Here is a 57,671-nt window from a genome sequence, read left to right as displayed (position 1 = left end):
GCTCGCTATCGCCGACGATCTCGAAAACCGTTATCAGGCAAAGATTTGCGCAGCTTTCGTTCGTGAAGCGGCAGGGCTGTACGTTGAGCGTAAAAAACTCAAAGGCGACGATTAATTACAGGGGTATGTGATGCGATATATAGCTGGCATTGATATCGGCAACTCATCGACGGAAGTCGCACTGGCGCGGCAAGATGAGGCTGGCGCGCTGACAATCACCCACAGCGCGCTGGCGGAAACGACCGGGATCAAAGGCACGTTGCGTAACGTGTTCGGCATTCAGGAAGCGCTCGCCCTCGTCGCAAAGCGCGCGGGGATCAATGTCAGCGATATTTCGCTCATCCGCATTAACGAAGCCACGCCGGTGATTGGCGATGTGGCGATGGAAACCATTACCGAAACCATCATCACCGAATCGACAATGATCGGCCATAACCCAAAAACGCCGGGCGGAGCAGGCCTTGGTGTGGGTATCACGATTACGCCGGAGGAGCTGTTAACCCGCCCGGCGGACTCGTCCTATATTCTGGTGGTATCGTCAGCCTTTGATTTTGCCGATATCGCCAATGTTATCAACGCCTCAATGCGCGCCGGATACCAGATTACCGGCGTCATTTTGCAGCGCGACGATGGCGTACTGGTCAGCAACCGGCTGGAAAAATCGCTGCCGATCGTTGACGAAGTTCTGTACATCGACCGCATTCCGCTGGGGATGCTGGCGGCGATTGAAGTCGCCGTGCCGGGGAAGGTTATCGAAACCCTCTCTAACCCTTACGGCATCGCCACCGTGTTTAATCTCAACGCCGATGAGACGAAAAACATCGTCCCGATGGCGCGCGCGCTGATCGGCAACCGTTCCGCCGTGGTGGTTAAAACGCCATCCGGCGACGTCAAAGCTCGTGCGATACCCGCCGGTAACCTGGAGCTGCAGGCGCAGGGTCGTACCGTGCGCGTGGATGTTGCCGCCGGTGCCGAAGCTATCATGAAAGCGGTGGACGGCTGCGGCAAGCTCGACAACGTCACCGGCGAGGCCGGGACCAATATCGGCGGCATGCTGGAGCACGTGCGCCAGACCATGGCCGAGCTAACCAATAAGCCGAGCAGTGAGGTTTTCATTCAGGATCTTCTGGCCGTTGACACCTCGGTTCCGGTGAGCGTCACCGGCGGTCTGGCCGGGGAGTTCTCGCTGGAGCAGGCCGTCGGCATCGCCTCGATGGTGAAATCAGACCGTCTGCAGATGGCGATGATTGCCCGTGAAATTGAGCAGAAGCTTAATATCGACGTGCAGATCGGCGGCGCTGAGGCTGAAGCCGCCATTCTGGGCGCGCTGACCACGCCGGGTACCACCCGACCGCTGGCGATCCTCGACCTCGGCGCGGGCTCCACCGATGCCTCCATCATCAACCCTAAAGGTGAAATCATCGCCACCCATCTCGCCGGGGCAGGCGATATGGTCACGATGATTATTGCCCGCGAACTGGGGCTGGAAGACCGCTATCTGGCGGAAGAGATCAAAAAATACCCGCTGGCTAAGGTCGAAAGCCTGTTCCACTTACGCCACGAGGACGGCAGCGTCCAGTTCTTCCCGACGCCGCTGCCTCCCGCCGTGTTCGCCCGCGTCTGCGTGGTGAAACCGGACGAACTGGTGCCGCTTCCCGGCGACTTAGCGCTGGAAAAAGTGCGCGCCATTCGCCGCAGCGCTAAAGAACGCGTCTTTGTCACCAACGCCCTGCGCGCGCTGCGTCAGGTCAGTCCAACCGGCAACATTCGCGATATTCCGTTCGTGGTGCTGGTCGGCGGCTCGTCGCTGGATTTCGAAGTTCCGCAGCTGGTCACCGATGCGCTGGCGCACTACCGCCTGGTCGCAGGGCGGGGAAATATTCGCGGCAGCGAAGGCCCAAGAAACGCGGTGGCCACCGGCCTGATTCTCTCCTGGCACAAGGAATTTGCATATGGACAGTAATCACAGCGCCCCGGCTATCGTCATTACCGTTATCAACGACTGCGCCAGCCTCTGGCACGAAGTGCTGCTGGGTATCGAAGAGGAAGGCATCCCTTTCCTGCTTCAGCATCACCCGGCTGGAGATGTCGTTGACAGCGCCTGGCAGGCGGCGCGCAGCTCGCCGCTGCTGGTCGGCATTGCCTGCGATCGACACTCGCTGGTCGTACATTACAAGAATTTACCCGCATCGGCGCCGCTTTTTACGCTGATGCATCATCAGGACAGTCAGGCCCAACGCAACACCGGTAATAACGCGGCACGACTGGTCAAAGGGATCCCTTTTCGGGATCTCCATGTTTAATCACAGGAGAACGGCAGTATGAATAACGCACTGGGACTGGTTGAAACAAAAGGGCTGGTCGGCGCCATTGAAGCCGCCGATGCAATGGTTAAATCCGCCAACGTACAGCTGGTGGGCTACGAAAAAATTGGTTCTGGCCTGGTTACCGTCATGGTTCGCGGCGATGTCGGCGCGGTTAAAGCAGCCGTAGATGCCGGCAGCGCAGCGGCAAGCGTCGTGGGTGAAGTGAAATCCTGCCACGTTATCCCGCGTCCGCACAGCGATGTTGAGGCCATTTTACCGAAATCAGCCTAATCGATGGCGAATAAGGAGCACCGCGTGAAGCAATCACTGGGATTACTTGAAGTTTGTGGTCTGGCACTGGCTATCAGCTGCGCCGATATCATGGCGAAATCCGCTTCTATCACGCTGCTCGCCCTCGAAAAGACCAATGGTTCAGGCTGGATGGTGATTAAAATTACCGGTGATGTGGCCTCCGTGCAGGCGGCCATCACCACCGGTGCGCAATTTGCCGAACAGCGGAATGGTCTGGTGGCCCACAAGGTTATCGCCAGGCCCGGAGAAGGGATCCTGCTCGCAGAGACACCCTCCCCCTCCGTCATTGAACCTGAGCCTGAAGCGTCAGAGATAGCTGATGTCGTTTCTGAAGCGCCAGCCGAAGAGGCCCCGCAGGAATCAGAACTGGTCAGTTGCAATCTGTGTCTGGATCCAAAATGTCCGCGCCAGAAGGGCGAACCTCGTACGCTTTGCATTCATTCTGGCAAGCGAGGTGAAGCGTAATGGATAAAGAGCTTCTGCAATCAACGGTCCGTAAAGTTCTCGACGAGATGCGCCAGCGGCCTATTCCGCTGGGCGTCTCAAACCGTCATATCCACCTGTCCGCGCAGGATTATGAGCAGCTATTTCCTGGCCATCCCATCAGCGAAAAAAAAGCGCTGCTGCAGCCGGGACAATATGCTGCGGAACAAACCGTCACCCTGGTAGGGCCGAAAGGACAGCTCAAAAATGTGCGCCTGCTCGGTCCGCTGCGCTCGGTAAGCCAGGTGGAAATTTCGCGTACCGATGCGAGAGCGCTGGGGATTGCCGCGCCGCTGAGAATGTCCGGCAACCTGAAGGGGACGCCGGGCATCCGCCTGGTCAGCCCCTTTGGCGAACTGGAGCTACCTTCCGGGGTTATCGTCGCGCAGCGGCATATTCATATGTCGCCGCTTGATGCGCTGATCCTGCGGGTTTCCCACGGCGATAGGGTTTCAGTGGCGATTGAAGGCGACGATCGCGGGCTGATTTTCAACAACGTGGCGATTCGCGTTTCACCGGACATGCGCCTCGAAATGCACATTGATACCGATGAAGCCAACGCCGCTGGTGCCGATAACCCGCAGGCCTTTGCCCGGCTGGTAGGCCCGCGATGAACGGCGAAACTCTGCAGCGCATTGTCGAGGAGATTGTCTCTCGACTGCAGCGCCGTGCCCAGAGCACGGCGACGCTGAGCGTTACGCAACTTCGCGATGCCGACTGCCCAGCGCTGTTCTGTCAGCACGCGTCGCTGCGCATCCTGCTCGTCGACCTGCCGCTGCTGGGTCAGCTTGCGGATGCGGAAACCGACGATGCCGCCGCCCGGAAAATTCACGACGCGCTGGCGTTTGGCATCCGCGTACAGCTCAGCCTGCACAGCCAGCTGCTGCCGGTTATCCCGGTAAAAAAACTGGCTCGTCTGCCGCTGGTATTCACCGACGAGCACGGACTGCCGCTGGTTCTGCATGCGGGTTCGGTGCTGAGCTATCGCGATGTCGCGCTGCTAAGCCGGGGGCGTGTGGTTGTCCACCGCAAATGCATCGTGACCGCCATGGCGCGTGACGCGGCCAATGCGCGGAATATTCAATTAATTAAGCAGGAGTAAATCATGCATCTGGCACGAGTCACGGGCGCGGTTGTCTCCACGCAAAAATCACCTTCTTTGATTGGGAAAAAGCTGCTGCTGGTGCGTCGGGTCAGCGCCGATGGCGAACTCCCCGCCTCGCCTACCTCCGGCGATGAAGTGGCCGTGGACTCCGTCGGCGCGGGCGTCGGCGAACTGGTTTTGCTCAGCGGCGGCTCCAGCGCCAGGCACGTTTTTTCCGGGCCAAATGAGGCCATCGACCTCGCCGTTGTCGGCATTGTAGATACGCTTTCGCGTTAAGGGGCGGTTATGGCGATTTATACCCGAACAGGTGACGCTGGCACCACATCACTGTTTACCGGCCAGCGGGTGAGCAAAACCCACCCGCGGGTTGAAGCCTACGGCACGCTGGATGAGCTGAACGCCGCGCTGAGCCTGTGCGCCTGCGCCGCTGCGGATGAAAATCACCGCACCTTACTCGAGGCCATCCAGCAGCAACTTTTTTGGTTTAGCGCAGAGCTGGCCAGCGACAGCGAGCAGCCGTCGCCCAAACAGCGCTACATCAGCAGCGAAGAGATTTCGGCTCTGGAAGCCGCTATCGATCGGGCAATGGCCCGCGTCGAACCGCTGCACAGCTTTATTTTACCCGGACGCTGCGAAGCCGCGAGCCGCTTACATTTTGCCCGCACGCTGGCGCGCCGCGCCGAACGCCGTCTGGTTGAACTGGCAACTGAAGTCAACGTACGCCAGGTGCTGATGCGCTACATCAACCGCTTATCGGACTGCCTGTACGCCCTGGCCCGCGCGGAAGATAGCGATGCGCACCAGGCCAACATCATCCGTGAAGTTAGCAAGCGCTATCTGGCTGCCAGCCAGCCGACCCGCAGCAAGGAGACAACGCCCGTGGCCCTCTCATTCCACGATCTGCACCAGCTCACCCGCGCCGCCGTTGAACGCGCGCAGCAACTGCAGGTTCCGGTAGTCGTCAGCATCGTTGACGCGCACGGCACGGAAACTGTGACCTGGCGGATGCCGGACGCCCTTCTGGTCAGCAGCGAGCTGGCGCCGAAAAAGGCCTGGACCGCTGTTGCCATGAAAACGGCGACCCACGAGCTGAGCGATGTTGTTCAGCCAGGCGCGGCGCTTTATGGCCTGGAAAGTCATTTACAGGGAAAAGTGGTCACCTTTGGCGGCGGTTACGCCCTGTGGCGCGACGGCATATTAATTGGGGGTCTTGGCATCAGCGGCGGCAGCGTTGAGCAGGACATGGACATAGCACAGACCGCCATTGCGGCTATTAACGTGGGAACTCATCAATGAATACTTCTGAACTCGAAACCCTGATTCGCACCATTCTTAGCGAGCAATTAACCACGCCGGCGCAAACGCCGGCCCAGCCTCAGGGCAAAGGGATTTTCCAGTCCGTGAGCGAGGCCATCGATGCCGCGCACCAGGCGTTCTTACGTTATCAGCAGTGCCCGCTAAAAACCCGCAGCGCCATTATCAGCGCGATGCGTCAGGAGCTGACGCCGCTGCTGGCGACCCTGGCGGAAGAGAGTGCCAATGAAACAGGGATGGGCAACAAAGAAGATAAACTCCTCAAAAACAAGGCTGCGCTGGACAACACGCCGGGCGTAGAAGATCTCACCACCACCGCGCTGACCGGTGACGGCGGCATGGTGCTGTTTGAATACTCGCCGTTTGGCGTTATCGGTTCGGTCGCGCCGAGCACCAACCCGACGGAAACCATCATCAACAACAGCATCAGCATGTTGGCGGCGGGCAACAGCGTCTACTTTAGCCCGCATCCGGGAGCGAAAAAGGTCTCTCTGAAGCTGATTAGCCTGATTGAAGAGATTGCCTTCCGCTGCTGCGGCATCCGCAATCTGGTGGTGACCGTGGCTGAACCCACCTTCGAAGCGACCCAGCAGATGATGGCCCACCCGCGAATCGCGGTACTGGCCATTACCGGCGGCCCGGGCATTGTGGCAATGGGCATGAAGAGCGGTAAGAAGGTGATTGGCGCTGGCGCGGGTAACCCGCCCTGCATCGTCGATGAAACGGCAGACCTGGTGAAAGCGGCGGAAGATATCATTAACGGCGCGTCATTCGATTACAACCTGCCCTGCATTGCCGAGAAGAGCCTGATCGTAGTGGAGAGCGTCGCCGAGCGTCTGGTGCAGCAAATGCAAACCTTCGGTGCGCTGCTGCTAAGCCCTGCCGATACCGACAAACTCCGCGCCGCCTGCCTGCCAGAAGGCCAGGCGAATAAAAAACTGGTCGGCAAGAGCCCATCGGCCATGCTGGAAGCCGCCGGGATCGCTGTCCCTGCAAAAGCGCCGCGTCTGCTGATTGCGCTGGTTAACGCTGACGATCTGTGGGTCACCAGCGAACAGTTGATGCCGATGCTGCCGGTGGTAAAAGTCAGCGATTTCGATAGCGCGCTGGCGCTGGCCCTGAAGGTTGAAGAGGGGCTGCATCACACCGCCATTATGCACTCGCAGAACGTGTCGCGCCTGAACCTCGCGGCCCGCACCCTGCAAACCTCGATATTCGTCAAAAACGGCCCCTCTTATGCCGGGATCGGCGTCGGCGGCGAAGGCTTTACCACCTTCACTATCGCCACGCCAACCGGCGAAGGGACCACGTCAGCGCGTACTTTTGCCCGCTCCCGGCGCTGCGTACTGACCAACGGCTTTTCTATTCGCTAACCGAGGTCGCGATGAATACCTTCTCACTACAAACGCGGTTGTACAGCGGTCAGGGCAGCCTGGCGGTGCTCAAGCGCTTTACCAATAAGCACATCTGGATAATCTGCGATGGCTTTCTGGCGCGCTCTCCGCTGCTGGATACCCTGCGTAACGCGCTGCCCGCAGATAACCGCATCAGCGTCTTTAGCGAGATAACGCCGGACCCCACCATCCATACTGTGGTGCAGGGCATTGCGCAAATGCAGGCCCTGCAGCCGCAGGTGGTGATCGGTTTTGGCGGCGGCTCGGCAATGGACGCGGCGAAAGCGATTGTCTGGTTTAGCCAGCAAAGCGGCATCAACATCGAAACCTGCGTGGCGATCCCGACCACCAGCGGCACCGGTTCGGAAGTCACCAGCGCCTGCGTAATTAGCGACCCGGATAAAGGCATCAAGTATCCGCTGTTCAACAATGCGCTGTATCCGGATATGGCGATCCTCGACCCGGAGCTGGTGGTCAGCGTACCGCCGCAGATTACCGCCAACACCGGCATGGACGTGCTGACCCACGCCCTGGAAGCGTGGGTTTCACCGCACGCCAGCGACTTTACCGACGCGCTGGCGGAAAAGGCCGCCAAACTGGTGTTCCAGTATCTGCCCACGGCGGTGGAAAAAGGCGACTGCGTGGCGACGCGCGGGAAAATGCACAACGCTTCAACGCTGGCGGGGATGGCATTCAGCCAGGCGGGACTGGGGCTTAACCACGCGATAGCCCACCAGCTTGGCGGACAGTTTCATCTGCCGCACGGGCTGGCCAATGCGCTGCTGCTCACGACGGTGATCCGCTTTAACGCGGGTGACCCGCGCGCCGCCAAACGCTATGCGCGGCTGGCCAAAGCCTGCGGTTTTTGCCCGGCAGAAGCCAATGACGTTGCGGCAATCAATGCGCTGATTCAGCAAATCGAACTGCTTAAGCAACGCTGCGCCCTTCCCTCACTGGCCGTTGCGCTTAAAGAAGGAAGATCCGACTTTTCCGCACGCATTCCGGCGATGGTGCAGGCTGCGCTGGCTGACGTTACGCTGCGCACTAACCCGCGCCCGGCCAATGCCGAAGCCATTCGGGAACTGCTGGAGGAACTGCTATGAGTACCGCCGTCAACGTCGTTGAAATGTCTCATAGCGCTGATGAAATTCGCGAGCGCGTCCGCGCAGCGGGCGTTGTCGGCGCGGGCGGCGCAGGTTTTCCCGCTCACGTCAAACTACAGGCGCAGGTAGAGATTTTTCTGGTGAACGCCGCCGAGTGTGAACCGATGCTCAAAGTTGACCAGCAACTGATGTGGCAGCAGGCCGCGCGTCTTGTCCGCGGCGTGCAGTACGCGATGACGGCAACCGGCGCGCGCGAAGGGGTGATAGCCCTGAAAGAAAAATACCGCCGGGCCATCGACGCGCTCACCCCGCAGCTGCCAGCCGGTATCCGCCTGCATATCCTGCCGGATGTTTATCCTGCGGGCGATGAGGTGCTGACTATCTGGATGGCAACCGGCCGCCGGGTCGCCCCGGCTGCGCTACCGGCCAGCGTCGGCGTGGTCGTCAATAACGTGCAAACGGTACTCAATATTGCCCGGGCGGTCGAACAGCAGTTTCCGGTCACTCGTCGCACGTTGACCGTGAACGGCGCGGTCGCCAGACCGTTGACCGTTACCGTTCCTATCGGCATGTCGCTGCATGAAGTGCTGGCGCTGGCGGGCGGCGCAACGGTCGACGACCCTGGTTTTATTAACGGCGGCCCGATGATGGGTGGCCTGATTACCTCTCTTGATAACCCGGTGACGAAAACTACCGGCGGCCTGCTGGTGCTCCCAAAAAGCCATCCGCTTATCCAGCGCAGGATGCAGGACGAGCGCACGGTGCTTTCCGTCGCGCGTACCGTCTGCGAACAGTGCCGACTGTGTACCGATCTCTGTCCGCGACACCTGATCGGCCACGAACTCTCTCCGCACCTGCTGGTGCGGGCAGTGAACTTTCACCAGGCCGCCACGCCGCAGCTGCTGCTGAGCGCCCTTACCTGCTCGGAATGCAACGTTTGCGAAAGCGTGGCCTGCCCGGTGGGGATCTCGCCGATGCGCATCAACCGCATGTTAAAACGCGAGCTGCGGGCGCAAAACCAGCGCTACGTAGGGCCGCTGAACCCGGCCGACGAAATGGCGAAATATCGCCTGGTGCCGGTGAAGCGGCTGATCGCCAAACTGGGACTAAGCCCCTGGTACCAGGAAGCGCCGCTGGTTGAAGAAGAGCCGTCAGTAGAAAAAATCACTTTGCAGCTGCGCCAGCATATTGGTGCCAGCGCGGTAGCGAACGTTGCGGTGGGAGAACGCGTGACGCGCGGGCAATGCGTTGCCGATGTCCCGCCTGGCGCGCTCGGCGCACCCATTCACGCCAGCATCGACGGCGTTGTATCGGCCATCAGCGAACAGGCCATCACGGTTGTAAGAGGTTAACCATGTCTCAGGCTATAGGAATTTTAGAACTCACCAGCATCGCCAAAGGCATGGAGCTTGGTGATGCCATGCTGAAAAGCGCCAACGTCGATCTACTGGTCAGCAAGACCATCTGCCCAGGGAAGTTTTTACTGATGCTGGGCGGCGATATCGGCGCTATCCAGCAGGCCATTGAAACCGGTACATCGCAGGCCGGCGAAATGCTCGTCGACAGTCTGGTGCTGGCAAATATTCATCCCAGCGTACTTCCGGCCATCAGCGGCCTGAACAGCGTCGATAAGCGCCAGGCGGTAGGTATCGTCGAAACCTGGAGCGTGGCGGCCTGCATTAGCGCCGCAGACCGGGCGGTGAAAGGCTCAAACGTCACCCTGGTGCGGGTGCATATGGCCTTCGGCATCGGCGGTAAATGCTACATGGTGGTGGCGGGCGACGTTTCTGACGTCAATAACGCCGTGACGGTTGCCAGCGAAAGCGCGGGCGAGAAAGGGTTGCTGGTTTACCGCTCGGTGATCCCGCGCCCGCATGAAGCCATGTGGCGACAGATGGTGGAGGGATAATGGAAAGACAACCGACAACGGATCGCATGATTCAGGAATACGTGCCGGGGAAACAGGTCACTCTCGCGCACCTGATTGCTAATCCAGGGAAAGATCTCTTTAAGAAGCTGGGCCTGCCGGATGCAGTGTCCGCCATTGGCATCCTTACCATCACGCCGAGCGAAGCGTCGATTATCGCCTGCGATATCGCCACCAAATCCGGCGCGGTGGAGATTGGGTTTCTTGACCGCTTTACCGGCGCGGTGGTGCTGACCGGCGACGTTTCTGCTGTGGAATATGCCCTCAAGCAGGTAACGCGCACGCTGGGCGAAATGATGCAGTTCACCACCTGCTCGATCACCCGGACGTAACGTCATGAAGCGTTTGATGTTTATCGGCCCCAGCCAGTGCGGGAAAACCTCGCTGACCCAAAGCCTGCGCGGCGAAGCGCTCCATTATAAGAAAACCCAAGCGATTGAATGGTCGCCGATGGCCATCGACACGCCGGGCGAGTACCTGGAGAACCGCTGCCTGTATAGCGCCCTGCTAACCAGCGCCTGCGAGGCCGACGTTATCGCCCTGGTGCTGAACGCCGACGCCCAGTGGTCGCCCTTTTCTCCGGGGTTTACCGCCCCGATGAACCGCCCGACGATTGGCCTGGTCACCAAGGCCGATCTCGCCGAGCCGCAGCGTATTTCGCTGGTTGCGGAATGGCTTACGCAGGCTGGCGCCCGGCAGATTTTTATTACCAGCGCGTTGAATAATTCGGGTCTCGACGCCGTGCTGGATTTTCTGAATTCGAAGGAACCTTTATGTCTTACAAAATAATGGCCATTAACGCCGGCAGCTCATCGTTAAAATTCCAGCTGCTGGAGATGCCGCAGGGCGACATGCTCTGTCAGGGGCTGATTGAGCGTATCGGTATGGCGGATGCGCAGGTGACAATTAAGACGCACAGCCAAAAATGGCTGGAAACCGTCCCCGTTGCCGATCATCGCGATGCGGTAACGCTGCTTCTGGAAAAGCTGCTGGGTTATCAAATCATTAACAGTCTGCGGGACATTGATGGGGTGGGCCATCGTGTGGCGCACGGCGGTGAATTTTTTAAAGACTCGACGCTGGTCACGGATGAAACGTTAGCGCAAATCGAACGTCTTGCTGAACTGGCCCCGCTTCACAACCCGGTAAACGCGTTGGGTATTCACGTTTTTCGTCAACTGTTGCCTGATGCCCCTTCCGTAGCCGTGTTTGATACGGCATTTCACCAGACGCTGGATGAACCCGCCTATATTTACCCGCTTCCCTGGCATTATTACGCGGAACTGGGGATTCGCCGTTATGGCTTTCATGGCACCAGCCATAAGTATGTCAGCGGCGTTCTGGCGGAAAAGCTGGGCGTACCACTCAGCGCATTACGGGTGATTTGTTGTCATCTTGGAAACGGTAGCAGCATCTGCGCCATCAAGAACGGGCGTTCGGTCAATACGTCGATGGGCTTTACGCCGCAGTCAGGCGTGATGATGGGCACCCGTAGCGGAGATATTGATCCCTCTATTCTGCCGTGGATAGCCCAGCGCGAAAGCAAAACGCCGCAACAGTTGAATAAGTTATTAAATAATGAGTCAGGCTTGCTGGGCGTTTCTGGCGTGTCGTCTGATTACCGCGATGTCGAACAGGCAGCCAATACCGGTAACCGGCAGGCTAAACTCGCTCTCACTCTGTTTGCCGAACGCATTCGCGCCACCATTGGCAGCTATATTATGCAAATGGGAGGACTGGATGCGCTGGTATTCACTGGGGGCATTGGCGAGAACTCAGCGCGCGCCAGATCGGCGGTTTGCCATAATTTGCAATTTTTAGGCTTAGCCGTTGATGAAGAGAAAAATCAGCGTAATGCGACATTTATCCAGACGGAGAACGCCCTGGTGAAAGTCGCCGTCATCAACACCAACGAAGAGTTAATGATCGCACAAGACGTTATGCGCATTGCGCTACCGGCCACGGAAGGGCTTTGTGTACCAGCCTGAGAGGGTTATACGACGCATTGCGGCAAGTCATGGTAATAACGCTTTTACCATGACACTATGCGCGCACACTATTCGTACCTGAAAGGTGATAACGTGGCTGTTGCGCAATGCCCCGCCTCATGCGGAGAACTTATCCAGGGATGGATTCTGGGCAGTGAGAAACTGGTCTCCTGCCCCGTTGACTGGTACAGCACCGTAGCAGTCACGGCTGCGCCGCCGTTGGTAAACGAGCGCCCATTGTCGCGGGCGATGGTGGAGCGCGTTCTGGCGCACTGGCAGTATCCTGCGCACTGGAGTAACGAGATTCGCGTCGATGTGCGTTCGTCAATTCCCGTTGCCAAAGGCATGGCCAGCAGCACCGCAGATATTGCCGCTACGGCAGTGGCAACGGCGCATCATCTTGGCCATTCGCTGGATGAAACTACCCTTGCACAGCTTTGCGTCTCAATCGAACCCACCGATAGCACCGTTTTTCATCAGTTAACGCTGTTTGATCATAATAATGCGGTCACGCAAATCACCTGCGAGCCACCGCCGCCAATCGATTTGCTGGTACTGGAAAGTCCGGTCACACTGCGCACGCAAGATTACCACCGTCTCCCTCGCCAGCAGAAATTAATAGCAAGTTCAGCAACCTTGCAGCAGGCCTGGAATCTGGTGCAGGAAGCCTGTATAACGCAAAATCCGCTCCGACTGGGTGAGGCGGCTACGCTTAGCGCTATCGCCAGCCAGACGCTGTTACCTAAGCCAGGATTTACCGCCCTGTTGTCGCTGGTCGAAGAGTGTGATTTATACGGATTGAACGTGGCACATAGCGGTAGCGTGGTGGGTCTGATGCTGGACCGGAAACGTCATGATATTGCGCGCCTGAAAGGTAAGCTGGCAGAGAAAAAACTTACCCGACACTGGCCAAAACAACATTTACTCAAGATGGTCACTGGCGGGGTCAAACTGCAGTGAGAGCCTGATATACGCTCCCACTGCCGTAGCGCATTATTCGGCTTTTACATCGGCGTGTTTCATTTCGCCCATCGCTTTCAGCTTTTTGGAAATGTCGCGACGCTCTTTGGAGATTTCGGCATTTTTAATGATGTAGTCATCAACGCGATCTTCATAGTCGCTTTTCATGCTGGCGATGATACCCTGAATCGCCTCAACGCTCATACCTGGCTTGATGTAGTCGCTCAGGTTGTCCAGCAGCAGCACACGCTTCTGGTTGTCACGGATCTTCTTCTCAATGTCCTGAATTTCACGTTGCAGTTTATTTTTGCGACGGAACAGACGAACAAACTCCAGCACGTCCTGGAAAGAAGGCTTGGTTGTTTCCATTTTTACACCCCTGATAATGTGAGATTCGGATTCGTTAAGCAACTGCTAGTGGATAAACATTACGTTTATCCCCGTCATACTTCAAGCCGCCAGAGGAAACACCGTTACGTCGCCGTCTGGGAAACCTGAAGGTTCGGGGATAAAATCGTTGCCAGTAGCACTCATTTTATCCTTATATTAGTATCATACTCTTAATCTTTGCTGAATCGAAGCAGCAACAAATTCATTCGCCCCATCTGCTTTTTATTTGCGCAAAGCCCGGCAGATCAAGTGTGAAAGCAGTTCCAACTGTCGGGCCGTTTCCATACTTAGCCAAACATAGCCGTGGATGGGGGTTTCAGCCACCGCGTCGCCCTGCTGCTCGTTCATTAGCTGTCGCAACTCGGCAGCAATATCATTCAGTTTACCGGTATTTGCCAGTACCGGCTGCGGGTTGCCTTCAAACAACGCGTGGGCGATCGTTAGCAAGGTTTGCTGCGTCATCTGCTGGGTTTCACGCAATGTGTGCGCGTTAAGCATCACAAAATGGCTGGCGCGCGTCGCCCAGTGGGCATTGATTTGTAATTCAAGCATACAAACCAGATTGCGGTTGATGGTCTGAATGGCCTCGAAAATAGATTTTTGTATCCGGGTTTCTTTACTGGCGGGCGTTATCAGCCCGCGCATTTTGACGACATCGTTCAGCAACCGTTGCAAATGTTTATCCAACCGGGGGCGCTCCAGCAAATTCGGCGACAGAGCTGCCTGATACACCCGATTATACGCCGTGACGCAATGCGCCAGTTGGATGCGCCAGTGCAAAAAGGCGCGCTGGGGCCAGATGCCGGTAAACAACATCGCCAGTAGCGACCCCAAAATCACATCCCCGCCACGCCATAATGCCGTATTCATATCACCAGCGGGAGCGCCGACAACAACGGCGAGCGTTATGCCTATCAGTAGCGCCTGATACGGTTTTTTCCCTAAGGCCAGCCAGCCGCACAAAAACATCGCTATCGCACACCACACCAGCATCAGCGGTAAGGAAAAGAGCTCCAGGCGTAGCGCCACCAGCCCTAACGCCGCGCCCAGGATCGTACCGCCTATGCGCTCAAAAGCACGAGGCACTACATTTCCCCAGAATGAGATGGGCCCCATAATCACCACTAACGTGATTAGCGGCCATGTGCCCTCGGGAATAGAAAACAGACGAACCAGCAGAAAGGTAAGAATGAACGCCAGGGCGATACGTATGCCATGCACGATGCGATAATGACGGTACAACCGTATTTCAAAAGGGCTTAATGACTTATCGGCACGCACGCTTGCGCTCCTTACGGGAATGGCAAAAAATGCATTGTACCTGCTTTATAGCAAAAATAGCGCACTGGCGGACGGAACACATTATCCGTCCGCTCTTTTCAGCCAGGAAACCAGTCGATCACTTCCGCTGTACCGGAATATACATTTCAATATCCCAGTATCCATCTTCCATGCCGTTATTCAGATAGGTTTCAAAACAGGGCGCAGAGGCTATCTGATAAGCGCTATCCTGCTCCAGGACGTCAAAAAACCGTTCCCACGGCTTCGCAAAGTCACGGTCTTCCACTCGCGCGACAGCAGTGGCATATTCGCCGCCTTCAATGGCGGTCACGATTACGCCTTCGCTATTGTCCGGCAGGATGAAATTCTCTGCCACGGACACCACGGTATCGCAGCGGAGTTTTTCCGCAGGTACGACATCTGGATTGTCGTAATAGACGGCAATCCATTCAACTGGCACGATCCGCTGTCGATCCACCCACGTCATCAGTTGTTCAAAACCCTGCTTCACGGTGTGTTCCCATGGACCGACCATGTGGAAACCGGCTATCTTGCGTTTTTGTTCCTGCCTGATTTCGTAATCCATGCTGCCTCCGTCACTTCACTATACTGTATGAATGTACAGTGTAATTACAGCCTTTTACGGTCACAAGGACAGCGTGATCATTTTGTGAGCAACCTCGCAATCCCGCCCTTTTGACACCTCAAATGACGGTGAACGGTGTGTGACAACGGCTTACGCTTTATGCTGAAAATAGTCGCTCAGACGAGAGAACATACCGCCTTTACCCACCGATTCCAGAGTGACCAGCGGCCACTGAGCGATCAGTTTATCCCGATCGTAGAGCTCTATTTCACCTACCTGTTGATGAGCGGCGATTGGCGCCTCCAGCTCTTTTCTATCCAGCACATATTTTGCTTTGATATGCGGAATTTCCGCTTTGGGCAGCGCCATCCAGAAATCCTGTTCCGTACCCAGCGCAATCTTTTCTTTGTCTCCATACCAGATTCGCTCGCTGCCCACTTTTTTACCGCTGTGCAAAATCTGCACCGTCGCAAAGTTTTGCTGGCCCCACTGCAACAGTTTTCGCGCCTGTTCCTCACGACCTTTCGAACTTTTCGCTCCCATCACGACGGCGATAAGTCGGCGCTGCCCGTCCACCGCCGATGCGATAAGATTAAATCCCGCCCCCGATGTGTGTCCGGTTTTAAGCCCATCGATATGCATGGTCTTATCCCATAACAAGCCGTTGCGGTTCTGCTGCGTGATGCCGTTCCAGGTCAGGCTTTTCTCGCTGTACATGTGATAAAATTCAGGTTCGCCGTGAATAATCGCCCGGGAGAGTACGGCCAGATCATACGCGGAGCTATGTTGTCCCGGCGCATCCAGACCGTGGACGGTTTCAAAATGGGTATCCTGCAAATTGAGTTTTTTCACATAGCTGTTCATCATCGCCACAAACTGCGGCTGCCCGCCCGCGATATAATCCGCCAGCGCCACACAGGCATCGTTACCGGAATCCACGATTAAGCCACGGCTTAAATCACGCACCGACACGCGATCTCCTTCTTTTAAAAACATCAACGAGGAGCCGACAAACACCGGATTATCCTTCGCCCAGGCGTCGCGCCCAACGGTGACGATATCGTCAGGGCTGATACGATGACTATCGATGGCGCGATCGACGACGTAGCCCGTCATTAGCTTGGTAAGGCTGGCGGGATTACGTTGCTGGTGTTCATTACCGGCGGTAAGAACCTGTCCCGTAGTGTAATCCATCAACACCCAGGCGCCTGCATCAATGGCTGGCGGTTGGGGAGCAAAACTTACGGCATCGGCCGCAAGCGCAGGAGAAAGGTGCATCGCGAATAAAGAAGCGGCAATAAACAAACGGCGTTTCAACAGCATGTCCTCAGGATGGTCTCTATTTGCCGTTCTTTTTACGGAAGTTCAGTTAAACAAACATGGATAAATTGCAAGAAAATGTGACACAAGGCACATTTTCTTGCTGACATTATTTTATGGATACGCTCAGACGGCGGACTTATCCCCGCGCGGCGCGGTACGATGACGATGATAGCCGTCAACCATGCTACGGAAAATTTGTCCCGGCGTGTCGCCAAGAGTACACAGATAGAGATGCGCGCAAATAAACAGTAAGCCGATGATAGCAAGCGCCATATGCAGCACCAGCATCACAGGGCCCAGACCCGCAACCTGCGGATAGAGACACAGCAAACCGGTGATGATTAACAGTGGTACCAGCGCGTACATAATCGCCAGATATGCCAGTTGTTGCAGTGGATTGAACTTATTCTGCTCTGTTGCCGCGAACGGATGCGCTTCCCCTTTCATAATGCCAAAAAGGTAAAAACGCGTCTGGCGTATGCAGCGCGTTACCAGTCCGGAAAAATTTACCCGATAGTGACGCCCGTTACCTGTGGTGAGGTTGATCAGCACAAACCCGACCCAGAAAGCCAGTAAGGCAAAACCACACCAGGTATGCACTTGTACCATTAGCGCTACAGGGCCGAGAGAAAAATGACCAAATAAACCGCTTAACAGTAATAAAACAAACAGTAACGCATTTCCCCAATGCCAACGGCGAATCGCCAGCGAGTAGAGATAGTCACGATGCTCTTCGCCGCCCGCCGTTTTTGGCGCCAGCATCCGGCGCAATAACGCATGGATAACCAGCCCAACAAGCATGAGCAGCACCACGACGCCTGCGTAAATTAACCACAGCGGCCAATAATCTGGCGCATAATGTAGTTCCGCTCCCCAGATAGTATTCATGCTTTACCCTCCTGATGGACTTCTTTACGACGGTACAGACTGACCGCGCCGCTACGCGCCTCCTGCTGGCGATAGACCTCTTTCTGACCGACCCAGCGCTGGATCTCGCTCTCATCCAGTCTGCCGAATTTCAGCGCATCCGTTGGGCAAACGGATACGCACGCCGGAGACTGGCCAGCCGCCAACCGCGTGTCGGCACAGAAGTTACACTTGTCGGCGACACCGGTTTGCGGATTCAAATAGCGCACATGGAAAGGACACGCGGCAACACAATAATCGCAGCCAATACAGCGCGATTTATCCACCTGCACGATCCCGTTTTCATCACGATATGACGCTCCGGTAGGACAAACGCTGACACATGGCGCATTTTCACAGTGCTGACAGGAGACGCGGACAAATTGAAAATGGGTTAGTGCGTTGGATGCCTGTTCAGGGGCGCGAATTTGTACCTGTACGCGGCTAAATCCCTCCGGTACGTCATTAAGCACTTTGCAGGCAACGGTACACGCCTGGCAGCCGATACAACGTTTTTCATCATGCAGCATGACGTACTGATTCGTTAAATGATTCATGGTTCCCTCCTCCCTCATGCCCGGCTCAGCGTCACGCCTGCGGTATGCACTACCGTACCGGATACCGGACTCGTCACGTGCGGCAGTAAATTGCCACAGTGGATACCGTGTGTCGTCGCCGCCGTTTTGGCCCCAGCTTTAGCGCCAAATCCCATATAGACAAAAAGCGTGTCCGGGCGGATACCGGGCGTCACCAGCGCCTTACCTTTCTCTTTACCCGTAGCATTTTCCAGCCAGATCTCATCTCCGGTCTTAATGCCTTTTTCTTGCGCCGTTTGCGGATGGACCCAGACCGCGTTATCCCACATTAGCTCGCTGAGTAAAGGTACGTACTGCGTCGCGCCATTGGTGTGCACGGCCACCTTGCCCTGAATGAAGTAAAGCTCATTCTCTTTTTTAAGCGCAAAGTCACGAACGCGCGGAACGCCGTAGCCTGGGAGCAATTCCTCCAGGGTTGCGGAATAAAGTTCGATTTTGCCGGAGGGCGATTTGAAGCGAAGCTGTTCGCCATAGGTGTTGTCACTGTCCGTCGAGATAGCGCCGGGGTAACGCGCCGTAAACTGGCGAACGGATTCTGGTTCGCGTAATAGCAGCGGAACGCCCCATTCGAGATACCCTTTCTGTCGCAGTTCCTTCGCTAAGGCATGGTCGCCGTTCAACTGATAGAGTTGGCGCGTCTGCATATCCTGCCACGGATAGTACTGCCCTAATCCCAACTGCTCGCCAAGTTCTTTCCAGATTTGCCAACTCGGACGCGCCTCGCCAATCGGCTCTACAACCTGTTGGCGCAGAGCGTAAGCCGGGTGCAGTCCCGACATATCCGATACCTCTTCGTCCCGTTCGAGATAAGTGCATTCCGGCAGCAGATAGTCGGCATACGCCGCGCTCTCGCTCAAATAGACATCGCAACTGACCACCAGATCCAGTTGCTCAACGGTTTTTACCAGGTCCGAACGACAGGTGACGGTCTGGAAAGGATTATGCCGCGACATAATCCACGCCTTTATCGGGTAAGGCTTCTGGGTTAACACCGCGTCAATAATGCTTTGCACCACGCCGCCGCCAGCGGCGATATATTTAAACTGCGGTGCGATCAAATCGATGCGTTGCGCCGTCGGTTTCGGCATATTTTTAATGTTGAGTTTCGCCAGCGTTGGCGCGACCTTTTCTCCGGCCAGTTTATTGTAAACAGACGCGTTTTTTTTCTGATATAGCCCACCTTCGCGCTCAATATTACCGAGCAGTACATTAAGCGTAAAAATCATACGCCGCATATCGATCTCTTCCTGCGAGAACGTCGCGCGATGACCAGGACTGACAATAGCGTGAGGCGCGCAGGCGGCCAGTTCGCGTGTCACCCGGACAATAACGTCGGCTGGGACATCGGCCTGCGCGGCGGCCCATTCCGGCGTCGTCTCTTTTACCGCCTGTGCTAACTGTTCAAATCCGCTGGTATAACGCTCAACAAAAGACGCATCGTAGAGTTGTTCATCAATCATGACGTGGCACATCGCCAGCAGAACCGCTAAATCCCCCCCGGGACGAATAGCGTGCCACTCATCCGCCTTGCTGGAAAATATCGACAAACGCGGATCGAAGCTCACCATTTTGGCCCCCTTCTCCTGCGCGGTCATTAACTCATGGGTATCGGCAACTTCAATCCCTTCATACAAATTGTGGCCAAACGAAACCAGATAGCGCGTGTTAGCGATATCCATCGCCAGATCGCCGCCCATCATCACTTTTGCCGCAATGGCTTTCCCGGCAGGGCATGTTGAGGCGTGAGTAAAGGTATTAGGCGAACCAAAGGCCGTAGCCAGATGGAAAAGATGGCTGGAGAGCGAGCCCGATTTGGAAGAGAAAGCCACGGTCTCGGGGCCATGCTGCGCTTTGATGGCATTCATTTTCGCCGCGATTTCCTGGTAAGCCTGTTGCCAGCTAATCACCTGCCATTCACCGTCGCCGCGTGGCCCGGTGCGTTTCATAGGTTTTACAATCCGTTGCGGGTCATTGACCAGGCTGACGCCGCTCCCGCCCCTGGCGCATATGCGCGTCCCCTGCTGCGGCGCAGAAGGATTGCCCTGGATAAAAACGGTCTTGTTATTGACTACCTGCGCCTGAATAGGGCAACGAAAGGAACACATTTCGCACAAGCTTGGCGTTAGCGTGGTTTTACCGTTAATGCCAGCAATCGGGTTGCGCGCCAGCGCCCCGGGCGGAAAAGCGCCCAGCGCGCAGGCAGAGCAGCCGATGCCTACCCCCTGCAAAAAAGAACGACGACTAATGCTCATATAACCTCCTGTTATTAGATATAGCTGAAGATTATATTTAATTTGTATTATGAAATGTCGGCTTCAATCACAATTTGAAATAGTTGTTAAAATGAACACACCAACACGATAAAACCTTTTATTTTATAAATATTTTACATTTCCTGAACACGCACATGGACTGTCATTGAATAATCAGCAGAATTACCAAACAACCCGCTGTTAATTATAAAAATGATGCAATTCCAATAACACGTAATAATATTTAAAAGAAAACGATTATTTCCTGAAAAGCGACTCCACGCGCTTTACGCAGTTCTTTCTCATACGCGCCGGAACGTCCGCCGACGATATCCCGAATGCCGGTGAAAAACGCTGGTTGAGCATCGAAGCGGGTTTACTTTTGTGTGCACACGGGCTTCGTTACCCGACCCGCTCCCTTATGCCTGGATTTTTCCGCAGATACGTCAGCGTCCCACAATACGGTGACATGATGACAGGATGGACACTTTCTGAAAGAAACCTGCCAGATAACATGGTGAATTGTGATCTCCATCGCCATACCGACATATGAAGCTTACTTTTAAGGCGTTAAAAATCCAGACCGTTTTTCCATAATGATGTTGATAAGGAATTCTAATGAAGATATCATCAGGCGCAATTAATTTTTCTACTATTCCTAACCAGGTTAAAAAATTAATTACCTCTATTCGTGAACATACGAAAAACGGGTTCGCCTCAAAAATAACCAGTGTTAAAAACACGCATGCTTCTTTAAATGAAAAACTTAAAACAGGAAAGAGCTCATCGATTGAGTTCGCGTTACCACAAAAAATAAAAGACTTCTTTCAGCCGAAAGATAAAAACACCTTAAACAAAACATTGATTACTGTTAAAAATATTAAAGATACAAATAATGCAGGTAAGAAAAATATTTCAGCAGAAGATGTCTCAAAAATGAATGCAGCATTCATGCGTAAGCATATTGCAAATCAAACATGTGATTATAATTACAGAGTGACAGGTGCGGCCCCGCTCCCCGGTGGAGTCTCTGTATCAGCCAATAACAGGCCCACGGTTTCTGAAGGTAGAACACCACCAGTATCACCCTCCCTCTCACTTCAGGCTACGTCTTCCCCGTCATCACCTGCCGACTGGGCTAAGAAACTCACGGATGCAGTTTTACGGCAGAAAGCCGGAGAAACCCTTACGGCCGCAGATCGCGATTTTTCAAACGCAGATTTCCGTAATATTACATTCAGCAAAATATTGCCCACCAGCTTCATGGAGCGAGACGGCGATATTATTAAGGGGTTCAACTTTTCAAATTCAAAATTTACTTATTCTGATATATCTCATTTACATTTTGACGAATGCCGATTCACTTATTCGACACTGAGTGATGTAGTCTGCAGTAATACAAAATTTAGTAATTCAGACATGAATGAACTGACTTTACAGTATTCAATTACTACACGACAACAGCCCTCTTTTATTAATACAACATTAAAAAATACGCTTATACGTCACAAAGCCAACCTCTCTGGCGTTATTTTAAATGAACCGGATAATTCATCACCTCCGTCAGTGTCAGGGGGCGGAAATTTTATTCGTCTAGGTGATATCTGGCTGCAAATGCCACTCCTTTGGACTGAGAACGCTGTGGATGGATTTTTAAATCATGAGCACAATAATGGTAAAAGTATTCTGATGACCATTGACAGCCTGCCCGATAAATACAGTCAGGAAAAAGTCCGGGCAATGGAAGACCTGGTGAAGTCATTGCGGGGTGGCCGCTTAACAGAGGCATGTATCCGGCCAGTTGAAAGTTCGCTGGTAAGCGTACTGGCCCACCCTCCCTATACGCAAAGTGCGCTTATCCGCGAGTGGCTCGGGCCTGTTCAGGAACGTTTTTTTGCCCACCAGTGCCAGACCTATAATGACGTTCCCCTGCCGGCTCCTGACACATATTATCAGCAGCGCATACTGCCTGTGTTGCTGGATTCGTTTGACAGGAACAGCGCCGCCATGACCACTCACAGCGGACTCTTTAATCAGGTGATTTTACACTGTATGACAGGCGTGGACTGCACTGATGGCACCCGCCAGAAAGCTGCAGCGCTTTATGAACAGTATCTTGCTCACCCGGCGGTGTCTCCCCACATCCATAATGGGCTCTTCGGCAATTATGACGGCAGCCCGGACTGGACAACCCGCGCTGCAGATAATTTCCTGCTGCTTTCCTCCCAGGATTCAGACACGGCGATGATGCTCTCCACTGACACGCTGTTAACAATGCTAAACCCTACTCCTGACACCACATGGGACAACTTTTACCTGCTGCGAGCCGGAGAGAACGTTTCCACCGCGCAAATCTCCCCGGTAGAGTTATTCCGTCATGACTTTCCGGTGTTTCTCGCCGCATTTAATCAGCAGGCCACGCAGCGACGCTTTGGGGAGCTGATTGATATCATCCTCAGCACTGAAGATAACGGGGAGCTGAACCAGCAGTTTATTGCCGCCACGAACCAGAAACATTCCACCGTGAAGTTGATTGATGATGCCTCAGTGTCGCGTCTGGCCACCATTTTTGACCCCTTGCTTCCTGAAGGCAAACTCAGCCCGGCACACTACCAGCACATCCTCAGTGCTTATCACCTGACGGACGCCACCCCACAGAAGCAGGCGGAAATCCTGTTCTGTCTCAGTACCGCATTCGCACGCTATTCCTCCAGCGCCATTTTCGGCACTGAGCATGACTCTCCGCCGGCCCTGAGAGGCTATGCGGAGGCGCTGATGCAGAAAGCCTGGGAGCTGTCTCCGGCGATATTCCCATCCAGCGAACAGTTTACCGAGTGGTCCGACCGTTTTCACGGCCTCCATGGCGCCTTTACCTGTACCAGCGTTGTGGCGGATAGTATGCAACGTCATGCCAGAAAATATTTCCCGAGTGTTCTGTCATCCATCCTGCCACTGGCCTGGGCGTAGTCCAGCCTCAACCCGCATGGAATTAAGGGACACAGCGTTGTGTCCCTCTGTAAATAGACCCGTTTTAGTCCATGCATTTTTGAGATCCCGGCCAGATTGACCCTGGCCTAAATTCCATACAGTACTAAATCAGAATCAGTAATTTCAGATGGGCCGGAATATGGTTTACCATAGAGGGAGCGTAGCTTAGTGTCGCTGATGGTCATTTTAGTATTTTGTACTCAATGATTTTAATGTTTATGTACTCACCATCGCATGTACGAACATTAGCAACGATATCAATTGGTGTACAAATACAATCAATCAACGACAAAATAAAAGAATAAAATATTTCATATACAGATAACATCAGGCGTGTACATCAAGTGACAGTTAAAAACGACAGCATACAGAGCACATTCCTCTTCCACGATTACGAAACCTTCGGTACGCATCCGGCCCTCGACAGACCAGCGCAATTCGCCGCGCTCCGTACGGATAACGACTTCAACGTTATTGGCGAGCCGGAGGTGTTTTATTGCAAACCCGCTGATGATTATCTACCGCAGCCCGGCGCGGTGCTGATTACCGGCATCACGCCGCAGGAAGCGCGTGAGAAAGGAGAAAACGAAGCCGCTTTCGCCAGACGCATTCATGCGCTGTTTACCGTTCCTAAAACCTGCGTTGTGGGCTACAACAATGTGCGTTTTGATGATGAAGTCACGCGCAATATTTTTTATCGCAACTTTTACGATCCCTACGCCTGGAGCTGGCAGCATGATAATTCACGTTGGGATCTATTGGATGTCATGCGCGCCTGTTATGCGCTGCGCCCGGAGGGAATTAACTGGCCGGAAAACGACGACGGCCTGCCCAGCTTTCGTCTGGAACATTTAACCCAGGCGAACGGGATCGAACACAGCAACGCGCATGATGCGATGGCGGATGTCTACGCCACTATTGCGATGGCGCAACTGGTGAAAACACGCCAGCCGCGACTGTTTGATTATCTTTATAGCCACCGCAGTAAACATAAACTGGCGGCGCTGATTGACGTTCCGCAAATGAAGCCGCTGGTGCATGTCTCCGGCATGTTTGGCGCGTGGCGCGGTAATACAAGCTGGGTCGCGCCGCTGGCGTGGCATCCTGAAAACCGTAACGCGGTGATCATGGTCGATTTAGCAGGCGATATTTCTCCTCTTCTTGAGCTGGACAGCGACACCCTTCGCGAGCGGCTTTATACGGCCAAAGCCGATCTTGGCGATCACGTCGCAGTGCCGGTAAAGCTGGTGCATATCAATAAATGTCCGGTACTGGCGCAGGCGAATACCTTGCGCCCGGAGGATGCCGACCGGCTGGGAATTAACCGCCAGCATTGCCTGGATAACCTGAAAGTGTTGCGTGAAAACCCGCAGGTCCGCGACAAAGTGGTGGCGATTTTCGCCGAAGCCGAACCTTTTGCCGCCTCGGATAACGTTGATGCCCAGCTCTATGATGGTTTTTTCAGCGATGCCGATCGCGCAGCCATGAAAATCGTACTCGAAACCGAGCCGCGTAACCTACCCGCGCTGGACATTACTTTTGTCGATAAGCGCATTGAGAAGCTGCTGTTTAATTACCGCGCACGCAATTTTCCCGGTACGCTGGATGACGCAGAGCAGCAGCGCTGGCTGGAGCATCGCCGTCAGGTGCTGACGCCGGAGTTTTTACAACAGTATGCCAATGAATTGCAGATGCTTTCTCAGCAGTATGCGGAAGATAAAACGAAGCTGGGGTTGCTGAAATCACTGTGGCAGTACGCAACTGAGATTGTGTAATTGACCAATGCCTGACGGGCATTGTTAATTCAGAGCGGATAAATAGTGACGCCGCCATCCGGCAAACGTGCTGGATGACAGACAAAAAACCGGAGGCACTGCCTCCGGTTTTACTATTGCCGATAATACGCGCGATTACGCGACGTCTTCGTACTGTGGAACCGGGTTGCGGAAGCTTTTAGTTACGCACGCCAGATAAATCAGCCCGATACCCGCCCAGATCAGGCCCAGTACCATTGAGCTCTCTTCCAGGTTAACCCACAACGCACCAACCGTGAGCGCGCCGCACATCGGCAGGAACAGATACTGGAAGTGATCTTTCAACGTTTTATTACGCTTCTCACGGATCCAGAACTGCGAAATCACCGACAGGTTAACAAAGGTAAACGCGACCAGCGCGCCAAAGTTAATCAGCGCCGTCGCCATCACCAGGTCAAAATTAATCGCCAGCAGCGCGATCGCCCCGACCAGGATGATGTTCATCGCTGGCGTACGCCATTTCGGATGAACGTAACCGAAGAAGCTTTTCGGGAATACGCCGTCGCGCCCCATCACGTACATCAGGCGCGCTACGCCTGCATGCGCCGCCATACCGGAAGCCAGTACGGTGATAGTAGAGAAGATCAGCGCGCCAACCTGGAAGGTTTTACCCGCCACGTACAGCATGATTTCCGGCTGAGACGCATCCGGATCTTTAAAGCGAGAGATATCCGGGAAGTACAATTGCAGGAAATAGGTTGCAAAGATGAAGATCAGGCCGCCAATCAGCGCGGTCAGGAAAATCGCACGCGGGATCACGCGCTCAGCATCTTTGGTCTCTTCCGACAGGTTACTGATGCCGTCAAAGCCGGTAAAGGAGAAGCACAGGATCGTCGCTCCCGTAATCATCGGGATAACGTGCGCATCGCCGGACCAGAACGGACGGGTGCTCGCCAGCGTACCGGCGCCTTCGCCTTCAAATACGCCATAAACCACCATGCCCAGAATGACCGCAATCAGCACCACCTGTAGCACCACAATCACGGTGTTGAAGTTAGCGACTGATTTGAGGCTGCGCAGGTTAAAGGCCGTCATAAAGGCCACCAGCGCCACGACAAACACCCATGACGGAATGGAGGGCACCAGCGCTTCAAAATAAATTTTCGCCAACAGAATGTTGATCATCGGCGCGAACAGATAATCGAGCAGAGAAGACCAACCCACCATAAAGCCAACGGTCGGGCTGATGGATTTCTGGGCATAGGTGTACGCCGAACCCGCGGAAGGGTAGCGACGCACCAGTTTCCCGTAGCTCAACGCCGTAAACAGAATCGCGATTAACGCGAATGCATACGCCGTCGGTACGTGACCGTCAGTGAGGCCTGAAACGATACCAAATGTATCGAACAGCGTCATCGGCTGCATATAGGCAAGACCCATCATTACAACCGGAACTAACGTAAGCGTTTTACGTAATTCCACGCGAGAGGTGTTTGGAGTAACGTTATGCGACATGGTCATTCTCCTTTACGGCGAATGCCGTCGCGTAAGCAAAAAATTGCCCCATTTTCTGGATTCCTCAGCGACAACAACTGTCGATTTTTAAGTAAGTATCTATCCGGTACGAAGCCCGGCCTCTTGGTATTGAATGATGTGTTTGAAGCAAAAAAATAACCGACGCGTATTAAAACGTCGGTTAGTGTCATTTTTTGCAAGCGGCGTATTCTGCCCTAAATTGAAGTGAAATGACAAGAGAATGCGAGCGCGTTCAAAAAATTATTTTTCATAAGCGATTGATTTTTAAACCGGCGATTTTGCATACACCCCAGCAATAGCATTATTTGCTAAAATTTCATCCCGCCACCAGCCGCTGGCCAGCCCGGCGGTCTGTTCATTCCAGCCAACCCACACCGGTTCATAGACGATTTGCGCCACCACTTTCTTCTCTATAAGCGCGCCGCTTTCCAAAAATCGCTGCGCCAGATAACGCGGTAAATAGCCGCATCCCAGGCCGCTAATTTGCAGCTCCAGCTTGGTTTTAAAATCAAACACGGTAATCGCTTCCTGAGCGTCGAGCAGCTCAGACCCTATTGATCGCGAGGAATGGACGCTATCGCCAACCACAATCGCGCGAAAACGTTTGATCGTCTGGCGGCTAAGCGGTTCCTCTTCATGAACCAGCGGATGATGCGGGGCGACAGCAAACACCAGTTCAAGATCGCCCAGTCTTGCAAAGCCAAAGCCGGTGTCAGGCGGCGGCGCGCGCATGGCGCCAACGATGATATCCGCCCTTCCCTGCGTCAGCGTCTCCCATGAACCGCCGAGAACGCCATTAACAAATTTAAGGCGCGTCACGCTGTGGCGTTGATAAAAAGCGTCGATAAGCGGGGCCAGAAGAGAAAAGGGAAAGGTATCATCCACACCGATGACCAGTTCGTTCTCCCAGCCTTCATGCAGTTTAATCGCCTGCTTTTCCAGCTCGCGAACGGTGTGCAGCACTTCACGGCCTTTTTCCAGTAGCATCTTACCGGTTCGCGTAAATCGCGCGCGGTGCCCGCTACGGTCGAGCAGTTGGATATTAAGATCGTTTTCCAGCTTATGAACGGTATAACTGAGGGCGGACGGCGTTTTAAATAATTTTGCCGACGCCGCCGCGAAGCTGCCTTCTTTTTCTAACGCATCAAGAATAATCAGAACGTCCAGCAGTGGTTTCATACTCGTCCCCTTGCGCTATATGGCGACCACCTGCTGGACAGCGACTCACTCCATCGGCATCACCAGCGGATCGGGATATTGATATTCAAATCCCAGCTCATTACAAATCCGGCTACCGTCGATAATCTTCCCTTTGCCGTTGTCCGGTGCGTCACGAAAATGCGGCGGCGCCATTCCCAGCAAGCGCGTCATTTGCGGATAAAACACGTTGCGGGCTGGATGCGCCGGCGCACATATATTATAGATGTGCCCCCCTTTTGGCGCCTGTAGCAAGAGGGTAATTGCGCCAACCACGTCTTCAAGATGCACCAGATTGACCCCGTGTTGACCATCCGGCGCGGTTTTTCCGGCAAAGAAACGACCGGGATGGCGTCCAGGCCCGACCAACCCCGCCAGCCGCAGAATATCTACTGACGTGCCCGGCAGATTATGCAGCCAATCTTCCAGTTCCTTCAGGGTACGCCCGCTGGCCGTGACCGGATTACGCGGCGTATTCTCTTTCACCACGCCTTGCGCATCGCCGTAAACAGACGTCGAACTGGTAAAAATAATACGCGGGATACGATAAGCCAGCGCGCTGTCGACCAGCTCCTGCATCGCCTGCAGATAAAAATCCTCTCCCGGACCGCTACGGCGCGCGGGCAGTGTTATCACCAGCGCATCGACATCCAGCAGAGCGTCAAGATCGTCCGCCTCACAGACCAGCTCCGGCTCCAGACGCAGCGGATAGCTTTCAATTCCACTCATACGGGCCGCTTCCACCCCGTCAAGGGTGGTTTTGCTGCCGGTAACCTGCCAGCCTCTCGCTGCCAGCGACATTGCCAGCGGCATGCCTAACCAACCTAAACCGACAATTGCGACCTTTTTCATCCATTTTCTCCTGACTTTAACGCCTTATACATAAGGCTACGCCAGCCCGCCGTGACTGACAATTCATACTATAAATGCGAAATGAAAAAAGCGCTTGCTTTAAGGCGTAAAAGTGGTTTAGGTTAAAAGGTATCAAATGAATAAGCATTCATCGGAATTTTTATGACACGCGTTCAATTTAAACACCACCATCATCACCATCATCCTGACTAGTCTTTCAGGCGATGTGTGCTGGAAGACATTCAGATCTTCCAGTGGTGCATGAACGCATGAGAAAGCCCCCGGAAGATCATCTTCCGGGGGCTTTTTTTTGGCGCGCGATACAGACCGGTTCAGACAGGATAAAGAGGAACGCAGAATGTTAGACAACACCCGCTTACGCATAGCTATTCAGAAATCAGGCCGTTTAAGCGATGATTCACGAGAATTGCTGGCCCGCTGCGGCATAAAAATTAATTTACACACTCAGCGCCTGATTGCGATGGCGGAAAACATGCCGATTGATATCCTGCGCGTGCGTGATGATGACATTCCGGGTCTGGTGATGGATGGCGTGGTCGATCTCGGCATTATCGGCGAAAACGTGCTGGAAGAAGAGCTACTCAACCGCCGCGCGCAGGGCGAAGATCCACGCTATTTAACCCTGCGCCGTCTTGACTTCGGCGGCTGCCGTTTATCGCTGGCAACGCCGGTTGACGAAGCCTGGGACGGCCCGGCGGCGCTGGACGGTAAACGTATCGCTACCTCTTATCCGCACCTCCTCAAACGCTACCTCGACCAGAAAGGCGTCTCTTTTAAATCGTGTCTGTTAAATGGTTCTGTCGAAGTCGCGCCGCGCGCGGGGCTGGCCGACGCTATCTGCGATTTGGTCTCTACCGGCGCGACGCTTGAAGCTAACGGCCTGCGTGAAGTCGAAGTTATCTACCGCTCTAAAGCCTGTCTGATTCAGCGCGACGGTGAGATGGCACAGAGCAAGCAACAGCTGATCGATAAATTGCTGACCCGTATTCAGGGCGTGATTCAGGCGCGCGAATCGAAATACATCATGATGCACGCGCCAAGTGAACGCCTGGAAGAGGTTATCGCCCTGCTGCCAGGCGCCGAAAGGCCGACAATTCTGCCGCTGGCGGGCGAGCAACAGCGCGTGGCGATGCACATGGTCAGCAGCGAAACGTTGTTCTGGGAAACCATGGAGAAACTGAAAGCGCTTGGCGCCAGCTCGATTCTGGTACTGCCGATCGAGAAGATGATGGAGTGATCTGACGCCTGATGGCGCTGCGCTTATCAGGCCTACGTAATGCGTTGATATTTTGGGTTCAGTAGGCCGGATAAGGCGGAACCCTGTGATGGAGTAAAGACCATGAGCTTCAATACCTTGATTGACTGGAACAGCTGTAGCCCTGAACAGCAGCGTGCGCTGCTGACACGTCCGGCGATTTCCGCCTCTGACAGTATTACCCGGACGGTCTGCGATATTCTGGATAATGTAAAAACGCGCGGTGACGATGCCCTGCGTGAATACAGCGCTAAATTTGATAAAACAGAAGTGACAGCGCTACGCGTCACCCCTGAAGAGATCGCCGCCGCCGGCGCGCGTCTGAGCGACGAATTAAAACAGGCGATGGCCGCGGCCGTCAAAAATATTGAAACGTTCCATTCCGCGCAGACGCTACCGCCTGTAGATGTGGAAACCCAGCCAGGCGTGCGTTGCCAGCAGGTTACGCGTCCCGTCACGTCTGTCGGTCTGTATATTCCCGGCGGCTCGGCTCCGCTCTTCTCAACGGTGCTGATGCTGGCGACGCCGGCGCGCATTGCGGGATGCCAGAACGTGGTTCTGTGCTCGCCGCCGCCCATCGCTGATGAAATCCTCTATGCGGCACAACTGTGTGGCGTGCAGGAAATCTTTAACGTCGGCGGTGCGCAGGCGATTGCCGCTCTGGCCTTCGGCAGCGAGTCCGTACCGAAAGTGGATAAAATTTTTGGCCCCGGCAACGCCTTTGTAACCGAAGCCAAGCGTCAGGTCAGCCAGCGCCTCGACGGCGCGGCTATCGATATGCCTGCCGGGCCGTCTGAAGTACTGGTGATCGCCGACAGCGGCGCAACACCGGATTTCGTCGCTTCTGACCTGCTCTCCCAGGCTGAGCACGGTCCGGATTCCCAGGTGATTCTGCTGACGCCTGATGCTGACATTGCCCGCAAGGTGGCGGAGGCGGTAGAACGTCAACTTGCAGAACTGCCGCGCGCGGACACCGCCCGGCAGGCCCTGAGCGCCAGTCGTCTGATTGTGACCAAAGATTTAGCGCAGTGCGTCGCCATCTCTAATCAGTATGGGCCGGAACACTTAATCATCCAGACGCGCAATGCGCGCGATTTGGTGGATGCGATTACCAGCGCAGGCTCGGTATTTCTCGGCGACTGGTCGCCGGAATCCGCCGGTGATTACGCTTCCGGAACCAACCATGTCTTACCGACCTATGGCTATACTGCTACCTGTTCCAGCCTTGGGTTAGCGGATTTCCAGAAACGGATGACCGTTCAGGAACTGTCGAAAGCGGGCTTTTCCGCTCTGGCATCAACCATTGAAACATTGGCGGCGGCAGAACGTCTGACCGCCCATAAAAATGCCGTGACCCTGCGCGTAAACGCCCTCAAGGAGCAAGCATGAGCACTGAAAACACTCTCAGCGTCGCTGACTTAGCCCGTGAAAATGTCCGCAACCTGGTACCGTATCAGTCCGCCCGCCGTCTGGGCGGTAACGGCGATGTCTGGCTGAACGCGAATGAATTCCCGACAGCGGTGGAGTTTCAGCTCACCCAACAAACGCTTAACCGCTACCCGGAATGCCAGCCAAAGGCCGTGATTGAAAACTACGCGCAATATGCTGGCGTAAAGCCGGAGCAGGTGCTGGTCAGCCGCGGCGCGGATGAAGGGATCGAACTGGTGATCCGCGCCTTCTGCGAACCGGGGAAAGACGCCATTCTCTACTGTCCGCCTACTTACGGTATGTACAGCGTCAGCGCCGAAACCATTGGCGTAGAGCGCCGGACGGTTCCCGCGCTTGAAAACTGGCAGCTGGATCTACAGGGGATTTCCGACAACCTTGACGGCACAAAAGTGGTATTCGTTTGTAGCCCCAATAACCCCACCGGGCAACTTATCAACCCGCAGGATCTGCGCACGCTGCTGGAGTTGACACGCGGTAAAGCGATAGTCGTCGCCGACGAAGCTTATATTGAGTTTTGCCCACAGGCCACGCTGACAGGCTGGCTGGTTGAATATCCTCATCTGGTTATCCTGCGCACATTGTCGAAAGCTTTTGCGCTGGCGGGTCTGCGCTGCGGCTTTACGCTGGCTAATGAAGAGGTGATCAACCTGCTGTTAAAAGTGATCGCCCCTTATCCGCTTTCTACGCCAGTGGCGGATATCGCCGCCCAGGCGCTGAGCCCGCAGGGAATAAACGCAATGCGCGATCGCGTGGCGCAGACAGTGCAGGAACGTCAGTATCTGGTGAATGCCCTGCAACAGACCGCCTGCGTAGAACACGTCTTTGACTCTGAAACCAACTATATTCTGGCGCGGTTTACCGCCTCCAGCAGCGTGTTTAAATCCTTATGGGATCAGGGCATTATCTTACGCGATCAGAATAAACAACCTTCTTTAAGCGGCTGCCTGCGGATTACGGTCGGCACCCGCCAGGAAAACCAGCGCGTCATTGACGCCTTACGTGCGGAGCCAGTATGAGTCAGAAGTATCTTTTCATCGACCGGGACGGAACCTTAATTTCCGAACCGCCGAGCGATTTTCAGGTAGACCGCTTTGATAAACTGGCCTTTGAGCCAGAGGTGATTCCCGTATTGCTGAAGCTGCAAAAAGCCGGTTTTAAGCTGGTGATGATCACTAACCAGGATGGACTTGGCACGCAAAGTTTCCCGCAGGCGGACTTCGACGGACCGCACAACCTGATGATGCAGATTTTCACCTCTCAGGGCGTACGCTTTGATGAGGTGCTGATCTGCCCTCACCTGCCCGCAGACGACTGCGACTGCCGCAAGCCCAAAGTGAAGCTGGTGGAGCGTTATCTTGCGGAACAAGCGATGGATAGCGCTAACAGCTATGTGATTGGCGATCGTGCGACCGATATCCAGCTCGCTGATAATATGGGCATTACTGGTTTACGCTATCACCGTGAAACGCTGAACTGGACGATGATTGGCGAACAGCTAACGAAACGCGATCGCTATGCGCATGTGGTCCGCAACACCAAAGAAACACAGATTGATGTCAGCGTCTGGCTGGATCGCGAAGGCAACAGCAAGATTAATACCGGCGTCGGCTTCTTTGACCATATGCTCGATCAAATCGCCACCCACGGCGGCTTTCGCATGGAGATTACCGTTAAGGGCGATCTCTATATCGACGATCACCACACGGTAGAAGATACCGGACTGGCGCTCGGTGAGGCATTAAAACTGGCACTCGGCGACAAGCGCGGTATCTGCCGTTTTGGCTTTGTCCTGCCGATGGATGAATGTCTGGCGCGCTGCGCGCTGGATATTTCCGGTCGTCCGCATCTGGAATATAAAGCTGAATTTACCTACCAACGTGTGGGCGATTTGAGCACAGAGATGATTGAACACTTTTTCCGCTCACTCTCTTACACGATGGGCGTCACTCTGCATCTCAAGACTAAGGGTAAGAACGATCACCACCGTGTCGAAAGTTTGTTTAAAGCCTTTGGTCGTACGCTACGCCAGGCTATTCGCGTGGAGGGCGATACATTACCGTCCTCGAAAGGAGTGCTGTGATGAACGTCGTCATCCTTGACACCGGCTGCGCCAATTTAAGCTCGGTGAAATCCGCCGTGGCGCGCCACGGTTACACCCCGGTGGTCAGCCGCGAAGCGGAAATCGTATTACGCGCTGACAAACTCTTTCTGCCCGGCGTCGGCACGGCGCAGGCCGCTATGGATCAACTGCGCGAACGTGAACTGATCGACTTAATTAAAGCGTGTACTCAGCCGGTACTGGGTATCTGCTTAGGGATGCAACTGCTGGGTCGTCGCAGCGAAGAGACGCGCGGCGTGGATCTGCTGAACATTATCGAACAAGACGTGCCGAAAATGACCGACTTTGGTCTGCCGCTGCCGCACATGGGCTGGAATCGCGTGTATCCGCAGGCGGGCAACCGGCTGTTTCAGGGCATTGAAGATGGCGCCTATTTTTACTTTGTTCACAGCTACGCGATGCCGGTCAACCCGTGGACTATCGCCCAGTGCAATTACGGCGAGCCGTTTACCGCGGCGGTACAGAAAGATAATTTCTTCGGCGTACAGTTCCATCCGGAACGTTCGGGCGCGGCGGGCGCACAGTTGCTGAAAAACTTCCTGGAGATGTAATGATTATTCCGGCATTAGATTTAATTGACGGCACCGTGGTGCGTCTCCACCAGGGTGACTACGCCCGGCAGCGGGATTACGGTAACGATCCCCTGCCCCGTTTGCAGGATTACGCCGCCCAGGGCGCCGGGGTGCTGCATCTGGTAGATCTGACCGGCGCTAAAGATCCGGCTAAGCGACAGATACCGCTGATTAAAACCCTGGTCGCGGGCGTGAACGTACCTGTTCAGGTCGGCGGCGGCGTGCGTACCGAAGAAGACGTTGCGGCATTACTGAAAGCTGGCGTTGCCCGTGTGGTCATCGGTTCAACGGCGGTGAAATCCCCTGACGTGGTGAAAGGCTGGTTTGAACGTTTTGGCGCGCAAGCGCTGGTGCTGGCGCTGGACGTTCGCATAGACGAACACGGCAACAAGCAGGTGGCGGTTAGCGGCTGGCAGGAAAATTCCGGTGTCTCGCTGGAGCAACTGGTGGAGACCTATCTCCCCGTCGGCCTGAAACATGTACTGTGCACCGATATTTCTCGCGACGGCACGCTCGCGGGCTCTAACGTTTCGCTGTACGAAGAGGTATGCGCCAGATATCCGCAGATCGCCTTTCAATCCTCCGGCGGTATTGGCGATATCGATGATATTGCCGCCCTGCGCGGCACCGGCGTGCGCGGCGTGATTGTCGGGCGCGCGCTGTTAGAAGGGAAATTTACCGTTAAGGAGGCCATCCAATGCTGGCAAAACGTATAATTCCGTGTCTGGATGTTCGTGATGGTCAGGTGGTGAAAGGCGTACAGTTTCGCAACCATGAGATCATTGGCGATATCGTTCCGCTGGCCAAACGCTATGCCGACGAAGGCGCGGACGAACTGGTGTTCTATGACATTACCGCCTCCAGCGATGGTCGCGTAGTCGATAAAAGCTGGGTGGCGCGCGTTGCCGAGGTGATCGACATTCCGTTTTGTGTAGCGGGCGGTATCCGGTCAATTGACGACGCCGCCAAAATTCTCTCTTTCGGGGCGGATAAGATCTCTATCAATTCCCCTGCACTGGCTGACCCAACGCTGATTACCCGTCTGGCTGACCGTTTTGGCGTACAGTGCATTGTCGTCGGGATTGATACCTGGTTTGACGACGCCACGGGGAAATATCATGTTAACCAGTATACCGGCGATGAAAACCGTACCCGCGTGACGCAGTGGGAGACGCTGGATTGGGTGCAAGAGGTACAACAGCGCGGCGCGGGGGAAATCGTCCTGAATATGATGAACCAGGACGGCGTGCGTAACGGTTACGATCTGACGCAGTTGAAAAAAGTCCGTGACGTTTGCCGCGTGCCGCTGATCGCCTCCGGCGGCGCGGGCACGATGGAACACTTTCTTGAGGCATTCCGTGATGCCGATGTCGACGGCGCGCTTGCCGCCTCCGTTTTTCACAAGCAAATCATCAATATTGGCGAATTAAAAGCGTACCTGGCAGGCCAGGGCGTGGAGATCAGGATATGTTAACAGAGCAACAACGCCGCGAGCTGGACTGGGAAAAAACCGATGGCCTGATGCCAGCCATCGTGCAACATGCGGTATCCGGCGAAGTATTGATGCTGGGCTATATGAACCCACAAGCGCTGGACAAAACCATTGAATCCGGCCATGTCACGTTCTTCTCACGCACGAAACAGCGTTTATGGACCAAAGGCGAAACCTCAGGCCATGTGCTGAATGTCGTCAGCATTGCGCCGGATTGCGACAACGATACACTGCTGGTGCTGGCAAATCCTGTCGGGCCGACCTGCCACAAAGGTACCAGCAGCTGCTTTGGCGACGCCAGCCATCAGTGGTTATTCCTGTATCAACTGGAGCAGCTACTGGCAGAGCGCAAAACCGCCGATCCGGCCAGCTCTTACACGGCGAAACTGTACGCCAGCGGTACTAAACGTATTGCGCAAAAAGTTGGCGAAGAAGGTGTGGAAACCGCGCTGGCGGCCACCGTTAACGATCGTGTTGAGCTGACCAATGAAGCGTCTGATTTGATGTACCACCTGCTGGTGCTGTTGCAGGATCAGGATCTCAACCTCACCACCGTGATCAACAATCTTCGTAAGCGTCATCAATAAGCGTAAAAAAACCGGGCAATGCCCGGTTTTTTAATGAGAAATTTTACCTTTCGAAGCCGACCACCATCCGGCAAAGAAGCTTACAAGGCTTTTGGCTTATAGCTACGTAGCGCATTGCGCCCCAGCACAACCCCGGCGCCGATCATCCCGCCCAGCAACACAGCCAGCACGAGGGTAATGGCTGTTTTCGGGCTATCGCGACGGACCGGCAGCGTCGGCTTCATCACATAACGATAGACGTGCACCGTATCGGCAGTCACTTTCAGATTTTTAATGTCCAGCAGTGTCTGCTTCGTCTGGTAATAGGCCGGAGAAAAGACCAGTGGACGCGTCGCTTCGTTCTGTATCATCGATTTTAGCGCATCGCTCCCCAACAGGAACATCGTGTCCTGGGTAACATCCTGGGTTTGCTGAATCTGCGGCTGCGTGATTTTGGCCTCATCCGCATAGCGCAACGCTTCTTCGATTTGCTTAATACGCAGATCTTTTTGTTCCTGCGCCACAACTTCCTGCGTCTCAAGGGACTCCTGCAACGTTTTGGTTTGCAGCGTGATGTTATCTTTCAGGTCAACTTCCAGTTCCTTAGCGACCTCTTCATCCACCTGTTGGATATATTCCGCCAGCCGACGCTGCGCCCCTTCAGCGGTAGTACTCACATAAGAAACCGAGAGCGGCAGCGTCTGCCCCTTTACCGACTGTTCAATGGTGAGCTTTTCCCGCTCTTTCTGATTATCCAGCGCTTCCGATAATGCGGAAAACGCAGAACTAAAGCGGCTTATAAAATTCGCCTGCACTTCAGAGATTTTGGGGGCATTCCCGCCATACAAGACGTTGAGCGCGTTGGTATAGGTGGCAACCTGCGCGGCATCAGGTTGGGTAATAATCGCCGTGGATGTCCATTTTTCTTTGGCTATCATCAGGTAGCCTACGGCCAGCAAAATGGCGATAATAACGGCTACAATAATGGTCATCTTCCCACGCCATAACTGTAGCAATAACTCAATCAAATCAATCTGTTCCGGATCGTTCCCACGCCCGGAAGACGTATTACTATCCACTGTCATAGATACCCTAACTAAAAAAAGGATGAAGCTGGAGACAGTGTAGTCATAAAGCAAATATATGCCATAGGATTAATGATAAAAATCAGACATTATTTCCATATGGTCAATAAATCATCGGGACTCATCAGCCCCGATTGCCTTATTAATCACTACCGAAAAGATCGCGGGTATACACTTTTTCAGCAACATCCAAAAGCTCTGCCGCCATCCTGTTGGAAATAATGACATCCGCCTGCTGTTTAAAGCAGTGCAAATCACGTTCAAGACGTGAGTTAAAGAAAGTATCTTCTTCCATTACCGGCTCATAGATGATGACCTCTACGCCTTTCGCTTTAATGCGCTTCATAATCCCCTGAATCGATGAGGCGCGGAAGTTATCGGAGCCACTCTTCATAATCAGGCGATAAATGCCCACCACTTTAGGCTTTCTGGCGAGGATAGCGTCGGCAATAAAATCTTTACGCGTACGGTTTGCTTCAACGATAGCGGAGATAATATTATTAGGCACCGACTGATAATTAGCCAGCAACTGTTTGGTATCTTTTGGCAAACAATATCCGCCATAACCAAAAGAGGGATTATTATAATGATTGCCAATACGCGGGTCGAGGCACACCCCTTCAATAATTTGTCGGGTATTTAATCCTAACGTTTCAGCATAGCTGTCTAATTCATTAAAATAAGCGACTCGCATAGCGAGATAAGTATTGGCGAAAAGTTTAATAGCTTCCGCCTCAGTGGAGTCCGTAAACAGCGTTGGAATCTCCTGTTTAATAGCGCCTTCCTGGAGTAATGCGGCAAATTCTCTGGCGCGTTCAGACTGTTCCCCAATCACGATACGGGAGGGATAAAGGTTATCGTAAAGGGCTTTACCTTCACGTAAAAACTCCGGAGAGAAAATGATATTTTCTGTCGCAAACTTCTGACGCATTGCCGCCGTGAAGCCAACCGGCACCGTAGACTTAATAATCATCACGGCTGCGGGGTTGATGCTGATCACATCCTGAATGACCGATTCCACACTGGACGTATTAAAATAGTTGGTTTTGGGATCGTAATCTGTAGGCGTAGCAATGATGACGTAATCTGCATTCTGGTACGCATCAAACTTATCCAGCGTTGCCCTGAATCTGATGTTATCTTCCTTTAAAAATTGCTGAATTTCTTTATCAACAATCGGAGATATCCGATCATTTAACAGTTCAACACGGGAAGGAACAATGTCTAACGCCACCACTTCATGGTGTTGTGCAATAAGCAAACCATTAGACAAGCCAACATAACCCGTCCCGGATATCGTGATTTTCATTATTCGCTCTCAGAATTAACTTAATTATGAATCATGATGTATTTCGCATCCTGATAAGATATTAAAGTTTTAACGCCTGAGTATATAAAGTGCAACGCAGACGAAAACAATTCAGATTATCTTCATTACGATAAACACAGATTATTAAGTTAATATTAAGCAAAAGCGATAAATCAATAAGAATAGAGATAAAAAAAAGCCCGGTATTAAACCGGGCTTAAACATTTTGCAGAAATTATTCCAACCATTCGGTATGGAAAACACCTTCTTTATCAGTACGTTTATAGGTGTGCGCACCAAAGTAGTCACGCTGCGCCTGAATTAAGTTAGCTGGCAGTACTGCGGCGCGATAGCTGTCATAGTAGGCCACTGCCGCAGAGAATGTCGGCACCGGAATGCCGTTCTGTACCGCGTAAGCCACGACATCGCGCAGCGCCTGCTGGTACTCATCAGCAATTTTCTTGAAGTAAGGCGCTAACAGCAAGTTAGCGATACCGGCGTTTTCTGCGTAAGCATCGGTGATCTTCTGCAGGAACTGAGCGCGAATGATACAGCCCGCACGGAAAATCTTAGCAATCTCGCCGTAGTTAAGATCCCAGTGATATTCATCAGACGCGGCGCGTAGCTGCGAGAAGCCCTGCGCATAGGAGACGATCTTGCCAAGATACAGCGCGCGACGCACTTTCTCGATAAATTCCGCTTTGTCGCCTGCCGGCTGCGCTTTCGGCCCGGAGAGCACTTTAGATGCGGCAACACGTTGTGCTTTCAACGAAGAGATGTAACGCGCAAAGACGGATTCGGTAATCAGCGACAGCGGTTCGCCCAGATCCAGCGCGCTCTGGCTGGTCCATTTACCGGTCCCTTTGTTGGCGGCTTCATCAAGAATGACATCCACCAGGTAGTTTCCGTCTTCATCTTTTTTAGTGAAGATGTCTTTAGTGATGTCGATCAGATAACTGCTCAGCTCGCCGTTATTCCACTCGGTAAAAGTGTTCGCCAACTCTTCATTGCTGAGGTTCAGGCCGCCTTTCAGCAGGGAGTAAGCTTCAGCGATAAGCTGCATATCGCCATATTCAATACCATTGTGGACCATCTTGACGTAGTGACCAGCACCATCGGCGCCGATATAGGTCACGCACGGTTCGCCATCTTCTGCCACAGCAGCAATCTTCGTCAGGATCGGTGCCACCAGTTCATAGGCATCTTTCTGACCGCCAGGCATGATAGATGGCCCTTTCAGCGCGCCCTCTTCACCACCGGAAACACCGGTACCGATAAAGTTAAAACCTTCCGCAGACAGCTCGCGATTGCGACGGATTGTGTCCTGGAAGAAGGTGTTACCGCCATCAATAATGATATCGCCTTTTTCCAGATACGGTTTCAGCGAATCGATAGCTGCATCAGTACCTGCGCCCGCTTTCACCATTAACAGGATACGACGAGGCGTTTCGAGGGATTCAACAAACTCTTTCACCGTGTAATAAGGCACCAGCTTTTTGCCGGGATTCTCGGCAATCACTTCTTCGGTCTTTTCACGGGAGCGGTTGAAAACGGAGACGGTATAACCACGGCTTTCGATGTTGAGCGCGAGGTTGCGCCCCATCACTGCCATACCGACGACGCCGATCTGTTGCTTGGACATTACATACTCCTGTCAGGTGTGGAAACCCTGCCACAAACGGTCATGGCAGGTTAAAGGTGAATAGTATGTTAACTCAAAGGTATGATATTAAGGTAGCGATTGATGCGTTCAGATTTTACGCAGACTATTTTATACAATTATTATTCAGTACTTCTCGGTAAGCTTAATACGCACCATCTCGCCGCAAAACAACTTTCGCTGTTTTAAACAGAATGGCAATATCATTCCAAAGCGTCCAGTTTTTAACATACCAGGAATCAAAATAAACACGAGTGTCATAATCAACATCATTACGCCCACTCACTTGCCATAGACCTGTCATGCCCGGCTTTGCCATCAAATAATAATCAACATCATCACAATAACGCTCCAGTTCATCCGAAACGATAGGTCGTGGTCCAACCAGGCTCATATCACCTTTTAGTACATTAAAAAGTTGTGGCAACTCATCAAGGCTAGTTTTACGTATAAATCGACCTACAGCTGTGATTCGAGGATCATTTTTCAGTTTAAAATCTTTTTCCCATTCAGCCCTGGCAATAGGATCGTTAGCCAAAAGTTCTTTTAGTACCTCTTGAGAATTCATAACCATAGAACGAAATTTATAGCATGGAAAAAGTTTTCCATGCCGACCTACTCGCTGGTGACCATAAATAGCCGGACCACCATCTCGAGTAACTTTATACCACAGATAAATCATAAGTGGTGATGCAATTATAAGAATTATTATTGAACAAACAATATCAAATGTCCGTTTGAGAAAACGGGACGACCTTTTAGCCAAGTTATTTTGTATCCTTAATAACATAACTTCATGGCTAAAGATAAAAGACATATCAGTATTATATAATGGCAATCCTCTAAACGAGGGGACTACAGTAACAGAACGACAATGATGTTTTGAAAGTTCACGTAGCCAAAAATGTGTTTTCTCCAACTCGGTGTATTCATAAGCAAGGATATAATGGACATCACCTGTACGATTTAAATCCCAAATAGTCTCAGTGTCCTTTATCACCGGCAACATATTTATTTCAGCATCTGACGCATCCGTATCAAAAAAAGCGATAACATCAAACCCCATCATCTCCTCACTTTGCAGCGCAGAATATGCACCACGAGCATTCTGTCCGCTCCCCAGGATGATAGTTTTTTTCTTCCAGATACCTAGCTTGTTCAATAAATGCTTTGTAAGTGCGCGAAAAAAAGGCACCAGGATTATGGCAAAAGTCCAACAAAACACCCAGACATAGCGTGAAAACTGCCATTTTGTAAAAGCAATTAAAGCCAAATCAAACACAGCAAAAATAACGATAGTACGAATAACCTCTTTCAACTCATACCAGAATGGCTTTCGATATGTATAGTGACGCAGCCGAACCCAAAACCATCCAACGCATACTATAGATAGAATAAAATGTGATATAAATCGATTATCCAATTGCTCTTGTGGTACAAATCGCTGAACTTCATCAAAGATTAAATATACAACACCTAGCGATGCCCATAAGGCTACATTAAAAAACAATAAATCTGATATAGCCAATAATATTTTGCATAAATTTGGGTTATACTTATTATCAAAACGATCCATTTAATTCTCACCCTCAACCTGGGTACCAGATAACCAGACAAAGTATTACTGGAAAGAAACGCTCTATATCAACAGCCATTAAGCTCTACCCAGTTTGCTTTTGATATTAGAGAGAACAGTTTCAACAATATTACATGCATCCTCTTGCGAGTCAGCCTCCGCATAGCAACGCAACTCAGGGGCATTGCCTGAAGGTCGTAAATGAATAATATTATTGTTATCGATAGTGATTCTAAAGCCATCAGTAACATCAGAATGTAATATATGATGTTTATTAAAACCAATATACTGCAAAAAATCCTCTTGATCTGTCAGACCAAGATTTATTAGAGACATACTTGTTTTAACACTTATATCCTGTAATCTGTTTGAATAGGTATAGCGAGCAGGAAGTTTTTTAACAAGCTCACTAATACTTTTGTCCTTGCTACCAAACAGAAGCATAATGGCAGGTAATAAAGCATCACGTGTTGGTAATGCCTTAAGTAAACGCTGATTAATATAAACATCGCTACCTAGCAGAAAGCCTCCATTCGCTTCAAAACCAGCTATACAATTATAGTTTGCAGATAATTTAGCAAATGCTGCAATCACATAGGGTGAACCAATCTTTGTTCGTTCCACATGTTTAAAAAAGTTACCAGATGAGATTGTACTGTTGCAGCTTACAGGAATAGCGACTGCATCAGCAGCTAATTCGAGAGAGCACAGAAGGCCTAATATATCTCCTCTTAACCAATTTCCATATTCGTCAGCTATCAGAGGGCGATCTCCATCACCATCAGTTGAAAATATAGCATCTAACTGATATTTTTTTGCCCATGTGATTGCTTTATTTCTATCATCTTCACTTACAGCTTCAGTATCAATAGGAACAAATTCGTCGCTCCTTGCTAAACTAACAACTGTAGCACCCAACATTTTGAATAACGTCTTATAGAGATCACGACCCGCACTAGAATGCTCATAAATTCCAATGCGCTTATTTTTTAAGAATGGCATTGGGAATAATGAGGTATATCGTAGAATATAATTGCTAGCAGCGATTGTGGAAATTGTCAATTGTTCAAGCTTAGGCTGCATAAATGAGGCTTCAACATGAATAATAGCATTCTCATCATCTTTAGTAATTTCACCATCTGGCCTATAAAATTTCAGGCCATTACGGTCAAAAGGGATATGACTGCCAGTAACCATGATTGCAGGTACTTTATCGGAAATTGATTGATGAGCTAAAGCAGGTGTTGGAATTACGCCATAGTAAACGGTTTTAATTCCTTTTTCTTGCAAAGCAGCGGCACAAGCTTGAGCCATCGCGTAACTGCTTGGACGATTATCAATTGCGAGCGCAACCGTTGTAAATGAGAATCTTTGCTGCATTACTGTCAAAAAGGAAATGGTAAATGCTGCGCAAACTTCGGGTGTAAAATCGGTAACAAGGCCGCGGGCACCACTGGTTCCAAAATTAATTCCAGATTTGTTGATAACATCGTAAGTATTATATATATTTTTCATCAATTCATTACTCCAGATATCCAGAATGTTTCTCCAGGCGAATAATATCATCCTCCGCAAGATAGGTGCCAGATTGAATTTCTATTAGTTCTAATGGAATAGTCGCGGGGTTTTTTAACGTATGAACTGTATTAGCAGGTATAAATGTTGATTCATTCTCCGAAATTGTAAAAATTTCTTCCCCCTTAGTAATACAAGCAGTACCAGATACCACTATCCAATGCTCAGCACGATGGAGATGCATCTGAGCAGCAAACTTCGCGCCTGGTTTAACAGTTATTCTTTTAACTAAATAATTATCGCCACTATGAATTACGCTAAATTTTCCCCACGGTCGGAAAACCTCTAAATGTTTTTTATGTTCGTTTCTATTATTAGCTTTTAAATAATCAACAACTTTTTTAACATCCTGGACTGAATCTTTATCAGATACTAATAAGGCATCTGCTGTCTGCACGATAACTAAATTACTTACTCCGATTGTACTAATAAACGATTTTTCAGAATAGATATAATTATCTTTACTATTATATGCAAAAATATCGCCATGTAATACATTACGTTGTGGATCTTTCTTAGAAATATCCCACAGTGAAGACCATGACCCCACATCTGACCAGCCGGCATTCATCGGTACGACAACTGCATGCCTAGTATGTTCCATTACCGCATAATCGATAGAATCACTAGGGCACATTGCGAATGCTTCTTTATCAATACGGATAAAATCAAGATCAGGATTAATACTCCCTACCGCATTTTCACATGCTTGGTAAATATCGGGGGACAGATCCTTTAATTCTTGTAAGTAACTACTTGCACGAAATAGGAACATACCGCTGTTCCAATAATATTTCTCTGATTCTACATAATGACGCGCTGTATCGAAATCAGGCTTCTCTACAAATTCGGCTACAGAAAAAGCATCTTCCCCGATTGCTTCACCTCTACAAATATAACCGTAGCCAGTTTCGGCCTGTGTGGGTACAATACCAAACGTTACTAGCTTACCTTGTGTTGCAAAAAATTCAGCGTGATTGATAGCTTTAAGAAACACTTTCTCATCGCGGATGACATGATCCGCAGCAAGGACAAGCAAAAGCGGGTCTTCATCGACGACATTCTGAAGTGAACAAAAAGCGGCCAGCGCTATAGCTGGGGCTGTATTACGCCCCACTGGCTCTAATATGATGTTATTTGCTAGTTTATTTATAGCTCGAAGTTGTTCAGCGACAAGGAAGCGGTGACTATCATTACAAATGACTAAAGGTTCTCCAGCCAAAAGAGGAGTCAATCTTTTAATGGTGTTTTGCAGCATAGATAATTCACCATCTACGCTTAAAAACTGTTTCGGATGCTCTTCACGTGAAAGTGGCCACAAACGGCTACCAATCCCACCGGCCATTATTACTGGTATTAATTTAGACATTCAATAAACCATAATTAACGTTTAATAATCTGTTCTGTTTTGAAAAGATTCCACTTTTCATTAACAAAGTTCTTAAATTCTTGTTCAAATCTTGATCGAGAAAATTTTTCTGCATTTTTTCTACAAGCCTGAGATGTAAAAAATGATGCATTTTTTTCAAATTCACTAACAGCTTCATGCAAAGAAGCAATATTCTGTTCCTTGAAGAAAATGCCAGTCGGTTCCTCTACACCTAGTGGGCGAACGGTTTCTAAGGCCCCACCCTTCCCAAAGGCGATAACAGGGGTACCGCAAGCTTGAGCTTCGACAGGTATTATTCCAAAGTCCTCTTCCGCTGCAAAAACAAACGCCCTGGCGCTCTGCATATACTCTTTTAAAACAGGAAAAGATTGATAACCGAGCAATTTTATATTGTCTGTAGCCTTGCTCTTTATTTTTTTCATCTCCGGTCCATCACCAATAACTACTAATTTCTTTTCCGGCATTTTACTAAAGGCTTCGACAATAAGATCAATACGTTTGTAGGGTACCATACGGGATGCTGTGAAATAATAGTCTTGCTTTTCATTTTTTACTTCAAAATTATCCACATCTACAGGCGGATATATAACTGAAGCCTCACGTCTGTATACTTTTTTAATTCTACGCGCGATATATTGAGAATTAGCTATAAAATGATCAACCCCATTTGCGGTTCGAGAATCCCAAATTCGTATTTTGTGAAGAAGCCATTTTGCTAACCAACCTTTAATTCCTTTATTCAGGTTAGACTCATTAAGGTACTGATGCTGTAAATCCCACGCATATCGAATAGGAGAATGAACATAGCTAATGTGAAGCTGATCTGGTCCGGAAATAATACCTTTTGCAACGGAATGGGCGCTACTAATGATGATATTAGCATCTGATAAATCAAGTTGTTCAATAGCCAGTGGCATTAGTGGTAAATATTTCTGGTAAAATTTTTTAGCTTTAGGTAAATTTTGAATAAATGTGGTAGTCGCATATTTCCCCAGAAAATGTCTTCTTTGTTCATCCGTTAGAAAATCAACCACCGAATATAACTTCGCTTCAGGAAAAACATGCAGGATGGCAGATGATACCTGTTCGGAGCCTGCATAACTTAATAACCACTCATGAACGAGAGATATTTTTATTTCATTTATTTCCATCACATGCCTCTGTCAGTACCATTTCAATCTCACTAACCACGTTTTGCCAATTGAACCTCTTTGCCCGCAAAAGCCCCTTTTGGATTAAATGCTTACGAAGTTCAGAATCATTAATTAACCTCGAAATTCCTTTAGTAATAGCATCTTCCGAAAGAGGGTCGACAAGAATCGCTGCATCTCCAGCCACCTCTGGCAATGATGAAGTTAGAGAAGTTAATACAGGAATACCACAGGCCATGCCCTCCACTACAGGTAATCCAAAACCTTCATATAAAGAAGGGAAAACTAATCCTAACGAGCCCTTATATAACGATGGTAAATCTTTTTCAGACACGAACCCAAAGAACTTTACACGTTCACTTAAACCATGTTGTATTATTAGTTTTTCTAAATCATTACAAGGATTACCAGTAAAAACGAGTTTTATTGATGGATCAATATCTGCTTTGGCAAAGGCAGATATAACACACTTCTCATTCTTATGAGTTTTTCTGTTTCCTACACATAGCAAATATTTATAGCCTAAATTCAATGGTTTTACATCGGCATTAAATAGACTAGATACCCCATTATATACCGTGACTATTTTATTAGGGTTTACACCTGACCATGCTACTATTCTTTCTTTTGAAAAATTCGAAACTGTAAATATTTTATATGCTTTTCTACAACCGCGCTTTATTATAAAATTATAAAATAACCTCTTAAAAAGAGATGAATTATCATTTAAATCCAGATGATTTAGATCATGTATTGTTATTATGAACTTTTTCGAACAAAAAAGTGGTGGAATATAGCCAGGAAGAAAAACCACATCAGTTTTCTTTCGCAGAAAAATATTGACTGCTAAACCTAATGGGGCCAGCGGAGAAGCACATTTTCTATATAGTTCCTCCTTAGATATATCACATAGTAGTTTAGAAATTTCATCAGTAAAACGTCCAATCCCCCCTTTATTAGACCAACTGATATCCATCAAAACCTTTTTATTATTCATTATCGCGTGCACCGTCTATTTGTTAATTTTAAAAATGGAATCAAAGCTAAAACTGTCCAATAATATATAGAAAAAGTTGATGACGAAGGTGCTGAACTTAACGCTGCACTTATAAAATATATACTTCCAAAGAGAAAATATAATCTATAGTGCATATTGCTACAATGACTGCCATATATTCTATTTAGTAAAGTTGAAGAATAAAATTGACTTGCCAGATAAATAATATTTATGATTAAGCCAATAATACCAGTCTCAAGGGCGATCCAGAAAAAATAATTATCCGTATTTAACCTATTATCTTTTACCGAAAGCATGTTTCCTGAACCTTGAGTACCCAGACCTATACCTGATGGATGTTCTGACAGGAAGTTTAATGAATTAATTGCCATATCTATCCGTCCCTGTGTAGATCCACGCGATGCCTGAGACGAATCTGTAAACCTGCCGATCAAAATTTCTGTATAGTTGTCAAAAATATTAGTAGAAATTGCTAAAACGGGTATAATTATTACAAATAAAGTTATTCCACAAAGAAGCATCTTCCGATTTGAAATTATATAAAGTGCGTAAATAAGCACAGCAACAAGTATTGCTCCTCTAGTAAGACTCATGCAGATCGCTATAAATAGCACAAAACTAATAATAAGCATCAATAATCTTTTATATCCTTGGGAAAAACACTCCATACATAACAAAACACCTAATGTGAGCATATATCCAAAATTGAGAGCATCACTAAAACCGCCTGTAGCCCGGACCATCCCATCATAGCTATTAATTAAGTTTAATTGTTCTCCTGCATAATGCTCATCATATCCGAGCAATTTAATGAACTCTCCATTCATTAGTACATCAATAATAGATATTGTCGCAACCATAAACATTAGAAAAATTATGTAGCAAACTATTTTTTCAATATTTAAGGATTGCGGGTATGATACTTTTAAAATCACTAATGCTATGAAAACTGCCGGGAATAAAATATAACTCCGCCCCCCCATAATTGCTTGAATTTTATCCGGTGAGAATATAGTTAACGCTATTACCCATAGTATTACCGCCGACCATGAAAAAATAGTAAAAACCAACGGGAAATAAGTTTTTTTCCTATCAATGACAAATCGAACTAGCACTAACGCCACAAAAAATACATTGAGTACATCCCTTAGGATTGCTCCTGGTGGAAATGGCAGCATACCCACCATCCACGAACTAATATATGGAGAAAATAAGTTAACGCCTAATATCGCAGCAAGAAGTATATTCATAACATTTTTTGAAAGTGGAGGTTAAATACCAAGACGCGGAGTACCGCCTTTTTTGCTACGAATGTATTTAATTAAAGCATCATAGCCCCTCCGTTTTAGTACATACCCTAAAAAGGCATGCACATAGAAAAGCTTTTCATTTGAAAATCCCATTTTCCGAAATTTATTTATCATTTTAATATAAGTATAAAGAGGCAAGTCGAGTTGATCTCGAATATAAGGATAAAAATAGTTCGCTAAGTCTTTTCTAATTCCAGCATAAACGCCATCAATTTTTGTTGTATCTTCTATATATTTTGCAATTAGCAACAAGCCTTCAACCATATGTATACGGCCCTCTGGTTTATACCCCCCCGGGGTGAAAACTCCTTTTTCAGTTCCAGCGTTACCAAAGTCAGGAGCCTCTGTATCCCTCGACAATGTCATCACGTCGCTAAAATAGTATCCCTGACCTTCAGCCATTAGCATACCAGCAAGGTACATTTGATAATATAAACGCCCATCAAATAAATCACTCGATAGTTTTTTTGCTTTTTCAGCATTGACAATAAAGCCTGAAATAACTCCAACTCTACGGAAGAAAAATTTAATAGCATCAGCCCCCGGCTGAAATAAAGTATCGTCTGTTAAATGACGAACAGTATCACATAACTCATTCGGATTTTCCTTAAACCAACCATACGCTCGCGTAGCCAATACAATTTCAGGATTAGCCTTCAAAACTTTCACTATTTTTGATAACGCTCCATCTGCTAATAGATCATCGTTGCCCATGATCATGCAATATTTACCTGTCGTCAAACTAATGCATTTTTTTAAATTCTTATCATAGCCTAAATTATCTTCATTGAAATTAACATAAAGATTATGTTTATTATTTTTTGCTTTATAGTTTTCGATAATAGAGTTTATCTCATCTCTTTGTGGAGATTTATCTTCACAAACAATGACCTCAAAATCATTATTCTTTAAACAATAATCTTGATTATATATGCTATCCAGTAGTGGCTCTAAAAACTCAGCTCTATTATAAGACGGTATACAAATACTGATAAAAACATTCATTTTAAAATACCTTTATTACTTTAGCAGGAACCCCACCAATTAAACATGGCTTATCGACTTTTAAATCCTTGACGACTGAATTAGCTGCGATTACACAGCCATCACAAATTTCACTACCAGCCAGAATTACTGCATTATCTCCAATCCAGCAGCAATTACCTATTTTAATAGGAGCAATATCACCTAATGGCTTATTTGCTGGCGGTTCTATTTTCGGACTGCATACTTTATAACTGCCATGGCTATGATCGCCTATATAAACTTTGCTACCAATTAATATATCGTTTCCTAAAATTAAACATGATACGCAAGAAATATGAACATTATCACTTAAACATATACGATCACCTATGTACAAATAAGGTTCAAATTTTTCATCACCATAATTATATACAGCTTCAATCCAGCAGTTATCACCAACCCGCATACTACCCCATTTGGAAGAGGTGTTATTTTTTGCAGAGTAAGGTTTGACATTCAATTTAAAATTCTTCCCAACCATTTTAAAATCATATCCGCTAAGCAGAACAAGAAACTTCGCTTTTAATTTCCGCCTAACTTTACTCAATAATGATATGATAAGATTTAGTTTTAATCTTAAAATATAGACAAGCATTAGATAGTCCTATAAGTCGTTTTCAGCAAACCACCTTGAATAATTTTTATTTATGCATTAAAACCGTCTTTATAATATATTTTATTTTTCTAAATAAAGGCACAGTTTTAGGGTATAGATAGAAAAACCTAAGCCCATATTTATATATAATTAAATCTATAAATGCACTATCGCAATCTCTTAAATAATTATTTGTAGCAAAATTTTTGGTTTTATCTTCGTCGCCTATGAAGTTAAGTAAGAATAAACATGCTGATGCGCGAACTCTCTTACTTACACGGTGGTCTCTGGGATAAAAAACATCAAAGATTGTCGCAAGATTATTAGAAAAAACCTTATATAAATGATATCCACCTGAATTATCTGGCTCAGCCTCAATTATATTATTATGGATAACTGCGAACTCTCCACCCTGTTTAAGTAATGGCAATTGCCATGTTAAATGCATAAGATATTTTCCAGTAGTTTGCGGACTGAAAATACCAACGGCTTTGACAATTGCATCAGTTTTCTTACATATCATTCCAGAAATAAACGTGAACATAACTTTCACGTCTGAAATAAAATCTACATCATTTGTGTAGAATGACGTCCTCACATCAGCATTATAATTTAACTCAGTCTTTGCTGCTGAGTTTACATACACCATATCTAATGCAGGCCGGGACTTTAATATCGAAAAAACCTTCGAAATACCATTTTTGACTATTAGATCATCATCGCCAATCATCCAAAGATATTTTCCATTTGATAACTCAAAACATTTCTGGAAGTTACCATCCATTCCTAAGTTTTCTTCATTTAGATGATAAGTACTATTTCTTATTTTATCTAAGCCACTCTTGGCTATTCTTGCTGTTTCATCTGTTGAAGCATTATCACAAACAATAACCTCGAGTTCATCATGACAATAGTTCTCCTGTTGAATTATACTATCAAGTAAACGAGCCAAACATGAAGAGCGGTTATATGTCGGAATAGCAATAGTAAGAAGAGGTTTTTTACTCATAAGAACTCTTGAATTTTTTAAAGATTATATAAGTTTGAGGAACAAAATATAACCACGTTAGTGCTGCATACATTAACATGTAGAACCTCGAGTACTCTAAATATGCAACAAACAACATTGTAGTTATAGTCAAGAGAGCCATTATACATGATGCCAATGTCATTTTTTCAGTTTTATGCGCTCTTATATAGGTTGCAAAGCAAGCTACAATGTGATTACCAATAATTGCTAAAGATAAAAAGAAAAAATCCTGCAATCCCAAAAACCGCTCGCCAATGTTTGAACCAGATAATTTCAATAACCATAATGAAATGTATACACCAGTTAACCCTGTCAAGACAAAAAAGGATGATTGCATTACTGCACTTTTGAACGATTTACTCAGTTCCGCAAGTTGTTTGTTGGAAACCATTACTCCCCATTTTGGATATTTAGTGGATATCCAAGCCAGGCCCGTAGCCATTACCATATTGCATAATGTTAAAGACATCCCTAACTGCCCTGCATATATAGCCCCGAAATATTTGAATGCAATGGGGGTCATAACAAAATAAATAAAATACCCTGACATCCAACTTAGAGCAATTCGCCATTGCATAGGAAATATTTCATTAACCCATGAAATACCACCTTCAGTATATTTATTTTTATACCTTAAAGATTGCAGGAAAATTTTTTTAAAATACTTATATGAAAATATGGAGAAGATGATAGTCCCTGAAATAGCTATTGCAGACGTAGCATATAGTCCAAAGCCACTAATAAGTAAGCTTACTGCCAATATACCAGCTAACAGCGACTGATACATTCTCATTTTATTCACATCAGTAATTAACCCACTCCCTTCAGCGACAGAAAGTACAGAAACAAGAAAAATATTAAAAGCTGTAACTATTGTTAATAATAACCATGCCCCTTGCCAAGGTACACCTAAGCCTTCTTTTTGCGTAAAAAAAACATACCCGATGGGACCGACTATTAATATTATTAGCAAAGCTATTACTGCATACCATTTTATTGCCAACCGAAATAACGATAGGTAACGTTGCTTATTTTTACTTTCACCTATAATATCTCGTTCAGAATAATCATATTTTAACGCTGACATTTCGTGGCTAGCGAATTGAATGATTACCGTTGATAGCCCCAATTCAAATATTATCTGTAGTGCCACTACTGAATTAAATGTATAATAATAGCCCTGTGCGTCTTTAGATAAATGGTGTGATATTAACATTATTAACAGCAAACCCGTTAATACAGATATTATCTTACCAAAAATAACATAACGAATTGCTTTATCTACACCTAACATTCTAATAATACGATTCATTAATCTTTCATACTCAACATTTTTTTCACACCCTTCTCAATAGAAAACTCGGCACTCCAACCTAATTGAGTCAAGAAAGAGGTATTTGCATGTGACTCCATAATCTCATCATCACGCATCGCAACTGCACCATAATTTATCTTACTACTACTATGCGTTTCTTTTTTTATTATCTCAAACACTTCTTTTAGCTCTATCGATTTTCCAGTCCCCACCTCGACATCATAGTGTCCAGCGTTAAAACCCTCCTTTAAAATTTTCAAATAGGCCGAAACAACATCGTCTATATAAATAAAATCTCTTTTCTGCCTGGCGATCGTACAATCAATATCTTCATTGTTTTTCATTTTTTTGATAATATACGGGATTATTTTACCTGCTTTATCCCTCTCACCGTAAACATGTTCTAAACGTAAATTTATAAAACAAACGTCTGGATGTTCCTCTACGTATATTTTTGATAGTTCTACAAAATGTCTTTTAGATGCCATGTAAGAACGCATATACCCATAGTGCTTCTCATATTTCCCAAAAAAAGAGTCAGTAGAAATAAAGAATTTAGTTTTAAGCGCTGGCATTAACTCAAGCAGTCTTGTTGGTAATAGGACATTACATTTATATTGTTCAGATATAGGGGTTCTGTTTCGACCATAGTCTGTTGCAATATGGACAATCGCATGAATATTCATAGATGATTGACATATTTTTTCTATATCTTGTATATTCAACCATTCAATCAAGGTATTGATAATCGTTGGCTCGGTTATAGGACGCTTTAATGCAATAATACTATAACCTTCCTTTATGAGACTATGTAGTAGATGGGTACCTACAAAGCTAGTAGCGCCAGTCATTAGGATTTTCTTATTCACATCAAGCATCCTATTCTAAAAATTAGAAATTTAAACCAAAAAATTCTTCAAACTTACTTACGACATAATCTAAATGCTCTGTAGTCAAGCCTGGATAAATACCAATCCAGAACGTTTGATTCATTATACGGTCGGTATTTGTCAACTCACCCACTACACGATATTTCACATTAGCAAAATACGGTTGGCGAATCAGATTTCCAGCAAACAGTAAACGTGTACCGATTTTTGCTTCATCAAGGAATTTCACCAGTTCGACACGGTTAACACCGCTAGTTTCTTTCAGGGTGATAGGGAAGCCAAACCAGGATGGGTCTGATTTCTCTGTTGCTTCTGGTAATTCGAGGAATTCAGTGCAAGATTGCAAACCCTGTTTCAAATAGGAAAAGTTAGCTTTACGCTGCTCTACAAACTCTTCCACGCGTTCTAACTGAGCCAGACCACATGCTGCCTGCATGTCCGTGATTTTGAGATTATATCCGAGGTGGGAATAAGTATATTTGTGATCATAGCCTTGAGGAAGTGACCCCAATTGCTGACCAAAACGTTTACCGCAGGTGTTATCGCATCCTGGCGCACAATAACAATCCCGGCCCCAGTCACGGAACGACTCAATAATTTTCTTCAGTTCACCTGACCTGGTGAATACAGCACCACCTTCACCCATTGTGATATGGTGAGCCGGATAAAAACTAACGGTTCCGATGTCACCAAAGGTACCTACCATCTGGCCTTCATAAGTCGTCCCAAGGGCATCACAGCAGTCTTCAATCAACCATAAGTTATATTTATCGGCAATCCGACGAACTTCACTCAGGTTAAATGCATTACCGAGTGTATGAGCGATCATTATCGCTTTTGATTTCTCAGTAACTGCAGCTTCAATGAGAGAGGCATCGATATTATATGTCGGGATATCAACATCCACGAATACCGGTATTAAACCATTCTGGATCGCCGGGTTAACTGTAGTCGGGAAGCCAGCAGCGACAGTAATAACCTCATCACCAGGTTTGAGAGCACGCTCGCCTAATTTTGGGGAAGTCAGCGCAGTCAGTGCCAGCAAGTTTGCCGAAGAGCCAGATGTAGTCGTTAAAACATGAGGAACCCCAATAAATTCCCCAAGTTTTTTCTCAAAGGCATCATTGAAACGACCAGTAGTTAGCCATCCATCAAGAGACGCCTCAACCATCAATTGTAACTCTTTGGCACCAATAACCTTCCCGGAAGGAGGCACAACGCTTGTACCTGCAACAAAAGGTTTCGGGCTCAATGCCTCATTCGCATACTGAGCGACAAGCTGAGAAATTTGCTCACGCAGGTTATTTGCTGTCATTACTTTGATTCCTTAAACTTATTTTCTTAACGAGTAGTTGCAGACATATAGTCGCTGATTTCACGCTTTGAACAAATCAACATATCTTCGCCGCGAATCCATGCTTTATGCCATTTTACGATGCGACCAAGTGTTTCAGTCAATCCCCAACGCGGATGCCATCCTAATTGCATATTTGCTTTAGAGCAATCCAGTTTCAGATAATGTGCCTCATGAGGATGATTCTCACCATCCAGTAACCAGCTTGCATCATCACCCCAAAGCGTGACCATCTTGTCAACAATAAATTCGACCGTCTTCGCATCTTCATCACGCGGGCCGAAATTCCATCCTTCAGAAAACTTAACACCTTCTGTATATAAGCGTTGCGCCACCACAATGTAACCAGAAAGAGGCTCCAGTACATGCTGCCATGGACGGATAGAATATGGGTTTCGAATAATAACCTGCTGGTTATTTTCAAATGAGCGCAGAATATCGGGAATTAAACGGTCTTTAGCCCAATCGCCTCCGCCTATGACATTACCAGCCCTCACAGACGCCAAACCAACGCCATGTTGCTCATAATTTGCAGGATTGAAGAATGAGTTCCGGAATGCAGACGCGACTAATTCTGCACAACCTTTACTATTAGAGTATGGATCGTACCCTCCCATGGGTTCGTTCTCACGATAGCCCCACACCCACTCACGATTGTCGTAGCACTTATCACTGGTGATATTTACGACTGCCTTTATGTTACCTACTTGCTTAACTGCTTCAAGCAAATGGACAGTACCCATAACATTTGTTGAGTATGTTTCGATTGGCTGTTCATAAGATAGGCGCACTAAAGGCTGGGCTGCCATATGGAAAACAATTTCTGGCTTAAATTCTGCAATAGAATTGCGCAGCTTTTCAAAATCACGAATATCGCCAATATGAGATTCCATAAGATCATTAAGATGCACTATCTCAAATAAACTTGGAACAGTTGGCGCATCAAGTGCATAGCCTTTTACAATTGCACCCATTTCAGTCAGCCATAGCGAAAGCCAGCTTCCTTTAAAGCCAGTATGGCCGGTAACGAATACACGTTTACCTTGCCAAAAATTCTTATCAATCATCTACTTACTCCCAGGTTTTCCACGGAGCTTTACCTTTTTCCCACAGCCCTTCGAGGTAAACTTTATCACGTAGGGTATCCATCGGCTGCCAGAAACCTGGGTGTTCAAAAGCCATTAACTCCCCCTGTTGTGCCAATGTCATTAATGGCTCTTGTTCCCAGGTTGTTGCATCGTTATCGATGAGATCGATAACCGATGGATTCAACACAAAGAAACCACCATTGATCATTGCCCCATCGCCTTTCGGTTTTTCCTGGAATGACCGGACCTGACCAGCTTGGATATCTAATGCGCCAAAGCGTCCAGGTGGAAAAGTAGCTGTTAAAGTCGCTTTCTTACCGTGAGCCTTATGGAAATCGATAGTCGCTTTGATATCAAGGTCGGCAACGCCATCACCATAAGTAAACAGGAAAGCCTCGTCATCTTTTACGTATTCAGCAACACGTTTCAGACGACCACCAGTCATTGAAGAATCACCCGTATCAACCAATGTGACATTCCATGGTTCAACACGTTTGTGGTGAACTTCCATACGGTTTTCAGCCATATGGAATGTTACATCTGACATGTGAAGGAAGTAGTTCGCAAAATATTCTTTAATCACATATCCTTTATAACCACAGCAGATAATAAAATCCTTGATACCATGCACAGAATACATTTTCATAATGTGCCAAAGAATAGGCTTGCCACCAATTTCTACCATCGGTTTTGGTTTTACAATTGTTTCTTCACTTAGTCTGGTACCAAGTCCACCAGCCAGGATGACCGCTTTCATAAATTACCCTCAATATTATTTAGATGCAGTAAATGCATCAGAATAGAAATGTTCTACAGAGAGATTTTTCATCATAAAGTCCTTTTTACTGGCATCGATCATCACAGGTGAACCACATGCATATATATCGAAGAACTCTAGAGAATCAAAATCATCCATCACGGCATGATGGACAAATCCCTTTCTCCCCCCCCATTCGGCGTCATCACCAGAAACAACAGGGATATAATGAACGTTCTCATGCTGTTCACTCCACTGCTGCGGTAATGCAGAGTAAAAATCTTTACTATCTTGCATTCCCCAGTAAATGTAGATCTCACGACGACATTTTCCCTGAATGAGATGCTCAACCATTGATTTAACTGGAGCGAATCCAGTACCGCCTGCAAGGAAGATTATAGGTCTGTCACTTTCGCGAATAAAAAATGTTCCGCAAGGCCCTTCAATGCGCATAAGAGTATTTTCTTGTAACTCCCCAAAAATGAGCGAACTCATCTGACCATTGGGAACATTCCTTACATGCAACTCAATACCATTCGACTCATCACTATTAGCGATAGAATAACTGCGAGTTACACCTTTATAATGTAAATTGACATACTGTCCTGGAAGGAAGCCAATTTTTGCTGTTGGTGGTGTGCGTAACTTCAAAGTCATAACATCGCCTGAAACCAGTACAGCACTATCTACCTTGCATGGGACAATTTTTTTTGTCTGCCCAGCTAGTTCAGGAAAAAAATGCGCATTTAGCTCAAGGGCGGTTTTAGGTTTACAGCAGCAGGTTAGTATTTTATCACCCTGTCCAAAAATATTACCTTTGGAGTCAACAACTTCTCCCGCCAACAAATCGGACTCACAGATACCACAATCACCCGCTTTGCAGCTATGTTCAAGATGGATGCCAGCCGATAGCGCAGCATCGAGGATTGATTCATCCTCTCTACCGGAAAATTCAATATTTGATGGAAAAATCTTAATAATATGAGACACGATGCTTACTCTGTTAACAAGGCTTGATGCAGTAAAGGTGCTGCAGCATCTTTTGCTGAAAGCTCAGGCAGCTGAGAAAAAGGCCATTCAATACCTATTGTCTCATCATTCCATAGAATGCTACCTTCCGATGAAGGTGAATAATAATTAGTTGCTTTGTACAAAAACTCTGCATAATCACTGAGAGTAACAAAACCATGAGCAAAACCTTCTGGAATCCAAAGCTGTCGCTTATTCTCAGCAGATAGATTTACGCCAACCCACTGACCAAAAGTAGGCGACTCTTTTCGGATATCGACCGCAACATCAAAAACCTCACCGACAGCACAACGAACTAACTTACCCTGTGCATTTGCTCCTCTCTGAAAATGCAGCCCTCTGAGTACGTTCTTTTTGGATTTTGAATGATTATCTTGAACAAATGTAATTTTACGTCCAATCAACTTTTCAAAGGTCTGCTGGTTATAACTTTCAAAAAAGAATCCCCTCTCATCACCAAAAACTTTAGGCTCTAAGATCAAGACA

At 49.0% G+C, this 57,671-nt stretch carries 57 protein-coding genes, 3 pseudogenes and 1 other annotated feature (2 of these 61 running past the window's edge); of the genes and pseudogenes, 28 read left to right on the top strand and 32 right to left on the bottom strand.

Annotation, left to right across the window (positions count from 1 at the left end; translation table 11 throughout):
* The 17 genes from pduE to pduX form a co-directional block, all read left to right on the top strand.
* Positions 1-115 carry the 3' portion of a propanediol dehydratase small subunit PduE gene (gene pduE, locus QEN32_RS08610; protein WP_001090602.1) on the top strand. Its footprint begins 407 nt before the window's first position, so the window shows 115 of its 522 coding nt (coding positions 408-522); its start codon lies off the left edge, out of view; its stop codon occupies positions 113-115.
* A 15-nt stretch (positions 116-130) separates the two neighbouring features.
* Positions 131-1,963: a propanediol dehydratase reactivase alpha subunit PduG gene (gene pduG / locus QEN32_RS08605; RefSeq protein ID WP_265322293.1), complete on the top strand. Its 1,833-nt coding sequence runs from the start codon at positions 131-133 to the stop codon at positions 1,961-1,963.
* Positions 1,953-2,303, top strand: a complete 351-nt coding sequence (gene pduH, locus QEN32_RS08600; RefSeq protein ID WP_000377970.1) for a propanediol dehydratase reactivase beta subunit PduH — start codon at positions 1,953-1,955, stop codon at positions 2,301-2,303. Before pduG ends, pduH begins: the two co-directional genes overlap by 11 nt.
* 18 nt (positions 2,304-2,321) lie before the next feature.
* Positions 2,322-2,597, top strand: coding sequence for a propanediol utilization microcompartment protein PduJ (gene pduJ / locus QEN32_RS08595; RefSeq protein WP_001057755.1), 276 nt, complete (start codon positions 2,322-2,324; stop codon positions 2,595-2,597).
* Positions 2,598-2,600: 3 nt separating this feature from the next.
* The gene (pduK, locus tag QEN32_RS08590) at positions 2,601-3,083 is read left to right on the top strand and encodes a propanediol utilization microcompartment protein PduK (protein ID WP_001284393.1); all 483 of its coding nucleotides are present in this window, start codon (positions 2,601-2,603) and stop codon (positions 3,081-3,083) included.
* A complete protein-coding gene (locus QEN32_RS08585) occupies positions 3,083-3,715 on the top strand; it encodes a phosphate propanoyltransferase (protein ID WP_080091069.1) in 633 nt (210 codons plus the stop codon). The genes pduK and QEN32_RS08585 overlap by 1 nt, the downstream gene beginning before the upstream one ends.
* Complete coding sequence (gene pduM, locus QEN32_RS08580) at positions 3,712-4,203, top strand: propanediol utilization microcompartment protein PduM (protein ID WP_001012966.1); 492 nt, start codon at positions 3,712-3,714, stop codon at positions 4,201-4,203. Before QEN32_RS08585 ends, pduM begins: the two co-directional genes overlap by 4 nt.
* 3 nt (positions 4,204-4,206) lie before the next feature.
* The gene (gene pduN / locus QEN32_RS08575) at positions 4,207-4,482 is read left to right on the top strand and encodes a propanediol utilization microcompartment protein PduN (protein WP_000549825.1); all 276 of its coding nucleotides are present in this window, start codon (positions 4,207-4,209) and stop codon (positions 4,480-4,482) included.
* 9 nt (positions 4,483-4,491) lie between these two features.
* On the top strand, positions 4,492-5,502 hold the full coding sequence (gene pduO / locus QEN32_RS08570; protein WP_001029486.1) for a two-domain cob(I)yrinic acid a,c-diamide adenosyltransferase PduO: 1,011 nt from the start codon (positions 4,492-4,494) through the stop codon (positions 5,500-5,502).
* Positions 5,499-6,893: a CoA-acylating propionaldehyde dehydrogenase PduP gene (gene pduP, locus QEN32_RS08565; RefSeq protein WP_265322292.1), complete on the top strand. Its 1,395-nt coding sequence runs from the start codon at positions 5,499-5,501 to the stop codon at positions 6,891-6,893. The genes pduO and pduP overlap by 4 nt, the downstream gene beginning before the upstream one ends.
* Positions 6,894-6,904: 11 nt before the next feature.
* A complete protein-coding gene (gene pduQ / locus QEN32_RS08560) occupies positions 6,905-8,017 on the top strand; it encodes a 1-propanol dehydrogenase PduQ (protein WP_001091454.1) in 1,113 nt (370 codons plus the stop codon).
* Positions 8,014-9,369 (top strand): cobalamin reductase PduS, encoded by a 1,356-nt coding sequence (gene pduS / locus QEN32_RS08555; RefSeq protein ID WP_064034873.1) that lies wholly within the window; start codon positions 8,014-8,016, stop codon positions 9,367-9,369. The genes pduQ and pduS overlap by 4 nt, the downstream gene beginning before the upstream one ends.
* A gap of 2 nt (positions 9,370-9,371) precedes the next feature.
* A complete protein-coding gene (pduT, locus tag QEN32_RS08550) occupies positions 9,372-9,926 on the top strand; it encodes a propanediol utilization microcompartment protein PduT (protein ID WP_000075772.1) in 555 nt (184 codons plus the stop codon).
* Positions 9,926-10,276, top strand: a complete 351-nt coding sequence (gene pduU / locus QEN32_RS08545) for a propanediol utilization microcompartment protein PduU (RefSeq protein WP_000441100.1) — start codon at positions 9,926-9,928, stop codon at positions 10,274-10,276. Before pduT ends, pduU begins: the two co-directional genes overlap by 1 nt.
* 4 nt (positions 10,277-10,280) lie before the next feature.
* On the top strand, positions 10,281-10,733 hold the full coding sequence (gene pduV / locus QEN32_RS08540; protein WP_000826278.1) for a propanediol utilization protein PduV: 453 nt from the start codon (positions 10,281-10,283) through the stop codon (positions 10,731-10,733).
* On the top strand, positions 10,718-11,932 hold the full coding sequence (gene pduW / locus QEN32_RS08535) for a propanediol utilization propionate kinase PduW (RefSeq protein ID WP_265322291.1): 1,215 nt from the start codon (positions 10,718-10,720) through the stop codon (positions 11,930-11,932). The genes pduV and pduW overlap by 16 nt, the downstream gene beginning before the upstream one ends.
* Positions 11,933-12,025: 93 nt before the next feature.
* Positions 12,026-12,892: an L-threonine kinase PduX gene (gene pduX, locus QEN32_RS08530; RefSeq protein WP_139760173.1), complete on the top strand. Its 867-nt coding sequence runs from the start codon at positions 12,026-12,028 to the stop codon at positions 12,890-12,892.
* Between the two features lie 33 nt (positions 12,893-12,925).
* On the opposite strand, the gene QEN32_RS08525 is transcribed toward pduX, so the two are convergent.
* From QEN32_RS08525 to QEN32_RS08490, 8 genes and pseudogenes are all read right to left on the bottom strand, one after another.
* Positions 12,926-13,261, bottom strand: coding sequence for a DUF496 family protein (locus QEN32_RS08525; RefSeq protein ID WP_000450405.1), 336 nt, complete (start codon positions 13,259-13,261; stop codon positions 12,926-12,928).
* Positions 13,262-13,504: 243 nt separating this feature from the next.
* Positions 13,505-14,563, bottom strand: coding sequence for an FUSC family protein (locus QEN32_RS08520; protein WP_001200858.1), 1,059 nt, complete (start codon positions 14,561-14,563; stop codon positions 13,505-13,507).
* Positions 14,564-14,681: 118 nt separating this feature from the next.
* Positions 14,682-15,149 carry a DNA gyrase inhibitor SbmC gene (gene sbmC / locus QEN32_RS08515; RefSeq protein WP_000384326.1) on the bottom strand — a complete coding sequence of 156 codons (468 nt, stop codon included), beginning with the start codon at positions 15,147-15,149 and terminating at the stop codon, positions 14,682-14,684.
* A 150-nt stretch (positions 15,150-15,299) separates the two neighbouring features.
* Complete coding sequence (gene dacD, locus QEN32_RS08510; protein WP_000925042.1) at positions 15,300-16,472, bottom strand: serine-type D-Ala-D-Ala carboxypeptidase DacD; 1,173 nt, start codon at positions 16,470-16,472, stop codon at positions 15,300-15,302.
* Positions 16,473-16,595: 123 nt separating this feature from the next.
* Positions 16,596-17,360 carry a thiosulfate reductase cytochrome B subunit gene (gene phsC / locus QEN32_RS08505; RefSeq protein ID WP_001092553.1) on the bottom strand — a complete coding sequence of 255 codons (765 nt, stop codon included), beginning with the start codon at positions 17,358-17,360 and terminating at the stop codon, positions 16,596-16,598.
* The gene (gene phsB, locus QEN32_RS08500; protein ID WP_001016236.1) at positions 17,357-17,935 is read right to left on the bottom strand and encodes a thiosulfate reductase electron transport protein PhsB; all 579 of its coding nucleotides are present in this window, start codon (positions 17,933-17,935) and stop codon (positions 17,357-17,359) included. Before phsB ends, phsC begins: the two co-directional genes overlap by 4 nt.
* A gap of 14 nt (positions 17,936-17,949) precedes the next feature.
* A complete protein-coding gene (phsA, locus tag QEN32_RS08495) occupies positions 17,950-20,226 on the bottom strand; it encodes a thiosulfate reductase PhsA (protein WP_080203363.1) in 2,277 nt (758 codons plus the stop codon).
* A gap of 259 nt (positions 20,227-20,485) precedes the next feature.
* Positions 20,486-20,578: pseudogene (locus QEN32_RS08490) on the bottom strand (heavy metal-binding domain-containing protein); the annotation flags it as partial.
* A gap of 266 nt (positions 20,579-20,844) precedes the next feature.
* Here QEN32_RS08490 and sopA point away from each other — a divergent pair.
* Positions 20,845-23,193, top strand: coding sequence for an SPI-1 type III secretion system effector HECT-type E3 ubiquitin transferase SopA (gene sopA, locus QEN32_RS08485; protein WP_265322290.1), 2,349 nt, complete (start codon positions 20,845-20,847; stop codon positions 23,191-23,193).
* A 128-nt stretch (positions 23,194-23,321) separates the two neighbouring features.
* Here sopA and QEN32_RS08480 read toward each other — a convergent pair.
* Positions 23,322-23,399, bottom strand: a pseudogene (locus QEN32_RS08480) (hypothetical protein); the annotation flags it as partial.
* Between the two features lie 159 nt (positions 23,400-23,558).
* Here QEN32_RS08480 and sbcB point away from each other — a divergent pair.
* Positions 23,559-24,989, top strand: a complete 1,431-nt coding sequence (gene sbcB / locus QEN32_RS08475; protein WP_000216702.1) for an exodeoxyribonuclease I — start codon at positions 23,559-23,561, stop codon at positions 24,987-24,989.
* A 135-nt stretch (positions 24,990-25,124) separates the two neighbouring features.
* Here the strand turns inward: sbcB and plaP are convergent, their stop codons facing one another.
* The 4 genes from plaP to QEN32_RS08455 form a co-directional block, all read right to left on the bottom strand.
* A complete protein-coding gene (gene plaP, locus QEN32_RS08470) occupies positions 25,125-26,483 on the bottom strand; it encodes a putrescine/proton symporter PlaP (protein WP_001519005.1) in 1,359 nt (452 codons plus the stop codon).
* Entirely contained in the window at positions 26,473-26,535 is a 63-nt protein-coding gene (gene yoeI, locus QEN32_RS08465) for a membrane protein YoeI (RefSeq protein ID WP_096335044.1), read from the bottom strand. Before yoeI ends, plaP begins: the two co-directional genes overlap by 11 nt.
* A 233-nt stretch (positions 26,536-26,768) precedes the next feature.
* Positions 26,769-27,683 (bottom strand): LysR family transcriptional regulator, encoded by a 915-nt coding sequence (locus QEN32_RS08460; RefSeq protein ID WP_000803316.1) that lies wholly within the window; start codon positions 27,681-27,683, stop codon positions 26,769-26,771.
* A 45-nt stretch (positions 27,684-27,728) separates the two neighbouring features.
* Positions 27,729-28,553, bottom strand: a complete 825-nt coding sequence (locus tag QEN32_RS08455) for an SDR family oxidoreductase (RefSeq protein WP_000754712.1) — start codon at positions 28,551-28,553, stop codon at positions 27,729-27,731.
* A gap of 162 nt (positions 28,554-28,715) precedes the next feature.
* On the opposite strand from QEN32_RS08455, the gene hisL reads away from it, so the two are divergent.
* The 9 genes from hisL to hisIE all read left to right on the top strand — a co-directional run bounded on the left by hisL (position 28,716) and on the right by hisIE (position 36,048).
* Positions 28,716-28,766 (top strand): his operon leader peptide, encoded by a 51-nt coding sequence (gene hisL, locus QEN32_RS08450; RefSeq protein ID WP_001364200.1) that lies wholly within the window; start codon positions 28,716-28,718, stop codon positions 28,764-28,766.
* Positions 28,742-28,865, top strand: a sequence feature (His leader region). Its footprint overlaps the gene before it by 25 nt.
* Positions 28,866-28,911: 46 nt before the next feature.
* Entirely contained in the window at positions 28,912-29,811 is a 900-nt protein-coding gene (hisG, locus tag QEN32_RS08445; RefSeq protein WP_000886604.1) for an ATP phosphoribosyltransferase, read from the top strand.
* 102 nt (positions 29,812-29,913) lie between these two features.
* Entirely contained in the window at positions 29,914-31,218 is a 1,305-nt protein-coding gene (hisD, locus tag QEN32_RS08440; protein ID WP_080207887.1) for a histidinol dehydrogenase, read from the top strand.
* Positions 31,215-32,294 carry a histidinol-phosphate transaminase gene (hisC, locus tag QEN32_RS08435; protein WP_000102715.1) on the top strand — a complete coding sequence of 360 codons (1,080 nt, stop codon included), beginning with the start codon at positions 31,215-31,217 and terminating at the stop codon, positions 32,292-32,294. The genes hisD and hisC overlap by 4 nt, the downstream gene beginning before the upstream one ends.
* Positions 32,291-33,358 (top strand): bifunctional histidinol-phosphatase/imidazoleglycerol-phosphate dehydratase HisB, encoded by a 1,068-nt coding sequence (gene hisB / locus QEN32_RS08430; protein WP_000080050.1) that lies wholly within the window; start codon positions 32,291-32,293, stop codon positions 33,356-33,358. The genes hisC and hisB overlap by 4 nt, the downstream gene beginning before the upstream one ends.
* Complete coding sequence (gene hisH, locus QEN32_RS08425) at positions 33,358-33,948, top strand: imidazole glycerol phosphate synthase subunit HisH (protein WP_001103591.1); 591 nt, start codon at positions 33,358-33,360, stop codon at positions 33,946-33,948. The genes hisB and hisH overlap by 1 nt, the downstream gene beginning before the upstream one ends.
* On the top strand, positions 33,948-34,685 hold the full coding sequence (hisA, locus tag QEN32_RS08420) for a 1-(5-phosphoribosyl)-5-[(5-phosphoribosylamino)methylideneamino]imidazole-4-carboxamide isomerase (protein WP_000586406.1): 738 nt from the start codon (positions 33,948-33,950) through the stop codon (positions 34,683-34,685). Before hisH ends, hisA begins: the two co-directional genes overlap by 1 nt.
* Positions 34,667-35,443, top strand: coding sequence for an imidazole glycerol phosphate synthase subunit HisF (gene hisF / locus QEN32_RS08415; protein WP_000880125.1), 777 nt, complete (start codon positions 34,667-34,669; stop codon positions 35,441-35,443). Before hisA ends, hisF begins: the two co-directional genes overlap by 19 nt.
* Positions 35,437-36,048 (top strand): bifunctional phosphoribosyl-AMP cyclohydrolase/phosphoribosyl-ATP diphosphatase HisIE, encoded by a 612-nt coding sequence (gene hisIE / locus QEN32_RS08410; protein WP_080203360.1) that lies wholly within the window; start codon positions 35,437-35,439, stop codon positions 36,046-36,048. Before hisF ends, hisIE begins: the two co-directional genes overlap by 7 nt.
* Positions 36,049-36,128: 80 nt before the next feature.
* Here the strand turns inward: hisIE and wzzB are convergent, their stop codons facing one another.
* The 19 genes and pseudogenes from wzzB to rfbC form a co-directional block, all read right to left on the bottom strand.
* Complete coding sequence (wzzB, locus tag QEN32_RS08405) at positions 36,129-37,112, bottom strand: LPS O-antigen chain length determinant protein WzzB (protein WP_076937130.1); 984 nt, start codon at positions 37,110-37,112, stop codon at positions 36,129-36,131.
* A gap of 142 nt (positions 37,113-37,254) precedes the next feature.
* The gene (ugd, locus tag QEN32_RS08400) at positions 37,255-38,421 is read right to left on the bottom strand and encodes a UDP-glucose 6-dehydrogenase (protein WP_000704833.1); all 1,167 of its coding nucleotides are present in this window, start codon (positions 38,419-38,421) and stop codon (positions 37,255-37,257) included.
* A 235-nt stretch (positions 38,422-38,656) separates the two neighbouring features.
* Positions 38,657-40,063, bottom strand: coding sequence for an NADP-dependent phosphogluconate dehydrogenase (gene gndA / locus QEN32_RS08395; RefSeq protein ID WP_000043533.1), 1,407 nt, complete (start codon positions 40,061-40,063; stop codon positions 38,657-38,659).
* A gap of 163 nt (positions 40,064-40,226) precedes the next feature.
* On the bottom strand, positions 40,227-41,657 hold the full coding sequence (locus QEN32_RS08390) for an undecaprenyl-phosphate galactose phosphotransferase WbaP (protein WP_024797758.1): 1,431 nt from the start codon (positions 41,655-41,657) through the stop codon (positions 40,227-40,229).
* 78 nt (positions 41,658-41,735) lie between these two features.
* Positions 41,736-43,172, bottom strand: coding sequence for a phosphomannomutase (locus tag QEN32_RS08385; protein WP_024797757.1), 1,437 nt, complete (start codon positions 43,170-43,172; stop codon positions 41,736-41,738).
* Positions 43,173-43,179: 7 nt separating this feature from the next.
* Positions 43,180-44,601: a mannose-1-phosphate guanylyltransferase/mannose-6-phosphate isomerase gene (locus tag QEN32_RS08380; RefSeq protein WP_024798623.1), complete on the bottom strand. Its 1,422-nt coding sequence runs from the start codon at positions 44,599-44,601 to the stop codon at positions 43,180-43,182.
* 14 nt (positions 44,602-44,615) lie between these two features.
* Entirely contained in the window at positions 44,616-45,773 is a 1,158-nt protein-coding gene (locus tag QEN32_RS08375; RefSeq protein WP_265322289.1) for a glycosyltransferase family 4 protein, read from the bottom strand.
* Positions 45,760-46,770 (bottom strand): glycosyltransferase family 1 protein, encoded by a 1,011-nt coding sequence (locus QEN32_RS08370; RefSeq protein WP_001060530.1) that lies wholly within the window; start codon positions 46,768-46,770, stop codon positions 45,760-45,762. The genes QEN32_RS08375 and QEN32_RS08370 overlap by 14 nt, the downstream gene beginning before the upstream one ends.
* Positions 46,770-47,969: an O-antigen polymerase gene (locus QEN32_RS08365; RefSeq protein WP_024797755.1), complete on the bottom strand. Its 1,200-nt coding sequence runs from the start codon at positions 47,967-47,969 to the stop codon at positions 46,770-46,772. The genes QEN32_RS08370 and QEN32_RS08365 overlap by 1 nt, the downstream gene beginning before the upstream one ends.
* Before the next feature lie 93 nt (positions 47,970-48,062).
* Positions 48,063-49,106 (bottom strand): glycosyltransferase family A protein, encoded by a 1,044-nt coding sequence (locus QEN32_RS08360; protein ID WP_061376593.1) that lies wholly within the window; start codon positions 49,104-49,106, stop codon positions 48,063-48,065.
* A 1-nt stretch (position 49,107) separates the two neighbouring features.
* Positions 49,108-49,722 carry a DapH/DapD/GlmU-related protein gene (locus tag QEN32_RS08355; RefSeq protein WP_024797753.1) on the bottom strand — a complete coding sequence of 205 codons (615 nt, stop codon included), beginning with the start codon at positions 49,720-49,722 and terminating at the stop codon, positions 49,108-49,110.
* A gap of 46 nt (positions 49,723-49,768) precedes the next feature.
* Complete coding sequence (locus QEN32_RS08350; protein ID WP_265322288.1) at positions 49,769-50,731, bottom strand: glycosyltransferase family A protein; 963 nt, start codon at positions 50,729-50,731, stop codon at positions 49,769-49,771.
* Positions 50,724-52,064, bottom strand: coding sequence for a hypothetical protein (locus QEN32_RS08345; RefSeq protein ID WP_001079813.1), 1,341 nt, complete (start codon positions 52,062-52,064; stop codon positions 50,724-50,726). Before QEN32_RS08345 ends, QEN32_RS08350 begins: the two co-directional genes overlap by 8 nt.
* Entirely contained in the window at positions 52,064-52,945 is an 882-nt protein-coding gene (gene rfbJ, locus QEN32_RS08340; RefSeq protein ID WP_000887842.1) for a CDP-abequose synthase, read from the bottom strand. The genes QEN32_RS08345 and rfbJ overlap by 1 nt, the downstream gene beginning before the upstream one ends.
* A gap of 13 nt (positions 52,946-52,958) precedes the next feature.
* Positions 52,959-54,272 carry a lipopolysaccharide biosynthesis protein RfbH gene (gene rfbH / locus QEN32_RS08335; RefSeq protein ID WP_000126351.1) on the bottom strand — a complete coding sequence of 438 codons (1,314 nt, stop codon included), beginning with the start codon at positions 54,270-54,272 and terminating at the stop codon, positions 52,959-52,961.
* A gap of 26 nt (positions 54,273-54,298) precedes the next feature.
* On the bottom strand, positions 54,299-55,378 hold the full coding sequence (gene rfbG, locus QEN32_RS08330) for a CDP-glucose 4,6-dehydratase (RefSeq protein WP_265322287.1): 1,080 nt from the start codon (positions 55,376-55,378) through the stop codon (positions 54,299-54,301).
* 4 nt (positions 55,379-55,382) lie between these two features.
* Positions 55,383-56,156, bottom strand: a complete 774-nt coding sequence (gene rfbF / locus QEN32_RS08325) for a glucose-1-phosphate cytidylyltransferase (RefSeq protein ID WP_000648783.1) — start codon at positions 56,154-56,156, stop codon at positions 55,383-55,385.
* Positions 56,153-57,146: pseudogene (locus QEN32_RS08320) on the bottom strand (CDP-6-deoxy-delta-3,4-glucoseen reductase). The gene rfbF and the pseudogene QEN32_RS08320 overlap by 4 nt, the downstream one beginning before the upstream one ends.
* Before the next feature lie 5 nt (positions 57,147-57,151).
* Positions 57,152-57,671, bottom strand: partial view of a dTDP-4-dehydrorhamnose 3,5-epimerase gene (rfbC, locus tag QEN32_RS08315; RefSeq protein ID WP_077914013.1) — the 3' portion only. The gene runs 32 nt beyond the window's last position; 520 of the gene's 552 nt are visible here — the last part of the coding sequence; its start codon lies off the right edge, out of view; the stop codon is at positions 57,152-57,154.

It is taken from the genome of Salmonella sp. SA14318, assembly GCF_029866905.1.
In the GTDB taxonomy this organism is placed as follows: Bacteria; Pseudomonadota; Gammaproteobacteria; order Enterobacterales; family Enterobacteriaceae; genus Salmonella; species Salmonella enterica.
Note: the sequence above shows the minus strand (reverse complement) of the source record. Positions and strands in the feature narration are given on the sequence as shown.

Bases quoted from the DNA above. Each gene is read 5' to 3' on its own strand.
- QEN32_RS08365 (WP_024797755.1), bottom strand. From the start codon at position 47,969: ATGCTGCCATTTCCACCAGGAGCAATCCTAAGGGATGTACTCAATGTA.
- hisC (WP_000102715.1), top strand. From the start codon at position 31,215: ATGAGCACTGAAAACACTCTCAGCGTCGCTGACTTAGCCCGTGAAAAT.
- rfbJ (WP_000887842.1), bottom strand. From the start codon at position 52,945: ATGCTTGATGTGAATAAGAAAATCCTAATGACTGGCGCTACTAGCTTT.
- sopA (WP_265322290.1), top strand. From the start codon at position 20,845: ATGAAGATATCATCAGGCGCAATTAATTTTTCTACTATTCCTAACCAG.
- dacD (WP_000925042.1), bottom strand. From the start codon at position 16,472: ATGCTGTTGAAACGCCGTTTGTTTATTGCCGCTTCTTTATTCGCGATG.
- pduK (WP_001284393.1), top strand. From the start codon at position 2,601: ATGGCGAATAAGGAGCACCGCGTGAAGCAATCACTGGGATTACTTGAA.
- QEN32_RS08375 (WP_265322289.1), bottom strand. From the start codon at position 45,773: ATGGAAATAAATGAAATAAAAATATCTCTCGTTCATGAGTGGTTATTA.
- QEN32_RS08390 (WP_024797758.1), bottom strand. From the start codon at position 41,657: ATGGATCGTTTTGATAATAAGTATAACCCAAATTTATGCAAAATATTA.
- QEN32_RS08380 (WP_024798623.1), bottom strand. From the start codon at position 44,601: ATGTCTAAATTAATACCAGTAATAATGGCCGGTGGGATTGGTAGCCGT.
- phsC (WP_001092553.1), bottom strand. From the start codon at position 17,360: ATGAATACTATCTGGGGAGCGGAACTACATTATGCGCCAGATTATTGG.
- ugd (WP_000704833.1), bottom strand. From the start codon at position 38,421: ATGAAAATCACGATATCCGGGACGGGTTATGTTGGCTTGTCTAATGGT.
- QEN32_RS08370 (WP_001060530.1), bottom strand. From the start codon at position 46,770: ATGAATAATAAAAAGGTTTTGATGGATATCAGTTGGTCTAATAAAGGG.
- pduP (WP_265322292.1), top strand. From the start codon at position 5,499: ATGAATACTTCTGAACTCGAAACCCTGATTCGCACCATTCTTAGCGAG.
- hisH (WP_001103591.1), top strand. From the start codon at position 33,358: ATGAACGTCGTCATCCTTGACACCGGCTGCGCCAATTTAAGCTCGGTG.
- phsA (WP_080203363.1), bottom strand. From the start codon at position 20,226: ATGAGCATTAGTCGTCGTTCTTTTTTGCAGGGGGTAGGCATCGGCTGC.
- QEN32_RS08350 (WP_265322288.1), bottom strand. From the start codon at position 50,731: ATGAGTAAAAAACCTCTTCTTACTATTGCTATTCCGACATATAACCGC.
- QEN32_RS08455 (WP_000754712.1), bottom strand. From the start codon at position 28,553: ATGAAAAAGGTCGCAATTGTCGGTTTAGGTTGGTTAGGCATGCCGCTG.
- pduN (WP_000549825.1), top strand. From the start codon at position 4,207: ATGCATCTGGCACGAGTCACGGGCGCGGTTGTCTCCACGCAAAAATCA.
- QEN32_RS08360 (WP_061376593.1), bottom strand. From the start codon at position 49,106: ATGAATGTTTTTATCAGTATTTGTATACCGTCTTATAATAGAGCTGAG.
- gndA (WP_000043533.1), bottom strand. From the start codon at position 40,063: ATGTCCAAGCAACAGATCGGCGTCGTCGGTATGGCAGTGATGGGGCGC.
- QEN32_RS08355 (WP_024797753.1), bottom strand. From the start codon at position 49,722: ATGCTTGTCTATATTTTAAGATTAAAACTAAATCTTATCATATCATTA.
- pduH (WP_000377970.1), top strand. From the start codon at position 1,953: ATGGACAGTAATCACAGCGCCCCGGCTATCGTCATTACCGTTATCAAC.
- hisD (WP_080207887.1), top strand. From the start codon at position 29,914: ATGAGCTTCAATACCTTGATTGACTGGAACAGCTGTAGCCCTGAACAG.
- pduJ (WP_001057755.1), top strand. From the start codon at position 2,322: ATGAATAACGCACTGGGACTGGTTGAAACAAAAGGGCTGGTCGGCGCC.
- pduG (WP_265322293.1), top strand. From the start codon at position 131: ATGCGATATATAGCTGGCATTGATATCGGCAACTCATCGACGGAAGTC.
- hisA (WP_000586406.1), top strand. From the start codon at position 33,948: ATGATTATTCCGGCATTAGATTTAATTGACGGCACCGTGGTGCGTCTC.
- pduW (WP_265322291.1), top strand. From the start codon at position 10,718: ATGTCTTACAAAATAATGGCCATTAACGCCGGCAGCTCATCGTTAAAA.
- pduQ (WP_001091454.1), top strand. From the start codon at position 6,905: ATGAATACCTTCTCACTACAAACGCGGTTGTACAGCGGTCAGGGCAGC.
- pduO (WP_001029486.1), top strand. From the start codon at position 4,492: ATGGCGATTTATACCCGAACAGGTGACGCTGGCACCACATCACTGTTT.
- wzzB (WP_076937130.1), bottom strand. From the start codon at position 37,112: ATGACAGTGGATAGTAATACGTCTTCCGGGCGTGGGAACGATCCGGAA.
- QEN32_RS08385 (WP_024797757.1), bottom strand. From the start codon at position 43,172: ATGAAAAATATATATAATACTTACGATGTTATCAACAAATCTGGAATT.
- QEN32_RS08345 (WP_001079813.1), bottom strand. From the start codon at position 52,064: ATGAATCGTATTATTAGAATGTTAGGTGTAGATAAAGCAATTCGTTAT.
- QEN32_RS08585 (WP_080091069.1), top strand. From the start codon at position 3,083: ATGGATAAAGAGCTTCTGCAATCAACGGTCCGTAAAGTTCTCGACGAG.
- hisG (WP_000886604.1), top strand. From the start codon at position 28,912: ATGTTAGACAACACCCGCTTACGCATAGCTATTCAGAAATCAGGCCGT.
- sbmC (WP_000384326.1), bottom strand. From the start codon at position 15,149: ATGGATTACGAAATCAGGCAGGAACAAAAACGCAAGATAGCCGGTTTC.
- pduS (WP_064034873.1), top strand. From the start codon at position 8,014: ATGAGTACCGCCGTCAACGTCGTTGAAATGTCTCATAGCGCTGATGAA.
- pduT (WP_000075772.1), top strand. From the start codon at position 9,372: ATGTCTCAGGCTATAGGAATTTTAGAACTCACCAGCATCGCCAAAGGC.
- pduM (WP_001012966.1), top strand. From the start codon at position 3,712: ATGAACGGCGAAACTCTGCAGCGCATTGTCGAGGAGATTGTCTCTCGA.
- hisB (WP_000080050.1), top strand. From the start codon at position 32,291: ATGAGTCAGAAGTATCTTTTCATCGACCGGGACGGAACCTTAATTTCC.
- QEN32_RS08525 (WP_000450405.1), bottom strand. From the start codon at position 13,261: ATGGAAACAACCAAGCCTTCTTTCCAGGACGTGCTGGAGTTTGTTCGT.
- pduV (WP_000826278.1), top strand. From the start codon at position 10,281: ATGAAGCGTTTGATGTTTATCGGCCCCAGCCAGTGCGGGAAAACCTCG.
- plaP (WP_001519005.1), bottom strand. From the start codon at position 26,483: ATGTCGCATAACGTTACTCCAAACACCTCTCGCGTGGAATTACGTAAA.
- pduU (WP_000441100.1), top strand. From the start codon at position 9,926: ATGGAAAGACAACCGACAACGGATCGCATGATTCAGGAATACGTGCCG.
- hisF (WP_000880125.1), top strand. From the start codon at position 34,667: ATGCTGGCAAAACGTATAATTCCGTGTCTGGATGTTCGTGATGGTCAG.
- phsB (WP_001016236.1), bottom strand. From the start codon at position 17,935: ATGAATCATTTAACGAATCAGTACGTCATGCTGCATGATGAAAAACGT.
- rfbG (WP_265322287.1), bottom strand. From the start codon at position 55,378: ATGATTGATAAGAATTTTTGGCAAGGTAAACGTGTATTCGTTACCGGC.
- hisIE (WP_080203360.1), top strand. From the start codon at position 35,437: ATGTTAACAGAGCAACAACGCCGCGAGCTGGACTGGGAAAAAACCGAT.
- QEN32_RS08460 (WP_000803316.1), bottom strand. From the start codon at position 27,683: ATGAAACCACTGCTGGACGTTCTGATTATTCTTGATGCGTTAGAAAAA.
- rfbH (WP_000126351.1), bottom strand. From the start codon at position 54,272: ATGACAGCAAATAACCTGCGTGAGCAAATTTCTCAGCTTGTCGCTCAG.
- rfbF (WP_000648783.1), bottom strand. From the start codon at position 56,156: ATGAAAGCGGTCATCCTGGCTGGTGGACTTGGTACCAGACTAAGTGAA.